Origin of the sequence: Streptomyces bacillaris, assembly GCF_003268675.1 — a bacterium.
Lineage (GTDB): Bacteria > Actinomycetota > Actinomycetes > Streptomycetales > Streptomycetaceae > Streptomyces > Streptomyces bacillaris.
Genome location: NZ_CP029378.1, coordinates 7,793,926 through 7,851,596, shown reverse-complemented (window position 1 = coordinate 7,851,596; position 57,671 = coordinate 7,793,926). Strand labels below are relative to the sequence as shown.

Below are 57,671 nucleotides of genomic sequence, written 5' to 3'. Positions count from 1 at the left end.
CGCCGGCGCAGCTCGGAGATGAAGGGGTATCCGTTGTTCTCGAGCCCGTCGTAGAGCACGTCGAGCTTGCTCCGGCCGAGGTTGAAGCCGTCGGCCATGATCATGGGCCGGGTGAGAGAGCTGTTGCCCTCACCGCGGAAGATCCAGGCGAAGCCGTTCGGCAGGGGCCACTCGTCGTGCTCCGGTACCTCGATCGCCCCGGCGCGTTCGGCGGTCAGAAGACCGCCGATGCTGAACGAACCGACGTTGGGCTCGGCTGTTTCGGACATGGTCGTACTCCTGATGGCAGGGGGGCGGGTGAGACGTCGTCATCATGGAGGAGATGCGGGCACATCAGGCCTCTGATCTGCGGGGTTCACCACATCTGATGGAGCACAGCCGGGAGCGGTTGACGGGCGCGAACGGACCGCCTGCCCGGTCCCGTCGTCCGTTGCGCACCTCAGCGCCCCTACCGGATCCGGTTCGGCGCACGACCGCATGAACGGAGTGCGTGCGCAGAGATCGGCGAGGACACCCGCTGGGTAGGCAACGGCGAGACGACCGGGCGCAGACGCCTCCCAGGACGCTCAAGCTCACTTGCCGGACTCGGGGGACCTGACCTGGAAGGGCGCGCTCCCGGAGGAAAGCGAACCCTTCGCCCGCAACGACGAGAGGAAGCCCGCCATGAGCATTCCCCACCGCCTGATCGGTTCAGGTGACCACAAAGTGCTGGCGCTCCACGACTGGTTCGGCACCAGCGCCGGCTGGGGGCCCTTCCTGGACTACCTGGACGGCGACACCTTCAGCTACGCCTTCCTCGACTACCGCGGCTACGGGGACCGCAAGCATGTCACCGGCACGTACACGCTCGCCGAGATCGCCGGGGACGCCCTCGCCCTGGCCGACGAGCTCGGCTGGGAGAGCTTTTCCCTCGTCGGCCACTCGATGGGCGGCAAGGCGGCCCAGGAGGTGCTGGCCCAGGCCCCGCACCGGGTACGGAAGCTGGTCGGCCTGGCCCCGGTCCCTGCCGGAGCCTATCCGCTGGACGCCGATGGAGAGGCGCTGTTCTACGGTGCCGCGCAGGACCGCGACAAGCGACGGGCCATCGTGGACCTGGTCACCGGCCGGCGCGCTTGCCGGGTGTGGGTGGACCTGATGGTCGACCGCTCGCTGGAGTGGTCGACGCGGGAGGCGTTCGGCGGTTACGTGAAGGACTGGGTCACCGCCGACCTCACGGAACGGATCACCGGCAACCCCGTTCCGGTCAAGGTCATCGTCGGGGAGCACGACCTCGCCCTGACGGCCGACGCGATGCGCGCCACGTGGCTCAGCCACTATCCGAACGCCGAACTGGAGGAGATCTCCAACAGCGGCCACTACCCCATGCACGAGACACCTGTGGCCCTGTCCACCAGCCTCGAGACGTTCCTGAACGCCTGAGCCCCCAGCGGCAGCTCCAAGAACACCTGGCGCACCATCACCATGCCCACAGGCCGGGCCGGGAGCACGCAACAGCGGACCCCGGCCGGTCACGGCAGAGACGACCTTTTGCGCAGTTCACCGTCGGCTGCCGGGTCAACCTGATCGGCAGGGACACCGGTGTGGGCGACGGAGTCCCCCTCTGCGACGCAAAACCCGGAACGAGTGAAGGAAGCCGCCCGACAGCAGGAATGACCGTGGGCACGCTGTGTCTCTGCTGGGGCCCGAAGTGGCATGCCGGGCACGAGGATGGCCGGTCTCCGTACGGGGCCACGGCAGCAAAGCCCGGTGGCCGGCCGTCACCGCAGCTCGCCTCAACCGCACGTCGGGGTACGCGCCCTGCCCGTGTGAGGAGCCACTGGCAGGGCGGGGCGCCTCCCGAGTGGATGCCTATAGTGACCGCGTCATTACTATGCGCAATGGTTCGGCTTCGCTGCCTGCCTGCGCCACATCATCGCTAAGGACCGACATGAACGCACTTCTCCGCGGCCGTAGCCGCAGCGCCCCGCTTCTCGCGGGCCTGCTGGCGCTGCTGGTGACCTTGATGGTCTGGCCCTCGGCCGCCACCGCACAGGAAGGGCGGCTCAAGGGCTGGGGCGCCAACGAGAGCTACCAGCTCGGCGGCGTGGTCGCCAACGCCAAGTACAAGCCCGTGACCGTGCCGGGGCTCACCGGCGCCGACATCGAGAGCATCGCGGCCGGAGCCAGCCACAGCCTCGCCCTGCTCTCCAACGGCACCGTGGAGAGCTGGGGTCTCAACACCAGCGGCCAGCTCGGTATCGGCACCGCCACCAACCAGGACCAGGCGTCCACCGTCACCGGACTGAGCTGCCCCGAGTTTCGTAGAGTCCGATCTTGATTGGTTCAGGCGGACTGCGGGGTTTGCTCCTGGCTGCGCCAGAAGGCTTCCTCGTGCTCGGCCGGCGGCACGTAGTCGAGCGCGGAGTGCAGACGTTCCTCGTTGTACCAGGTGACCCACTGGAAGATCGCCCGCTCGACCTGCTCGACGTCCTTCCAAGGACCCTGCATCTCGATCAGCTCGGCCTTGAAGGTCCCGTTCAGCGCCTCGGCCATCGCGTTGTCATACGAGTCCGCGACCGACCCGACGGAGGCGGAGGCGCCGATGTCCGCGAGCCGGTCGGTATACCGAATTGACACGTATTGCGACCCGCGATCGCTGTGGTGGATCAGTCCGGAGTCCTTCTTGATCCGACGCCGCCAGAGCGCCATCTCCAGGGCGTCCAGAGGGAGTTCGGTCCGCATGTGGTTCGCGACCTGCCAGCCGACGATCATCCGCGAGTACACGTCCAGGACGAATGCCACATACATCCATCCCGACCAGGTGCGGACATAGGTCATGTCCGCGACCCACAGCTGATCGGGCCGCGAGGCGGTGAAGTCGCGGTCGACCAGGTCCGGCGGACGCGGCGCCGACGGCTCCGGGACCGTGGTGCGGCGGCGCCGGCCACGGATGACGCCCTCCAGGCCCAGCTCGGCCATCAGCCGCTCGACCGTGCAGCGGGCCACCTCGACGCCCCGGCGGCCCAGGGCCCGCGTGATCCGGCGGGCGCCATAGGTGCCGCCCGAGTCCGCGTGGACCTCCTCGATCAGAGGCATGAGCTGCTCGTCGCGGAGCCGACGGGCCGACTTCGGCCGCTTCTTGCGGGCGAAGTACGTCGACGGAGACAGGTCCAGCACCCGGCAGACGGGATCGACCCCGAGGCCGTGTCCACGCAGGTGGTCGATCACCTGCTCGGCCTCGTCCGGGGACGGTCGATCTCCTGGGCAAAAAACACCGAGGCGGCTTTCAGGATCTCGTTCGCCCGCCGCAGCTCCGCTACTTCTTTACGGAGTTGCTTGAGCTCGTCGAGCTCTGCGGTGGTGAGCCGGTCGTCCCGCTCGCCGCGGTCGGCCTCGGCCTGGCGGACCCAGCCGCGCAAGGCCTCCTTGTGGATGCCCAGGTCCTTCGCGACGTGCGCGATCGGGCGGCCGGTGGTGCGGACCTCGCGAATCGCGCGCTCGCGCAGTTCGTCCGGATATTTACGGGGTGCTGCCATGGTGCTGGTGGATCTCCTTCGCCAGGACCGTAACCCTGGCATCAGGGACTCCACAAATCTCAGTACAGCTCAGACTGCGGGGCGTGGTCGCCATCGCGGCCGGTTCCAACCACAGCCTGGCGCTGCTCGCCGACGGCACCGTGCGCGCCTGGGGTCTCAACTCCAGCGGCCAGCTCGGCGACAACAGCCTTGCCACCCGCACCACCCCGGTCACCGTAGCCGGTCTCACCGACGTCGAGGCCATCGCCGCCGGGGGCGCCCACAGCCTGGCCGTCCTCGCCGACGGCACCGTCAAGGCATGGGGCCTCAACGGCAACGGCCAACTCGGCGACAACAGCGCCGCGACCCGCACCACCCCGGTCACCGTGACCGGTCTGGCCAACGTCCGCAGCGTTGCCGGTGGCAATGTCCACAGCCTCGCCCGTCTCGCTGACGGCACCGTCTGGGCCTGGGGCCGCGGCTCCGAAGGCCAGCTCGGCGACAACTCCTCCACTCAGCGCCTCACTCCCGTGAAGGTCGACGCCATCGCGACCGCGCGCGACATCAGCGCCGGCATCTACCACAGCGTCGCCCGCCTCGCCGACGGCACCGTCAAGACCTGGGGCTACAACGCGCAGGGCCAGCAGGGCGACGGCACCCTCACCAACCGCCCCGCCCCCATCACCCTGGATGGCGCCACCAACACCCGCGCCATCTCCGCCGGCCACTACCACACCCTCGTCCTCGACCGCGACGGCAAGGTCAGCGCCGTCGGCTACAACAACAACGGCCAGCTCGGCGACGGCACCGCCACCGACCGCACCGCGCTCACCACCCCCATCAACAGCCTCAGCAGCGTCTCACTGATCGCCGCAGGCGGAGCCTTCAGCCTCGCCGGATAGCGGCAGCGAACAGCAGACACCACACCAATGCCGTGACCGGGCAAGCAAGAACACGCCGGTAGTCCTTGGACGGCCCCCGTCCCGCTGGGACCTCCACCGTTCGCCCGTCACGCACGTCAGCCCGGCCGGAGAACCGGCCGGGCTGACTCAGTTGAGCTTCCCGGATCTGGGCCTGACCTTCCCCAACCCGCACCCCAGCACCTACACCCTCACCAGCGGGACCTGGGCGAGGACAACGCTGCCTATGTGCGGCCCATCAGGGCGCCGGGCAAGGTCACACCGAAGTCCGACAGAGCGCCGCGAATGCGGGGCTGATGAAGCGGGTGCGAACGGTCGGATCCCAGAGCGCGGCCAACGTCAACTCCTTGAGGTCGAGTACGTCCGCGGCGCCGACCCGCCGGCCCGGCCTGCACCCCGTCGGCCGACGTTCAGGCCCCGGCGTGCAGAGGCTGAGCACTGACGGCCCCGGCTTTCACTGCTGACCGAAGCCGCTCGCCCTAGCGGCCCGAGCCGCTACCCGTTCCCGGTTCGGGAAGCAGTGTCAGCGGGCAAGGCCCGGCCCGGCCGCCTCCGCGGGCGTGTCGGGAACACCCAGGCGCAGGTGCTCGACGTGGTAGAGGGCCTGCTCCAGCAGCTCGGCCACATGGTGGTCGTACAGGGCGTAGATGATCGACCGGCCGTGGCGCTCCCCGGTGACCAGGCCGAGGTTGCGCAGCAGGCGCAACTGGTGGGAGCAGGCGGAGGCTTCCATGCCGACGGCGTCTGCGAGGTCGCCCACGGAGCTGGGACCTTCCTGAAGCCGGGCGAGGATGTGCAGCCGGGAGGGTGTGGCGAGGGCCTGGAGGGTGGCGGCGACGTCGGTGGCGCCGACCGTGTCGAGCCGCTCGCGGGTGGTGGCACTGCTCCTGGCGTCTGCTCCGTGGCCCATGGCGTCATCATACGCGCAACACATGAAGACCTGTTCATTCATTCCTGTATGGTGGGCGCGTTGCCTGTCGTCCGCCCGTGAAGGGTTGCTTTGTCATGTCTTCTGTCGTGGATCAACGGCCCGAGCCGACGATCGCCGGGGTGTCGCGCCCGGTGGCGCCGAGGCGGCGTACGCGCCTGCTGGCGATGCCGGAGGCGCGGTGGGCCCTGGCCTCCGTGGTGCTGTTCCTGCTCGCGCTTCCGGTGTACCTGCTGGATGCACCGGTCTGGGTGTGGGGCCCGTTGTTCGCCGCCACTTATGTCACCGGCGGCTGGGAGCCGGGGTGGGAGGGGCTGAAGGCCCTGCGGGACAGAACGCTGGACGTGGATCTGCTGATGGTCGTCGCCGCGCTCGGCGCCGCAGCCATCGGGCAGGTGCTGGACGGCGCACTGCTGATCGTCATCTTCGCCACCTCCGGCGCCCTGGAAGCTGTCGCGACCGCCCGCACCGCGGATTCCGTACGCGGTCTGCTCGACCTCGCCCCCACCACCGCGACCCGGCTGCGCGAGGACGGCACCGAGGAGACGGTGGACGCAGAACGCCTCGCCGTCGGCGACGTGGTCCTGGTGCGGCCCGGCGAGCGGGTCGGCGCCGACGGACGGGTCCTGAAAGGGGCGAGCGATGTCGACCAGGCCACCATCACCGGCGAACCCCTGCCGGTCGCGAAACACGCGGGCGACGAGGTCTTCGCCGGCACGGTGAACGGCACGGGCGCCCTGCACGTGCGCGTCCAGCGCGACCCTGCCGACTCGGTGATCGCCCGGATCGTGAAGATGGTCGAGGAAGCCTCCCGGACCAAGGCTCCGACCCAGCTGTTCATCGAGAAGATCGAGCAGCGGTACTCGGTCGGCATGGTCATCGCCACCCTGGCCGTCTTCGGCATCCCCCTCGCCTTCGGCGACAGCCTCCAGTCGGCACTGCTGCGCGCGATGACGTTCATGATCGTGGCCTCACCGTGCGCGGTGGTCCTCTCGACGATGCCGCCACTGCTGTCCGCGATCGCCAACGCCGGCCGCCACGGCGTGCTCGCCAAATCCGCTGTGGTGATGGAGCGCCTGGGCCAGGCCGACATGGTGGCGCTGGACAAGACCGGCACCCTGACCGAGGGCACCCCACGCGTCACCGACAGCCGCCCGGCGCCCGCCTCCGGCCTGGACGAGGACACACTGCTGGCACTGGCGGCCGCAGCCGAGCACCCCAGCGAACACCCACTGGCCCGTTCCGTGGTCCAGGCCGCCCGCGAGCGCGGCCTCGCCATCGCCGAGGCGACCGACTTCACCTCCACCCCCGGCGCCGGCGTGAGCGCCACCATCGCAGGCTCCACCGTCCAGGTGGGTTCCCCGGCCCACCTCGCCCCCGCCGGCAGGCTGGGCGTGGCCGCCGACGTGCGGGCCCTGGAAGACGAGGGCCGCACCGCCGTCCTGGTCCTGCGCGACGGCGCTCCGGCCGGCGTGCTGGGCATCGCCGACCGGCTGCGCCCGGACGCGAAGGCCACGGTGGCGGCGCTCACCGAACTGACCGGCCGGCCCCCCGCCCTCCTGACCGGTGACAACGAACGTGCCGCCCGCCGACTGGCCGCCGAGGTGGGCATCACCGACGTGCGTGCCGGCCTCCTCCCGCAGGACAAGGTCGCCGCCGTACGGGAGTGGGAAGCGCAGGGTCTGCGCGTGCTGGTCGTCGGCGACGGCGTCAACGACGCCCCGGCACTGGCGGCCGCGCACACCGGCATCGCCATGGGCAAGGCCGGCTCCGACCTCGCGCTGGAGACCGCCGACGCCGTCGCCGTCCGGGACGAACTCGCCGCCATCCCCGCCGTCGTGGCCCTGTCCCGCAGGGCCCGCCGCCTCGTCCTGCAGAACCTGGCCATCGCCGGGACCTTCATCGCCGCCCTGGTCGCCTGGGACCTGATCGGCACTCTCCCGCTCCCGCTCGGTGTCGCCGGACACGAGGGCTCCACCGTCATCGTCGCACTCAACGGCCTGCGCCTCCTGCGCGAAGCAGCCTGGCCCACCCCGGCCCGAACCGAAAAGTGAGCGGACAACGTGACCTTGCGCCAATTCCTGAAGGGAGGAACGTCGTACCGGAGCCGCTGCGAGCGTGCACGGAAGCACGGCCGCTGCCGTGGAAAGCCACGGGGCCACGTCGGCCGAAAGGAAAGGCGGGTGGTGCATTCTGTGCGGCACCTCTCATACTGAACGACGATCCAGGACAGGAGCGGGCGCGCTTCCGGTGTTGCAGGCATGCTGACCGGCCCTCAAGACCGGCCCGCCCTCTGCCGACACCTTTTCAGCACCCCCAGTCAGGAGACCGCGTGACCACACCCGCCATGAGCCTCGTGCTGATGTCCGCTGGCGCCTTCGCCACAGCGGCCGGAGCCCTCTTGTACATCCTTCCCGGCCCGGGCCTCCCTCTCCTCATGGCGGGGCTGGCGCTACTGGGAGTCGGCGCGGTGGTCCGGGCCCTCAGCAGACGCAAGAGCCAGCGCGTTCACAGGTCCGGATGAGCTGCCCGGCCGTTCCTGTGGTTCGGCGACGCCCGGGCGTGCTGAGGGGAGAGCGCACGGTCTGCCGGTCGTTGCCGCAAGGTGCCGCAGGGTTTTGAGGGGAAAGCGGTGGGGCTCCCGCCTGCTAGCAGGCGGGAGCCCCGCGTCACGTTCTGGGCCGGGTCAGTCCTGGCGGTCGCCGGTGTAGCGGTAGATGTTGCCGTTGCGGTTGACGCCCCAGACGGTGCCGTCGGCGGCGGCGCCGATGTCGGTGAGCTTGCCCGTGATCTGGTTCCAGGGGCTGGAGGTGCGGTCGTCGTAGCCGGAGAAGCTGTAGATGTTGTCCCCGGAGTTGACGCCCCACACGTTCGTGCGCGACCCGGCCGCGATGCGGGTCAGGTTGCCGGAGATCTCATACCAGTGGTTCTTGTTGTGCTGGTCGCCGGCGTAGCGGTAGATGTTGCCGTTGCGGTTGACGCCCCAGACGCTGCCGTCGGCGGCGGCACCGATGTCGGAGAGGTTGCCGGGGATCTTGATCCACGGGCTCGGGGTGAGGAAGTCGTAGCCGGAGAACTTGTAGATGTCCCCGGCTTCGTTGACGCCCCACACGTTCGTCCGCGACCCGACCGCGATGCGGGTCAGGTTGCCGGGGATCTGGACCCACTGGTCGGCGCTTTCCTCCTGGTCGCCGGCGTAGCGGTAGATGTTCCCCGCCGCGTTGACGCCCCAGACGGTGCCGTCGGCGGCGGCCCCGATGTCGGAGAGGCTGCCCGGGATCTGGATCCACGGGCTGGTACCGAGGTCGTCGTAGCCGGAGAACTTGTAGATGTTGCCGGCCGCGTTGACGCCCCACACGTTCGTCCGGGAGCCGGCCGAGATCGCCGTGAGGTTCCCGCGGATCTGCTTCCACTCGGGCATGTTTGGTGACCTTTCATCGCGAATGGGCCCCCAGAGTGCCGTCGCTGCGGCACACGGTCACGTGCGAGGTGAGCACGGGCAGACCGGAAACTGATGTTTGGCCGCAAGGGGGCCCGCACCCGCCGAAGGGAGCCGCGCCTTGACCGTGACGTTCTTGGCCTGATCGGGCGTAACCCGTACGAGTGGCGCGGGACTGCTGCGCTGACCAGCAGCCCGCCGAACGATCACCCCAGTCACGGTCCTCGGACGACCAGGGCCCGGCCCGTGACTCCGTCGTCCGCGCCCCGAGTCACCTGTCGGGGCGCGGCGTACGCGGCCGCGGAATCCCCGCGGCCGCGTACACCTCAACCAGCGAGCCAGGTCAGGCAGCCGGGTGTGGCGGGCGATAGTGTCCTCGCGCGGCCCCTCGGTGTAGACCTCCAGCGCTTCGAGCTCACGGTCGTCCGCGATGAGACCCCAGCAGAACTAGTGGCTCGGGGCCGGTTGCTGGGCATGCGGCTCCCGCGGGTGGCGGCGTACGGCAGGCTCACCCTTCCGTGCTCATGGAAGGGAGCGCTGCCGCGTCATCGCGTGGCAGGTGCGGAACGTGGTGGTCAGGCCTTGGGCATCAGGACGGTGTCGACGATGTAGACGGTGGCGTTGGCGGTGGGGACGTTGCCGCAGACGACCTTGGAGTTGTCGTTGACGGTGTAGTCCTCGCCGGAGCCCTTGGTGGCCAGGGTGGACTTCTGGAGGGTTTCGAAGGTGCCGCTCTCAAGGGCTTGCGGGGTGAGCTTCTCGCCGACGACGTGGTAGGTCAGGATGTTGGTGAGCATTTCCTTGTCGGCCAGGACCTTATCCAGGTCGGCCTTCGGGATCTTGGCGAACGCGTCGTTCGTCGGCGCGAACACGGTGATGTTCTGCGCGTTGTTGAGGGTGTCGACCAGACCGGCCTTCTTCACGGCGGTGACCAGGGTGGACAGGGCGGGGTTGTTGGAGGCGGCGGTGGCGACCGGGTCCTGGGCCATCCCGTCGAAGGATCCCGCCCCGTCCTGCGGAACCGACGCGCACGCCGGGCCGAACGGCCCGTCCATGGCAGTGCTCTCCTCCTCCGCCGGGCTCGACTGCTCCTCGGCGGGAGCGGAGCTGCTGGCGTTGTCGGCGGCCGCGTCGGAGGAGCTGTCGTCTCCGCCGCAGGCGGCCAGGGTGAGGGGCAGAGTGACGGCCGCGGTGACGGCGATGGCGGCACGGCGGAAGCGGAAGGCGTTCACGGGAAGTCTCCTGTGTATTCGGGTGGTCGCTCTCAGTGCTGCCTGAGAGCTGCAGGGGCTCGGTCCCGGCGCGGTGAGGTTCACGTCGACAAACGCGGTGGGACGCGGGGAAAGCTGATCAGCGAGGTTGTCTCCGAAGAGTGACAGGGACAGCGCTGGGTCCGTGTCGGGCCGCAGCCGTCTCGTTGATCGCCATGCCTGCTATTCGAGGCAACCGGCTCTTCGGATTGGTGTGTTGCTGAAAGAGTTGTGGCCGCTGTTTGCGCTGCTGCTCCCGGTGGCGGGCTTGGCCCGTCCGGTGGGTTTCTCGGCCTCCGACCAATCCGGGGTGCGCCCGGTGGCGAATGCACGGTGTGCGGCGCTTTGGAGGAGGTGCTGCACGTGCTGCGGCAAGCCATGGGGAATGGGGAGCCGCACCGTTCTTCGCGGACCGAGGTCGGTGAGGAGCGGCTGCCGCGGGGCGTTACTCTCCTGGGCGCCCCGCGGCAGCTTTCCCCGCGGTGAGCGCTCTTGACGACAGGCTTCTCGCCCTCCCCGGTTGGGGGCGCCCTCGGAGTACCGCTGGCCTTTCTGCCCGGCTGGAACCCCGGCTCTCTCACCGTCCGCGTGAGAATCGCACCGGCCCCCGAACGGCGCCTGTCCGTACCTCGTCGTGGCAGCCGTTTCCCGGCCCCGCAGGTCCTCGGCCGCTGAGGCACTCGCTGACTCCCCTATGGAGAACCCGGGTAGCCGGACGGGCGCATCGATGCCTGGGCTCGTGGCCATGGCTCTCCGGCGAAGGCCCTCAGGCAGGTTCCGTGCCGGAAGTGGCCCGTATCGGCCCATGTTCGCGTGAATCAAGCCATGTTCCACAAGCCCCGTACACGCGCGCCTCACCCATTGAGACTACGCAGTGCAGTTATCTGACTACACGCATTCGGAGGGGCGTCTTGACGCGCAGGGACGACATCGTGACGATCGTGATCGACGCGAAGAACGAGATCAAGAAGTCGGTCGCAGGGCTGGACGGCCGCGTCAACGACTTGGAACGTGGCCTGCGGGCGGATCTCGTCCATGAGGTCGAAGGACTGCGCAAGGCGCCGCTGGAGGAGATGAAGACATCTCAGACGGCAGCGCAAAGGAGCGCCTCCAGGGCGGAAGCGCGTGCGGGTGAGGCGGTCGCCGCTGTGGCCGAGCTGCGCCGAGACGTCCTTCGCCTGCACGAACGGCTCGACGGCCTGCACGGAGACGTCGGCAAGGTTCTGGAAGCACTGGCCGCCATCGAACCGGCGGCCGGCGCACCGCGCTTCGTACCCGGTGCGGACGCCGGAGCCGAACGGGACCTGGCGCTGCCGCCCGCGCAGGTACAGGGCTCGGGTACCCAGACCGAGCCGGTCCCAGATGCACAGACCATGGCCGAGGCTCCGGCCGAGACTTCCGTGCCCGCCGCGGCCGGAGACGTTTCCACGGCTGCCGAGGATGACCGTGCCCACGACGGGGAGGCGGAGCCCGCCTCCGAGGTACAGGCGCCGCAGATGGTCCCGGATGCCGATGGAGACCGGGACCTCTCCGCCGTGGCTCTGGAAGCCGCCCAGAGCACCGACGACCAGGACAGGGAACCCGCGCCCCTCAGCCGCAGGGGACGGATCTATGCGATCAGCCGGGCCGCCCGAGTCGCCTCGGCCACTCTGGTCTGCCACCGGGACACCTGGGAGTTCGTCGCCGCACAGGCCGGAAGCCACCCGCACTTCAGGCCGCCCGCGCTGGAGGACCGCGAGAACGGACTGGTTGCCGCGGTGCTCTCCGGACGCTCGCTGGTCGCTATGCTTCTGGCGCTCTATCAGGCCGAGAAGACCTCCGTGTACCAGCCCGACACGGGCGACGTGAACGAGATGACCGCCTACGCCGACTGGATCATGGCCACAAAGGTCTACACCGCCACCGCCGACGTCCTCAGGCACGCGTACTCCACCGATGGAGACCCCGTCGTCATCACGATCGACAACCGGCTGCCCACCCGGCACTGACACCCGTGGCCGCCCCGCGCCGGGGCGGCCACACCGCAAGCATCCAGCGCAGACCCCGCGCCGAACCTTTTACCCGGGGTGCGCCGGCGGTCGTTCAGGAGGCGATAACGCCCCATCCAGGGTCCTGTTCCTGCCGGGCGGTGCGCTGGTTCGCTGCGGTTGTCATGGATGGAGCGTACGCCTGGTGCGCCTACCAACGCCCCTTGGGCCCCTGGACTACAGCTGCTGCTCGATCAGTCAGAAGATGAGGCCGACCGCCCCTGCCCCGGTGGCGTAGGCGGCGCCGCACAGAGCGCTGGAGAGCAGAGTGCGGCGTCAGCGGACCAGCCAGCTCCGGACGGCCTGCTTCTGCGAGCGGCCGCCCCAGGGCTCGGGCCAGCGGATAGCCTGCACGATGGTGCTCCGTTTCTATCGGTTGCCGTTGGAGCACGTCGGGGCTGGCTGGGCGGCGTAGCTACCTTCGGCCCCGCTGGTCTCTGATCAGGGGCAGCCGGCCAGGGCGTGGATGTGGATGTGGTCGGCGATCCGGGCGTCGCGACGGCGCACGAGGCCGTCGGTGAACTGGTCGACCACGAGCTCGACATCCGCCTCCAGGTTCCCGGTGGTGACGGCCTGGGTGGGGGCCCGGGCGAAATCGGCGGTCTGGGCGTCCAGGGCGGTCAGGAACTCTTCCGGGTCCCCGCTACGGCTGGGGCCGGGGTCGAAGACCGTGGTGGTGGCCCGCTGCCTTTTCAGAACTGGGCCTCGCGGTCTTGGCCGAGGCTGAGCAGGCCGACGCCGACATCGAAGGGCCGGCAAGTCCCGCGGATCCGGGCGGCGTTCGCGAGAAGCTTGCCCCGGGGGTTGGCGGTCACGGGGTATCCACTCGGCTGATCAGGGGTGTGGCGCGGCGGTTGATGGGGCCTGGTCCTGAACACCGTCAAACGCTGAGCCCGCATGTGCCGGACTCCGGACCCTGCCGATCGATCCGACCTGCCGACCCACCTTCTCGACCCCTGCCGCGGACGTGGGGGTGGACAAAGCCTCCAGCAAGCCGACGCCCCCGGGCTGGGCTTGGCCCCCGGAAGCATCGAGGGGGCGGTTCCGAGAGCGATCGCGGAGGCGAAGCCCGCCACAACCACCTGCGCCGGATGCCGAAGACGCGGCCCCGACCGCCTCACCGGGGTTTGCCAAGCGAGCGGCTCTGGCCCGTAGTCGGTGGTGACGCCGGGTCTGGCATTCCTCGCCGGGCCCGGCTCACTCGGCTTCACGCCAGGCTGCCCGGCCCGGAGGCCGGGCAGCCTGGCGGCTTGCGCTCTCAGCTCTGGTTGAGCGGCAGCGCTACGTCCGTGACTTGGTGGTTCTTGGGGAAGGAGCCGATGGCCGCTGCCTGGCCGGTGAGGATGTTGACACCGTAGAACCCGAAGGAGCCGTTGACGCTCAGGGCCGCGAAGCCGTGGTTCGTCTGGGTCCGGTGGGAGAAGTGGATGTCGAAGCCGGCGTTGGGGCCTGCGTTGATGCCGAGGTTGCCGGTGGGTGCGAGGGTGCCGGCGTTGGCGGGTGATTGCAGGGAGACGCGGTCGGTGGTGGTGTCGATGTCGAAGAGGGTGGTGGCGGTGGCGGGGTTGAGGTCGTTGTTGGTGTAGGCGGCGGCGGTGACGCCTCGGGCGGTGGTGGGCGGTGTGGTGGGGTTGGTGAGAGTGCCGTCGGTGATGGTGGTGAGCGGGGCGGCGTCGTCGTCGATGTTGTGGCGGAGGTTCTGGCCGGTGTCGCTGATGACGCGGAGCCGGTTGGCGGCGGGGTTGAAGTCGACGCCGAAGTGCTTGCCCGTGAGCGTGACGGTGAGCTGGGAGACCTTCATGGCCTTGGCGTTGGTGGTGTTGAGGGTGTAGATGCCGCCCTTGTCGCCGACGCCGTAGAGCTTTTCGTTCTGGACGCGGAAGTCGATGCCGACGATCTTGGTGTCGCCGCGCAGTCCGGACACCTTGCCGATGTTCATCGGCTTGGCGGGCCGGTCGACGGTGAAGCGGACCAGGTGCTGGCCGGTGGTCAGCCCGATCACCGTCAGGCCGTGTTCTGCCACGGTACGCCCGGCCTCACTGCTCGGCGTCGGACCGCCCCGAGCGGGCAGGGGGTCAGCTGCCCACGCACTGGACGACACCGGCACGGCCAGGGACACTGCCGCGGTGAGGGCCACCGCGAGAATCGCTTTGCGCATCTTTTCTACTCCTTCAGGGGGAAACTCCCGTCCATCGGGAGCCCCCGACGACGACACCATGTGCGCCGCTGCGCCGCGCGCCGTGCACGCCAACCGGTCCGCACCCGCATGAGGAGGGGGCCCTGGCGGCGCTGAAGCGAAGACGTCCTTTGCGCTGCTGAGGCATCATGTAGTGCACCCACCCGACGGCTCCCGCTGCGCACGTGCTCCACCCCGAAGGGTGATGCCTCAGGGGCGGTGCTCACGCGGTGCTGCACCGCGCCGGACGCAGCAATGCCCAGCAGCGAGCCTCCGCCATCGTGAAGTCGCAGGTTAAACGGCTGGTGAGGGTGGTGAGGCTCCTCTCCTGCGCTGGGCAGGGGGTTCAGTCGACGGTGACGACGACGGAGTGCCAGCCGCTTGCTCCGTCGGGAACGGTTTTGGTGCGCTTCTCGGTCTGGACCGCTCCGCCGCGTTCGGTGGCCCGGACGGTGAGGGTGTGTCCGCCCGGGGTGGCCTTCCAGGGGTAGGACCACTGGCGCCAGGTGTCGATGGTGGCCTCGGCCGCGAGATCGGCGTCCTGCCACGGCCCGTCATCGATCCGCACCTCGACGCGTTCGATCCCGCGGCGCTGCGCCCAGGCGACACCGGCCACCATGACGGTGCCGGGCTCCAGCCGGGCGAACGGCTTCGGCGTGTCGATGCGGGACTGGGTCTTGACAGGAGCCCTGCGCGCCCATTTCCGTTTCACCCAGTACGGGTCGTAGGTGTCGAACGTGGTGAGCTCGATGTCCTCGATCCACTTGCAGGCGGACACGTACCCGTAGAGGCCGGGGACAAGCATCCGGACGGGAAAGCCGTGGACGAACGGCAGTGGCTCTCCGTTCATTCCCACCACCAGCATGGCGTCGCGGCCGTCCATGACGTCCTCGACCGGCGTGCCCAGCGTCATGCCGTCCACGGAGCGGGCTACCAGCTGATCCGCCGGGCCTCCCCGGGAGGGCGGCCGAACCCCGGCTTCCTGGAGGAGATCGGCCAGGCGGGTGCCGAGCCATCGCGCGTGACCGATGTAGGGGCCTCCGACCTCGTTGGAGACGCAGGTGAGGGTGATGTCCCGCTCGATCAGCTCCCGCTGGAGCAGGTCGTCGAAGGTCACGGTCAGGGGCCGTGCGACGCCTTTGCCGTGGATACGGAGTTGCCATGTGGCCGCGTCGACCTTGGGGATCACCAGGGCGGTGTCCACCCGGTAGAACGAGTTGTTCGACGTGGTGAAGGGGCTGACGCCGGGCACTTCGACCTGGGCTCCGGGAGGGATCGGGGCGGCAGGTGAATCCGGAGCGGGCAGCGTCACCTGCGACCGTGAGGCCACAGCGTCCTGTGCCTTCGCACGGTTCAGGTACCGTCCCAGCGCACCCGCGCCGACGGAGGCGACCGCTACGGCCGGGGCCGCGACCAGGAAGCCCCGCCTGTCCCACCCCTTGTACCCGGTCTCTTCGTCCGGAGTTCGGGCTCCTGCCTGGCGGGGGGTGGTCAGCCGTCCGATCAGCAGGTAGAGCAGCGCTGCGGCCACGATCGCGCCCACCACGGACGGAAGTGCGTCAAAGATGCCGGTCGAATCAGGGCGGGACACCGCCGCGGCGGCGCCGACCACCCCGAAAGCCAGCACGCCCGCAGCACCGGCTCTGCGGAACCTCAAGGCCACCACACCGATCAGCACAGCGAGCACGGCGAGGGTGGTAAGGATGCCCAGCTGGAGGACCAGCTTGTCGTCCTCGCCGAAGTTCCGGATCGCCCAGTCCTTGACAGGCGCGGGGGTACGGTCGATCGCCGCTCCGCCGACAGCCGTGACCGGACCCGACTCCGGCCGCACCGCGGCCGACACCAGTTCCGCGACAGCAAGCGCGGCGAACCCCGCCAGCAGACCACTCAGCGCGGCCAGCGGAACCCTGACCCACAGGTGGCGGGAATCCTTCGTGCTCTTCATATACGTCCAATTCACCGGAGAACGGGGACGCCGCACCCTCGGCTCCAGCTGAGGGCACGGCGTGACGGGCGGTTCGGGCAGCCGGGTACGAACAGACGCAGAGCCTGTTGCGATCGCCGGGCTCTGCGCCGGGTGCCCGCAGGGGGGCTACTGCGGAGTGAGGACGGTGTCGATGATGTTGACGGTCGCGTTGGCTGTGGGGACACTTCCGCAGACGATCTTCGCTGAATCGTTCACGGTGAATTCCTCACCCGATCCGGTGGTGGTGAGGGTGCCTCCCTCAAGGGTCTTGAACGACCCGTCCTGAAGCTGCTTCTGGGTGATGTCCTCACCGACCACGTGGTAGGTGAGGACCTTGGTCAGCTCCTCCTTGTCCGCGAGGAGCTTGTCGAGGTCCGCCTTGGGGATCTTGTCGAAGGCGTCGTTGCTCGGTGCGAATACGGTGATGTTCTCCGCGTTGTTGAGCGTGTCGACCAGACCGGCCTTCTCCACGGCGGTAACCAGGGTGGAGAGCTCCGGGTTGTTGGACGCTGCTGTGGCGACCGGGTCCTGCGCCATGCCCTCCAGGCTTCCCGCGCCTTCCTTGGGCACGGATGCACAAGCAGGACCGTAGGGGTCCTGCGTGGCCGTCTGGGCGAACGCTTGTGGTGCCATGACACCCAGTGACACAGGCAGGACAATGGCGACAGCACCGGCTATCGCGGCGCGGGAGATACGGGGAGTCTTCACGAAGGGTTCCTCCTCGGGGAGGGCGGGCCACGGTTCGCAGCCCGTACAGTTCATGGCTGCCGGTTCGGCGGGGGCGGGGGAGAACCGGGGGCCGGCTATGCGGCCTGCTCCGCCTCGATGAGGTCTCTCGCTGCCACCCCATGCCATCCCCTCCATGGAAGCAGAGGAGACCACACGGCGCCTGGCGAAGCCATGGAAACCCGACCGGACAGCAGGATTCCGCAGTTCCACACCCCATCCTTCGACCGGTCCGCACCGAATTACACATAAGCGGGGGCGGCGGAAACCGAGGAGGTTGTGATGTCAACCATGCACCTGCCCCGCATGCCTCTGCGTGGCGTCCGGCTGGACGAACACCTTCCGGTGGACCACCGGCTCAGTCGTGTCTACCGTGTCGGCGCCGGCTTCTTCGGCGTCTTTCTGCTGATGTTCGGCGTACTCGGGCTGCTCGACCGGATCGGCTTCTTCAGCACCGGTGGTGACACAGTCCTGGGGCTGAACACCAACGGTGCGCTGAGCACCCTCTCCATCGTGATCGGAGTCGTCCTCCTTACCGGTGCGGTCATCGGCGGGAACCTCGCCTCCACGCTCAACATGGTCACCGGAGTGGCCTTCATCGTCAGCGGGTTCGCGAACCTGGCCCTGCTGGAGAGCGACTACAACTTCCTCGCCTTCGAGCTGCAGAACGTCCTGTTCAGCTTCGTGGTGGGCGTACTCCTGATGACCTTCGGCATGTACGGGCGGGTCAGCGCGACCCTCCCGCATGACAACCCGTACTGGCGCGCCCGCCACGAGCAGCACCAGCGCTCCGGGCCACGATCCCGACGTGGCGCAGGGCGCGGCAGAACGGGGAAGGGTTGATGTGCATCCGCGGCCTCGCCATGGGCACGTCGCCTCTGGGCTGGGGATCTCGGCGCCGAGGACGCCGCCCTGCCACGCGGCCAGGCTCGAGGACCCGCCGGAAGGGTCCTCTCCCGCTCATGTCATCGAACCGTAAGCTCTGACCGGCCCGCGGAGCGGAAAGGCGGTTCTAGAGTCACTCCCATCCCGACCACACTGGAGCCCTCGATGCGCGCCCGTACTGCTCTGCCCGTTGCCCTCACCGTCATCCTCCTCGGCCTCACGGGGTGCGGAGCCGGCAGCGGGGCCGATGACGATGCGGCGGGCGCGTCCCGCTCGTCTTCCGCGTCCCCCGCGCAGCCGCCGGCTTCCTCCGACACCAGCCGCAACGCAACACCCGGGCCAGCGGTGCCGGAGGCGCTGCGGTTCACCGCGACCACGGTGGACGGCAAACCCTTCGACGGCAGCACCCTGGCGGGCAAGCCGACCGTGCTCTGGTTCTGGGCGCCCTGGTGCCCCAAGTGCAAGGCCCAGGCAGCCGAGACCGCGAAGGTCGCCGCCGACCGCGTCGGCGAGGTCAACGTCGTCGGCGTCGCGGGCCTGGACAAGAACGCCGCTATGAAGGATTTCGTCGCCGACACGGGGACCAGCAGCTTCCCTCACCTGTCCGACGAGAAGGGCGACATCTGGAAGCGGTTCGAAGTCACCGAGCAGAGCCGCTACGTCATCCTCGACAAGGACGGCAAGACGGTCTACGAAGGCGTTCTTCCCGGAGGCCAGGGACTGGCCGAGAAGGTCGCCGGACTGACCGGCTGAACCACGATGCCCGACCTTCCTCTCGCCCTCGCACTCACCGCCGGCATCCTCGCCGCCGTCAACCCCTGCGGCTTCGCCCTGCTCCCCGCCTACCTCTCCCTCCTCGTCCTCGGCGACGACAGCCCCACCCGATCCGTCGCCGTCGGCCGGGCCCTGACCGCGACCGCCTCGATCACCCTCGGCTTCGCCGCCCTCTTCGGCATATTCGGCCTGGCCATCCAGCCCGTCGCCGGACAGGTCCAGGAACACCTGCCCTGGTTCACCATCGCCTTCGGCATCCTCATGGCCGCTGCCGGAGCCTGGCTCCTCGTCGGCCGCCAACTGCCCGCCCTCCTGCCGAAAGTCCGACGGGCTCCCACCGTCACCCGGTCCGTACCTTCCATGGCCCTGTTCGGCATGGCCTACGCCAGCGCCTCCCTGGGCTGCACCATCGCCCCGTTCCTCGCCATCGTCGTCTCCGCCTTCCGCAGCGGCTCCACAGGCGAGGGAGTCATCCTGTTCGCCGCGTACGCGGCCGGCATGGGACTCATCGTCGGTGCCGCATCCCTGAGCGTCGCCCTCACCCGCAGCACCGCAGTCAGCCGACTGCGCCGCGCCGGCACCCTCGCACCCCGCATCGGCGGCGGACTCCTCCTCCTCGTCGGCGTCTACGTCGCCTACTACGGCTGGTACGAGATCCGGGTCCAGCGCGACCCCGCCACCACCGACCCCGTCATCGACGCAGCGGGCGCCGCCCAGCGCATCCTCGCGGACACCCTCGACACCGCCGGTCCCGCAACCCTGACCGGACTCCTGGCCGCGCTTCTCCTGACAGCCTGGGCCCTCCACCGCAAGGGTTCACGCTCCTCCGGAACCACGGACCGGCCGGAGTCGGCCCCGGAGCACACCGACTGAAGCCCCCCCCGGTGCCCGACGGCGCACCAGGCATACCGTAGCCCGAGGCTTCCCCCTTCGGGGCGGCGGGCGCTCGGCGGCCTCCGCTCGAAGTACTGCGCCAGGTCCGGCCAAAGTGCCCGGCCGGGAGGTCTCAGGGGGTGGCCAGGAGGTTGATGAGCTGGTCGCCGGTGGGTGTCCGTCGCACAACTACGCTCTTCCCGGTCCGGGTTCGGGTGATGAGCTGGGCTGCTTCGAGGCGTCGGCAGTGGTGGGTGACGGCGCTGGGTACGCAACCCAGGATGGTGCTGGCTTCTCCCATGGTGAGAGGGCGTTCGGCTGCTCGCAGGAGCTGGGCCCTGGCGACGCCGAGGACGGCCTCCAGAGCACGCCCCGGAACGGGGGCAGAAGCAACGCCGGATTCCCAGAGTCGGCCGACACCGGGCACGGGGTAGCCGACCCAGACTGACTCCGCCTCCACGTTGTATATGGATGCGGCGGATCCCGAGACGATCGGGATCAGGGTGATGGGGCGGCCATGGAGAGGGATCGTGGAATTCTGGGTGCCTGGAAGCCGGAGGGACTCGTCCGCCAGGGATATCGGGTGGTTCAGTGTCGCAAGGGCCGCGTCCAGTGTTCCGGTGACCGAGGCGGCGCCGATGCGTTCCGCCTCGCGGTGCAGCAGGTCCCGGGACTGCTTCCACACGGGCTCGAACTCGGCCCAGACACGGGCGAGTGTGCGGGTGTAGGCCGCGACGAAGCCGCGAGGGTCATCGATCACGTGTTGCCAACGGGGTGACAGGCCACCGGGGAAGTTGGCCACCACCTCCTCGTACAGATCCTCGGCGGTCGTCTGTGCCATGCGGTCGAGCTGTGAGCCGATCGCGCCGTCATCGAGGGGGTCCGGGCACAAGCAGTCCGGTATCCACAGTCCGTGCGGAGCGAAGACCGGACGCAGTTCACCAGCACTCTCCCCGACCGCCTGGCGCACGGCCCGGCGCCACCGGTCGGGAACTCCCTGCGCCTTCGCGCCCAGCCCGTCGGCGACCAGTGAGAGAAGCGTGACCGCTGGTTGGAAGCCCACCGACACCCTCACGTGCCTCCGCCCGTCCAGCTTCGCTGCCGAAATCCTCGCCATAAGCCCCCCGTCCGGTCTAGGTCTGTGACGAAGCACCAGGCGGACCGGTTGCTTCCGCACCCCCTCGTGCTGCCGCTCCCTTCAAGTCAAGCAGCCCCTGCCCGAGCCCCGACAGTCTGTTCCGGTCGAACCGTCGGCAAAGAGGATGCCTGCCCTGCCGGGCAGCTCGACCGCCGGGACCCGCAGGCCCCTCCACCCGAGGATGAGACAGCCGAATCACTACGTCCAGGCCACCGCGGCCCGAAGGGACAGGGACTGACGCCGGTACAGGCGGGCACTCCCGCAGAGCCGCCCCCCCGAGCTGACGCTTCAGCAAATACTGAAAAGCTTGCTGCCGCCTTCGCCACCTGACGACAGTGGTCGAGCGCTTCCAACGGCGCCTGAGTTCGCCTCACGACACGAAGCACAGCCCGCGCACCGGGGCGTCCCGGCTCTGCAGCGGGCCTCACTCCGTACTGCCCGAGCCGCAGCGACAGTCGCAGATCGGCTCCACCACGTACCCCGGGTCTTCACGAAGGAGATACATGAACAAGAAGCAGATACTGGCGGCAGCAGTGGCCGGGTGCGCGCTGAGCGCCTCAGCTCTCTCCGGCACCTCCCTTGCCGCATCCACCGCCACGGTTTCCACCCAGGCATGGTCGTGCGTGGGAACATCCTTCTCCGCGACACTCCACACCGGAAAGTCCCTCTGCAACGGCAACTACCGGCTCACCATGCAGACGAACGGAGACCTGGTACTTCGCGTCGCCACCACAGGCCGGGCCTGCTACGCCAGCGGCACACGCGCCCTCGACGGCGCGTCCGCGACGTTCCACAAGAACCTGGTCAGCAAACCGTGGGTGGACATCACCAGCCCGTCCCAGGGCCGGATCGGCCGCGTGTACGGAGCCCACACACCCACCACCTACGGAACGAACGCAAGCGTGAACTCCAGGGGCGAGTTCTGGATCGGCTACAAGAAGGTCGGCTGGTGCTAGACGGCTCCAGCCCTCCGCCTCACTGGCCCCAGAGGCCCCGCAACGGTCCGCCTCGCGGCCCTCGCGGCCGGAGACTGACGACAACGAGGAAAGCCCCACCTTCCCCGCCAGGCCCCGGCCACCTGAAGCCGACCGCCCCAGGGGTCCAGCAACGTCCTCCTGAGCAACCACACAACACACAGGAAGTACTCATGACGCTACGACGCGCCCTCGCATCCTCCCTGGCCACCATCGGCCTGACCGGCGCCGCTCTCCTCGTGCCCACGGCGACCGCGCACGCGGCGCCGCAGGACTGCGAGGGCGGACGGAACGGCTTCATCGACATCTCCGACAACGCCACCGGAACACCGATCCGTACCCTCGATATGGGATCGAGCGTCAGCATCACGCTCCAGTACGGCAACATCTCCGGCTCCCAGCGCGGCTGGGCCAAGATCAGCGGCCGCACCTTCAGCGGCGACCGCGTGTGGATGGACTGGACCACCAACGGAGGGTCCAGCTGGCTGCAGTGCGGGCCGTTCACGGTGGGAACCACCGGCACCAGCAAGACGAGCGCCGCCAAGACGACCAGCACCTCCAGCAGCTACAAGTTCCGCGCCTGCGGCAACCTCAACGGGGGTCCCGTCCGCTGCACCACCTGGTGGTGACCGGATTCTCCACCCCGGTGCGCCGCCCCACACCGGGGCGCCGCACCGGGCACCCTCAGCTACAGCCAGCGGAAGGGCCTGCCTCTGTCCCGAGTCGCACCCACGCCGCCCCCAGAAGCACAGCTAGTCCATCTGCAGCTCCACCAACTCCACTGCCGGACAGGGTCCCCCAGAGCCTCAGGAGATCGCAGACAGCCCGATCGATCCATCCACAGCACAGAATTCCACAGGACCACGACGGCATTGGGTACGGGTGAGGTCACCGTCTCGGCGGCATATCGGCAGCGCAGCGGGCTGTGAACCCGACTGGGCTACGGTCGCCCGTCCCGAAGCTCCAGATATCCGAAAGGCGGAAGATGCTGCCGTGCCAGGGGCAGCGGATGCAGCCATCGGTCCCTCGCCCCCGGAAAGAGGACCGCTCATGTGGCTGCACCGGGTCGCCAGCACGCGGACCGTCCCGGACGACTCGTGGACCACGACCACCGGCACCTCGACCAGCCGGCCGCGCACAGGGCCCGGCAGGGAAGATGGCCAGGTCCCCGAGCAGGTGCCGGCCATCTCCGAGCAGTTCAGGGACGTGTTCGGCAAGATGGGCGCCGGATGTCTGCTGAAGCGCCATGTGCCCGCCGCCCGAACCCACCCACACTGACGGCTGTACGACCGGCCAGGCCCCACAACGGCCGCGAGCGAACCTGTAGCGGCGCGCGGGCGGCGAAAGACACTCGTAGAGCTCCACACCGACCGCGTTCGACGCGGCAATGGAGCAGCTCGAGGCGCATCTGCGGGCGGCTTTACTCCGCCCAGTCAGTCCAGCCGGCCGCAGAAGCTGCAGGGAGTACGGCCACCACACCGGCCTCCACCAGGGTTGTGGCTGCGCGCTGCCGACCCGGAACGAAGTTCAGGAACGCCGCGGACATCCAGCTGCCCAACGGCAACTGCACCAACACCACATGCCCCAGCCACCGGCCATGCAGGACATCCCGGCCCGGGCCCCAGAGGTACCCACGCGGCCCGAGTAGCCCACCGGCGCGTAGGGGCAACAGCTCTCCGTACGCTGGCACTTCGGCGACGCAGGTCGGTGCGCCCCGGCGAGGGAGAGAAGGGCGGCGCGTACGCGCCGCCGCTGATGTCGCTGTCGCCGTGAGGGCAAGAGCGGCCTGGAGGACGCGCCGCCAGGCGGCGAAGGCGTCGTAGAGCCGTCTTTCCCCGGGTTCGTTCAGGCGGTGGTCTGATCGCATGCCATGGCGGCGAGGTCGGGTCGACCGAGTGGGCGTCGCCAGTCTGGTCCAGCACATGCCGGAAGGGCTCCAAGGAGAGTAGGTCGCGTCCCCTCTATCGGGATGGAGGCTGATCCACGATGCGCTGGCTGCCCGGCGCTTGCTCGAGCAGCGGGAGGTCCTCCCTTCCTGCTTGTTGCACCCAGGTCGGCGCCGACACCGCACCTCCGGCTGGTGATGACGCCCCGGCTGCGCGCCCGGGGCGAAGCCGACGACGGCAGACCGCCACGCCATCGGGTGCGGCGGCTCAGCCAGGCGAGTGACAGCGGCCCACGCGGAATGCTGTCGGGCGGCCGGTGGTCCAAGATGGGTGCCGCCGCCGCTCGGCGGAGCGGGCGTCGACCGCGTCCGCGCCGGTAACCGGCGCCACCACAGTTGTTCCGAGGAGCCCCATCCCATGCGTTCACGCATCATCGCAGTCGTGGCCGCGGCGGCCGCAGTCACAGCGATCTTCGCGCAACCCGCGCACGCGGCCCCGGTCGTCGACGGGGTCTACCGGTTCGCTGCTCTCCAGGACAGCCAGTGCCTCATCTGGCCCAAATCGCACGCGAGCATCGGCTCGGTCGGGCTGGGCGACTGCACCGAGACCGCGTCGACCTCGGCGAACTGGCAGGTAAGCAAGCGCCCCGACGGGACGATGGAAGTATCGACTCCGGGCTCGAACCCCCGCACCTGCCTGGGCGTGAACTCCGACCACAAAGTGAGGGTGAACGACTCCTGCTTCGACAAATACGCCCAGTGGACCGTGTCCTTCGGCTCCGCCGGGCCCGGCAGCGTGGTGTGGGCCGACATCGAGCACACCCCCGCCGATGGATCCGACTCGTGGGGAAAGGTGGTCGACATCCCTGAGGTAACCGGCCGTGTCGAGGTGAGGCGGGCCCCCGTTGAACCGCACTACTGGGGACTGCAGCAGGTCAACCAGTGACCTGAGCCAGGGGATCGCCCGCGACGGCCCCACTCGCCGCATCTGACGGCGCTGGAGGCCAGGGAGGTGCTCGCCGAGCCTCATCTGCAGTGGGGGCTTCTCGCGGTCGCGCTCACCGGACACCTGCAGCGCACCGCTGGCCCGGCTTTCGACGTCACGGACCTCAAGGCCCCACGTGCCAACGTGCTCGTCGTTCATGGAGCCAGCCGCATCGGCAAGACCACCTCCTGCACGCTGGAAGCCGCGCTCACCGGTGCCGAAAGCGGCCTCAGAGGGGCGAACCCACCTAGGCCGGGGCTGCCCGTGTGTCAGCGGCCAGTTGGATTTCCCCACTGGCGGCCACTTCGGCTCCCCACGGTGACCACTTCAATTCCCCACTGGCGGCCACTTCGTGTACGCAGCGTGAGGTCACCCCCGGCGGGGTTCGCCCCACCACGGCAGGATCGGCGGCAGGTCGCTGGTCCCGCGAGCTGGCCGCTTCGGCATCGGTGATTCCCCGTCGTCTCCGTCCCAGCGGCGCGTGTACTGGTCCGGCAGGTTGCCCCAGCCCCAGTAGGGAACCGGGCGGTCGGGCACCTCGCCGAGTTCCTGGAGGGGATCAATAGGCTTCTGCGCCACCGTGCACAGGTGCGTCCAGTCGTCGCCCATGTCGAAGACGTAGGCGAACTGTTCGCCGGCCTGCAGTCTGCTCAGCTTGGTCGCATGCCCGTCGACGGTGCCGTTCGGGGCCTCGCCGTCCCACCAGTCCAGCGGGCTGACGTGGGTGGCGTCGGACAGCGTGAATAGGTGCAGGTGAGCCAAGTCCCAGCGCGCGAAGCTGAGATCGATGGCCGAGGCGAGCTGCGCGAAGGAGTGCGACCGCGCGGCAGCGAACACCCGGCCGGGACGCGGCCACAGGTCAGCACCGTGACCGGAGACCAACTCCACCCGGATCGACAGCCAGGAACGCGCCACGTCAACAACTCCCTCATGCACCAGATCCGCGAGTCAGCGCCAAGGCTACTGAGTGTGACAGCCGACTGGGGAATCGAGCTGGCCGTACGTGGGGGAATTTCTACTGGCCGCCGTCACCCGTGCGAATCGACCTCGCACGCTCGGGCCGGCACCTCCTTCGGAAACCTGGTGCTCAGGATCGTTCCGGGCCGCGCCAAGCTCACATGGCCGTCCGCGACCCTCCTTCGACTCGGCGCTGCGTCGGTGCGTGACGCCGGTGCCCATGTAACAGCCCCGGCTCCACCGGCAGAACGATGACACCGCCTTCACCACCTGCCAGGCGATCGTGGCAACGTGTACACACATCCCTCCGGTCCAGGCTGTCTGCCAGAGCGCGTGCGTCACAGCCTGCCGACGGCTACGCCCATGGTGTCTCCTGCGCCGACACTGATGGGGATCACCCCGTCGGTCTCGGTGTTGATCGCCAAGACCGTCTCCCGGGGGTGTCCCGTGGCGGTAGGAGCCGACCACATAGGCGCTCTTCCCATTGGAAGTGAGGGCCACCTCGGCGGGGAGGCCCGAAGCGACCAGTGGCGGGAGGAAGCCCGGGCCAAAGGGGCACTCAGCGACATCAGCGGCCGGTCCTTACGAGCCGTCCGCCCGAGATGCGGGGTCTGTGCCTGCGGGTAACGGTGGAGGGAGACCCGTTCCTGCTATCCCCACGGAGAGTCATGGTTGTCAAGATGTTGCACGCGAAGGGTATGAGGTCGGAGCACGCCTACACCGCTGCCTTCGCCTCCATCGGCCTGTCCGTCGCCTCATGGTGCGGGTCGATGAAGGCGGAGTCGGCAGGCACGGCACGCGCCGACCGGTGGGGCATCTTCATCGGGGAGTGGGCACCCACCTTCTTCGCTCTGGGGCTGGCCCTCGCCAACTACGAACGTGACCACGAAGCCCTGCACTCGACAGAGCACTGACCCGGGCGCTGCCGCCCGACATCGAAGGGCAGCCGAGTCGCGGGCAGCGTCCCCCGGGCGGAGAGGGAGATTTCCCGCAGTGACCGCCTCATAGGCCATGTCTGCTCGGTGACCCCGTCGGCCGGATCGACGGCCGCCCGCGGGCGGCCGGGCGTGAACCGGATTCGGTTCCACATGATCACGAGCGTCAGTGAAAGCGCCGGGTGCGGTGGACTCGCGCGGTGGTCCGAATGTGTCGGACCACCGCACGGTCTTCTTCGGTTGCTCAGCCCTGGTCGATGGGCAGGGAGAGGTCGGTGACCTGCTTCTGGCGGGGGAATGCGCCGAGGTCCTGGACGGCGCCCGTGAGGACGTCGACGTGGTAGAGACGCATGGTTCCGCCGGTGTTGAGGGTGGCGAAGCCGTGGTTGGTGCCGCTCTTGGAGGAGGTGTGGATGTCGAAGCCGGCGTTGGGGCCTGCGTTGATGCCGAGGTTGCCGGTGGGTGCGAGGGTGCCGGCGTTGGCGGGTGATTGCAGGGAGACGCGGTCGGTGGTGGTGTCGATGTCGAAGAGGGTGGTGGCGGTGGCGGGGTTGAGGTCGTTGTTGGTGTAGGCGGCGGCGGTGACGCCTCGGGCGGTGGTGGGCGGTGTGGTGGGGTTGGTGAGAGTGCCGTCGGCGGTGGTGGTGAGCGGGGCGGCGTCGTCGTCGATGTTGTGGCGGAGGTTCTGGCCGGTGTCGCTGATGACGCGGAGCCGGTTGGCGGCGGGGTTGAAGTCGACGCCGAAGTGCTTGCCCGTAAGGGTGACGGTGAGCTGGGAGACCTTCATGGCCTTGGCGTTGGTGGTGTTGAGGGTGTAGATGCCGCCCTTGTCGCCGACGCCGTAGAGCTTTTCGTTCTGGACGCGGAAGTCCATGCCGACGATCTTGGTGTCGCCGCGCAGTCCGGACACCTTGCCGATGCCCATCGGCTTGGCGGGCCGGTCGACGGTGAACTGGACCAGGTGCTGGTCGGCGGTGAGTCCGATGGCGGTGAGCGCCTTGTGTGCTCGGCGGTCCGGGCCGTGCCCGTGGCGGCCGTCCGCGGTGGCCAGTGCCGGGACGGCCAGGGCCGCTGCCACGGCCAGGGATACGGCGGCGATAGCGGTCTTGCGCTTACGCATGATTCTCCCGGAGAAGAGAGGGCGCCGACGCGAAAAGTCGGCGAGTCGTAAGTCGTACGAGGCTGTGGCACGCGCGGATTGGGTGAGGCGTTCGGGTTCACTCCGTTGGAGTCGTGCGACGGGTGGGCGGTTGGCATCTCATCGTGCCTTCGGTATGTGCGGCCGCCGACTTGCGGGGATGAGTGCACGGCCGACTGCCGTGGTCCCCTCCTCAGCGCGGTGCTCCAGCGACACCGCCGCGCTGTGCCAGTGATACTGCTAGGCAGTGGCTGTTGCACATATATTGCAGTAAGAGCTGCGTGACTCTTTCGGCCCAGTGCCGGGCGTCTGTGTCGTCGTCATTTCTGCGCGGCACCTTTTCCGCTGCTTTGCCGCTCCCACCGGGCCTTTCGTCTGCATCGGCCCCCGCGGCTGACGTGACGACGTCAGGTTGGTCGGCCCGGAATGGGGTTTCGGCGTGCTTGTCTACGGCGGAGCGACGCTTGACGGTGTGGCCGGGTCCCGGCCCTGCCGGTTGTTGCGTGCGTCCTTTCCGTCGGCACGGTCGGCGCGAGATGTTCCGGCGCTGTGCCGCACGCCATCCCATCAGCCCACCCCCCTGGCCACCGCATGCCCTTACGGCCGCGGTGGGAGACAGGGGCAGCAGACAGAAGGAATGCCGTGAAGCTTTCGAAGGCCAGGCCGCGCTCGCGGCGCGTCCTGGACAAGTCCCTGCTCGTGCTCGGCAGCACCACCCTGGCCGCCGGGCTCGGAGCGATGACCCTCGCCCCCGGCCTCAGCGCGGCCTCCAGCCACCGTGAGGCCCCCCTGATCGCCGGGGACCCGCGGGCGGACAACACCGACGTGTACGCGTTCACCAGCCCCGACAAGCCCGACACCGTGACGATGGTGGCGAACTGGGTCCCCTTCGAGGAGCCCAACGGCGGCCCGAACTTCTACGCGTTCGGCGACGACCTGCGCTACAACATCAAGATCGACAACACCGGTGACGGCGTCGCCGATGTCACCTACAGCTGGCGCTTTCGCAGCAGCTACCGTGACGACGCGAACCAGTTCCTCTACAACACCGGCCCGGTCACCTCGCTGAACGACCCGGACCTGAACTTCCGCCAGGTCTACGATCTGGTCGTCACCGCCGGAGGAAAGAGCCGGACCGTCCTGAAGGGTGTGCCGGCCGCCCCGTCCCGTACCGGCAAGGCGTCGATGCCCGACTACGCGGCGCTGCGCAAGCAGGCGACCTTCGGTCTGCCGGGCGGCGGCAAGACGTACGCAGGGCAGGCCGAGGACCCGTTCTTCGCCGACCTCCGCGTCTTCGATCTGCTGTACGGCGGAGACCTGAGCGAGCGAGGCCAGGACACCCTGGCCGGCTACAACGTCAACACCATCGCGATCCAGGTTCCCAAGAACCAGCTCGCCCTCAGGGGCAACGCCTCCCGCAACCCGGTCATCGGCGTGTGGTCGACCACCGACCGTGGCGGTGTCACGGTCAACGACTCCCGTGACAAGGCTGCCGGGCAGCAGTGGAAGCAGGTTTCCCGCCTCGGGAACCCACTGGTCAACGAGGTCGTCGTCCCGCTGAAGTTCAAGGACGCCTTCAACACCCTCAACCCCAGCCAGGACCGCACCGTCCAGCCTGTCGTCGACAAGGTGTACGACCCGATCCTGCCCAAGCTCATCCAGCAGGTCTACGGCATCCCCGCCCCGGCGACGCCCCGCAACGACCTCGCGGAGATCTACCTGACGGGCATCTGCAAGGCCTGTGGTCCGATCAAGGCCGACCTGAACGCCCACCGCCTCAACAAGGACGCGCCACTCAAGAAGATCGTCCCGGCGGAAGAGCTGCGCCTGAACATGACGGTGCCGCCCACCGCGAAACCGCAGCGCCTCGGAGTGCTCGCGGGCGACCTGGCCGGCTTCCCGAACGGGCGCCGCCTCGCCGACGACGTCATCGACATCTCGCTCCAGGCCGTCATGGGCGCCGCCCAGACCGGCGAACTCGTCCCCGCGCTCGCGGACGGCGACAAGGTCGATGCGAACGAGGTCCCGTTCGGCGCCTCGTTCCCCTACGTCGCGCTGCCGCACACCAAGCACGTCAACCGCGGCCCTGACGCGGCCGGTCGCAGCGCCGAGCAGACCTCGGCACATAACCGCCCGGCCGGCCCCGCCATGGAGACCACCCAGGCCGCGGCGCTCGCCGGCGCCGGTGCGCTGCTCCTCGGCATCGGCGGCTTCCGCCTGCGCCGTCGCAACAAGGACAGCTGACCCGGCAGCGCCACACACGCACGGCGTTCACAGTGCCCGGGCCAGGGCAGCGCTGCACCGGCCCGGGCACCCGCGCCGTCGACGCCCGACACAAGGGGAGGACCTTTCGTGCATCCGGACCACACCACTTCCCAGTCCGCGCCGCCACCACGGGCACGAGGTGGCCGTCGAGTGCGGAACATCGCGATCACCCTGGCCCTCGGTGCGACGATGTTCGCCGTCGGGGCGGTCATGCTGACACCCGGCGGCACCACCTCTTCGCCACCCTCGGCCCACGGGCAGCCGGTCGGTGCGCCGAGCGGGTCGATCGAGGCGCTCCAGGCGCGCGTGACCCGGCTGCCGAAGGACGCAGGCGGCTGGGCCGCCCTGGGAATGGCCTACGTTCAGCAAGCGCGTATCACCGCTGATCCGGCCACCTATGACCGGGCCGAGAAGGCGCTGCGCACCTCACTCACCGTGCAGAGGGAGGACAACACGGACGCGGAGATCGCCATGGGCGCCCTGGCCGCTGCCCGCCACGACTTCCCCACCGCGCTGGAATGGGCCCGCAAAGCAGCCGCGAGTGGTCCGTACAGCTCTTCCGCTTACGGGGTTCTGGCCGACGCGTACACCCAGCTGGGCCGTTACGACGAAGCCGACGCCGCCGTGCAGAAGATGGCTGACCTGCGTCCGGACGCCGCCTCCCTCGCCCGCGCTTCCTACGCCTTCGAACTCAAGGGAGACACCGAGCGGGCCCGCGCCCTGATGGGCAGATCGCTGGCGGCAGCGGCCACGGGGGACGAGCGGGCGTTCGCCCACAACGTCCTGGCCACCCTGGATCTCCAGGACGCCAACCCCCGGGCAGCCCTCACCCGCACACAGACCGCGCTCAGAGCCGCCCCGGGCGATTCGGCGCTCCTGGAGACCCGGGCCCGCGCGCACCTGGCATTGGGTAACACCGCCAAGGCTCTTGCCGACTACCGGGCGGCCATCGCGATCGCCCCCCTGCCCCACTACCTGCTGGGCCTGGGCGAACTGGAGCAGTCACTGGGCAACGGCGCCCGGGCCGAGGAGAGTTATGAACTCCTGCGCGCCCAGGACCGCATCCGGGAAGCGGCCGGCGACCCGGCGGACACCGACGCGATCCTCTTCGAAGCCGACCACGGCGACGCGAAGCGGGCCCTCACCATGGCCGAACAGACCCTTCGCACACGCCCGTTCGTCGCCGTCCACGACGCGTACGCCTGGGCTCTGCACCAGGCAGGCCGGGATACCGAAGCCCTCGCCCAGGCCGACAAGGCCCTGGCCCAGGGCACTCGCAGCGCGCTCTTCCGCTACCACCGTGCCGCCATCCACCACGCCCTCGGCGACACCGAGGCAGCGCGCCGCGACCTGTCCGAGGCGCTGCGCGAGCCGGCCTTCCACCCTCTGCACGCCGATGCCGCCCGCACCCTGCTCCAGCGAATCGACACCACACCATGAACCACACCCTGCGCCGAACCGTCACTACCCTGGCCGCCACCGCTTTCGCCGCCCTCGCCTGCGTGGCAGCAGCCCCCCACGCAACCGCCCACCCCCTGGGTAACTTCAGCGTCAACCACCACACGGGCCTCGTCCTTCGGCCCGACCGGATCGACGCCCACATCGTGGTGGACCGCGCGGAGATCGCAGCCCTCCAGGAACGCCCCACTGTCGACGCCGACCGCGACGGCCGGGTCAGCGACGGCGAATCGCGCGCCTACGCTGAGAAGACCTGCTCCTCGCTGAGCGGGCAGCTCCACCTGAACGTGGACGGAACGGCAGTGGACTGGAGCCGGTCTTCGGCCGCCCTGGAGTACCAGAAGGGCGAGGCGGGTCTGCTGACCAGTCGCCTGACCTGCCGGCTGAGCGCCCCGGCCGAGCTGGGCGCGCCCGCCGAGATCCGGGCTGAGACGGACTACGACACCCGACGCGTCGGCTGGCACGAAATGACCGCCACAGGCCAGGGCCTCAGCATCACCCGGAGCGACGTTCCCGCCACGTCCGCGACCCGCGAACTGCGCCAGTACCCGGAAGATCCCCTCGCCTCCGCGCTCGACCAGCGCACAGCGGCACTGAACACCGAGCCTGGACAGGGGGCGACCCTGCCGGCGGTGGCGGACCTGCCCGGCGCGGGCGTGATCAGCGCGGCGCTGGCCAAGGTGACCGGGGCCTTCGACGCCCTCGTCGGGGCCCGCGAGATCACGCTCCCGGTGGGACTGCTGGCTCTGCTCCTCGCCATCGTCCTGGGGGCCTCCCACGCGGCGATGCCCGGCCACGGCAAGACCATCATGGCCGCCTACCTCGCAGGCCGCCGCGGCACCAGACGCGACGCGCTCACCGTCGGCGCCACGGTGACCCTCACGCACACGGCCGGTGTCCTCGTTCTCGGTCTCGCTCTGCCGGTCTCCACCCATCTGGCCGGCGAATCCGTCCTGATGTGGCTCGGAGCCGCCAGCGGACTCCTCGTCACAGGCATCGGCCTGTGGCTCCTCAACGGAGCCGTTCGTGGCAGGCCGCAACACAACCACCACCACCACGGACCGCACCACGGTCACAGCCACAGTGACGGCGGCCACCACCATCACCACGGGCCGGGCTACAGCCACAGCCACAGCCATGGTGACGCCGGCCACCATCATGGCCACGACCACGGGCCGGACGGCCCGCACGATCACGGGCCCATCGCATCGCCCACCGAGCCCGGCACCGCACCAGCCGCGGGCCTCCGGCCGGACGTCAGGGTCGCCACCCTCGCCCCGCCGGACCACGAGCACCTTCCGTCGAGCACGTCGACACCCCCCAAGAGCACCCGGCGCGCAAGCAGGTCGGGCCTCGTCGGCATGGGCATCGCGGGCGGACTCGTCCCCAGCCCCTCCGCTTTGGTCGTGCTCCTCGGCGCGGTGGCCCTGGGGCGCACCGCCTTCGGTGTCCTCCTCGTCATCGGCTACGGCCTCGGCATGGCCGCCACGCTCACCCTCGCCGGACTCCTCCTCGTCCGACTGCGTGAACGCATCGAGAGCCATGACCGGACTCGAACCCTGCGCCACAACCCCCTCCTCCGGAAGCTGGTACGGACCGGCCCCGTCATCACCGCGCTCCTCGTCGTCTGCGTAGGCCTCGGCCTTACCCTGCGGGCCGCCACGGGGAACGGGTAGCGAGCGAAGGGCTTTCACCGATCGTGTCTCGGGGCGGTGGCGGCGCGTGAAGCAAGCGCGTGCTCCTTCACCGCGTGGACGGCAGCGACGCGTGAAGCCGGAGAGCATGAACCAGAACGGGCCCTGCGCGACCATCGGACTCAGCAGCGGGCTCCGGTGAACAGCAGCCCGCCGACGGCATCCAGCAGGCCAAGGCGCGCTTTCGAACGCGCCGATACTGAGTGGCTTCTGCACAGTCGGTGGGTGACGTGTACGAGGGCGCAGGCCTGCAGGAGGGCAAGAGAAGCAGGGGAGAACGCCGCCCTGTACGCCCCCGGGCAGATGTCGGCGGCCGGTGCAGGGGTGCGCGGCGGCATGTGGGCGGTGCGCTTGGGGTACGGATAGGGGTCCGCTCACCCTGAGCGGAGGGGCGGGGTGGGATGTGCATGCTCGTGGGGGTGTTCTGGCTCTGATGGGTTCGGGCGAGACGAGCCCGACCATGGTTACGTTGCACCGGGAACTCGTCGCCCATCTGGGCGGCGACGCTGATGCGGTGATCCTGGAGACCCCGTACGGATTCCAGGTCAACCGCGACGACATCTCCAACCGTGCCCGCGAATACTTCCGACGCTCCGTGAGCCTCGCGACAGTGGTCGCTCCGGACAGCGGCGCAGACGCCCCTTCGAGCGGTGCGCCGGGCCATGGCGGCGCGGACAAGGTCCGTGACCTGGTGCGCAGGGCGGACTGGGTGTTCTCGGGGCCCGGCAGCCCCTCGTACGCGCTGAACCGGTGGAACACCCTGCGCCTGGGCGAGATCCTGTGCGAACGGGTGTCACGCGGGCATGGCGTGACGGTGATGGCCTCCGCAGCGGCGTGCACGGTGGGATTCGCGGCTCTGCCCGTCTACGAGGTGTACAAAGCCGGGCATCCTCCCGCGTGGCTGACCGGGCTTGATCTGCTCGGGGTGCTCGGCCTGCCGGTCGCGGTGATCCCGCACTACGACAACGCCGAGGGAGGCACGCACGACACCCGCTTCTGCTATCTGGGCGAGCCCCGCCTCGCCGCCCTGGAGCACGAACTCCCCGACGAGAGCGCCGTCCTCGGCATCGATGAGCACACCGCAGTCATCATCGATCTCGGTACCTCGCTGGTACGTGTGTGGGGGCGGGGTGTCATGACAATCCGGCGGCGGGGAGCGAGCGTCCTGGTGCCCGGCGGCACCACGCTGCCCGTGGAGCAACTGCGCGACCTGGTGGCAGGAACGCAACCCGCAGTGGTTCCCTTGCCTCGCCGACCTGCCGAAACCGATGAGGGTGCCGGCGCCGCCCGCCACGCCGCCACGGCCGGCACCGGCGGTGCGGCGACACTGCAGGAGGCCGTTGCGGCAGCGGAGTTGCGGTTCGACTCAGCGCAGGAAGCGCGGGACGCCCGGACCATGGCCGAGGCGGCGGTGGAGCTCGAGTCGGTAATCGCCGCGTGGAGCGCCGACATGGAGGAGGACCAGGGCGGAGAGTGGGCCCGCACGGTCCTGCACGGCATGATCCGCCGCCTCGCCCAGGCCGCCGGGCGTGGTCTGAGCGAGCCGGAGCACACCCTCGGGCGGATCCTGATGCCCCTTCTCGGCCTGCGCAGGAGGCTGCGTGCGGACGGCGCCTACGACCTGGCGGACGAGCTGCGCGAAGCCCTGGCAGCCGGCGGCGTCCGGCTGACCGACACCGCAGAGAGTAGCCAATGGCGGTGGGAAGAGACCGACGACCAGCAGACCGGCACGCGTCCGCAGGCGTAGAGAAAACCAGTGGACCCCTTTAAGTCGATTTGCGCACTTGCATAGGTTTTGCAATAAGATCGGCAGAGGGGCCCCTCCCCTCCGGACTCTCCCGCCGACGTTGGAGCCGTGCACGATGCCGCTCGCCTCGCACGAAGCGCCTGATGTGCCGCCGGTCGCCGTCGAAGTGGTGCTGCTGCGGCACGATCCACGCGAGGGCTTCACCTATCGCCGGCTGATCACGGCACTCGGCAGAGGGGTGAGCCCGGACCATGCCGCGAGGGGTCTCGCGCTCCTTGGCGAACACGACGAGACGCACTTGGTGCACTCGACCAGCTGGCGGGCCACTCGCGAGGGCGGCATCACCCTGACCTACCTCGTCCACCCGGACCCCGCCCCGGACCAGCCCGGCACCCCGCTCCCGGAACCGCACAGGATTGCCCGCTCACCCAGGCCGGGCCACCCGTCCCCTCCGGACCTGGAAGTCGGCCACGTCGTAGCGCACGCCGTCCGCCATCTCGCGTTCCTGGAACGTACCGATCCCGCCGTCGCCGCACACGTCTCCGCCTGGCCCGGCCTGATGCACGCCTTGCACTCCCTACCCCTTGCCACCGCGGGAGAAATGGCGCACGCCTGAGCCTCCGTCGCACCACGACTCCACCCCGCCACGCCGGGCCGGGCTCTGGCCAGTACACGCCCCCGTTCGGCTCCGCCGCCGTTGCGGGCGCACCACACGCATGGTGACCTGAGAGCAGCCCAGCGTCACATTATGGGACTTTTACCGCGCGCTCCTTATCGCTCCAGGGCAAGCTCGCGCGGGCCCGGACGGCGCTTGGAAGCTTCAGCTCCCAGCCGCCCCACCTGGACTTTCCGGAGGGCAAGCGGCTCTCACCGGAAACGGACCCCCATGCACGCTCCCCGCATGCTCCGACGCCGCCCCGCATCCCGCCGGGCCGAGCGCACCCTCGCCGCCACCGGCGCACTGGCCCTGCTGACCGCAGCGGCGGTCACCGGCCTCACTCCCACCTCCAGCTCGGCCTCCAGCCACCGTGAGGCGCCGCTGATCGCCGGAGACCCGAGGGCGGACAACACCGACGTCTACGCCTTCACCAGCCCGGACAAGCCCGACACCGTCACCCTCGTGGCGAACTGGCTCCCGTTCCAGGAGCCCAACGGCGGACCGAACTTCTACCCGTTCGCCCAGGACGCCCGCTACAACATCAAGATCGACGCGGACGGCAACGGCAAGCCGGACACGACCTACACGTGGGAGTTCACCGACCACGTCCGCGACGACGCCGACCAGTTCCTCTACAACACCGGCGTCGTGAAGTCGGTGAACGACGAGACCCTGAACTTCCGGCAGACCTACAGCCTCAAGGTCACCGACAGCAGCGGGAACACCAAGACGCTCCTGAAGGACTCCCCGGTCGCACCCTCGAACGTCGGCAAGGCGTCGATGCCCGACTACGCCTCCCTGCGCAAGGAGGCCGTGGTTCCGCTGCCCGGCGGCGGAACGGCCTTCGCCGGCCAGGCGTCCGACCCGTTCTTCCTGGACCTGAGGATCTTCGACCTCCTGTACGGGGGCGACCTCTCGGAGACCGGCCACAACACGCTGGCCGGATACAACATCAACACCCTCGCCGTCCAGGTGCCCAAGTCGACGCTGGCACTGAAGGGCGACGCCAAGCGCAACCCCGTCATCGGCGTGTGGTCCACCACCGACCGCCGAGGAGCCGACGTCACGGGCGCAGGCGGCAAGGGCACCGAGGACGCGAAGGCGAAGGAAGTGCAGGGGGAGCCCGCCAAGGACGGAAACGCCGACGAGTGGCGGCAGGTCTCCCGCCTCGGCAACCCGCTCGTCAACGAGGTCGTCGTGCCGCTGAAGTTCAAGGACGCCTTCAACGCGCTGAGCCCGGAGAAGGACGCCACGATCACCCCGGTCGTCGACAAGGTCAAGGACCCCATCGTCCCCAAGCTCGTCGAGAGCATCTACAAGATCCCGGCCCCCGCCACCCCGCGCAACGACCTCGTCGAGATCTTCCTCACCGGGATCTGCAAGGAGTGCGGCCCCATCAAGGCGGACCTCAACTCGCAGCGCCTCAACCAGGACGTCGACAAGGCCGCCGTCGTCCCAGCGGAGATGCTGCGCCTGAACATGTCCGTCCCGCCCGCCGCCAAGCCCAACCGCCTCGGCGTCCTCGGCAAGGACCTGGCCGGATTCCCCAACGGCCGCCGCCTCAACGACGACGTCGTCGACATCGAGCTCCAGGCCCTCCAGGGCGCCGCGCAGACCGGCAAGCTCGTGCCCGCCCTGGCAGCCGGCGACGCCGTCGACACTCCCTACCGCGAGCCGGGTGACACCTTCCCCTACGTCGCGCTCCCCAACACCGCGGCCGTCAACCAGGCCGACTCGCTCCACCCCGACGGCGGCGTCGGCGCCGGCCTCGGCGGCCTCGCCTCCGGCGACGGCTTCCCCGTCGTGCCCGTCACCGCTGTGGCCGGTGGCGCACTGCTGGCCTGCGCCGGAGCCATGGCCCTGCGCCGACGGCGCTCCGGCCAGGCATGAACAGCCCGCTCTTCTCCGGTCGCCCGCCCCGCTCCTGGCGGGGCGGGCGACCGGCCCGCAACCCAGGCAGCCCCCTTTTGCGGCTCGGCCCAACTGTCCCCCTGAAAAGAGCCGTCGGGGCCTTGGCCATCACTTTCGGCATAGCCACGGCCTGCCTCGGCATATCCGAACTGGTGACGGAGCCCGCACGGGCACCCGGCCCTCTCGCCCTGGGCAGTGTGCCTGTGCACACCGGACCCGCCGAGGCCGCCGAGCCCGGGAAACAGGCAAGCGCGGCGCCCCCGGTGCGCATCCGCATACCCGCCATCGGCCTCGACCAGCCCCTAACGGGCGTGCGGGTCCAGCAGGACGGCCGTCTCGGTGTCCCCCCAGACCCCTCAACGGTCAGCTGGTGGAGCGACGGACCGATACCCGGTAACTCAGGAGCGGCCATAGTCGTCGGTCATGTCGACTCCACCACCGGTCCGGGCGCCTTCCACGGACTCTCCGCACTCCGCCCGGGCGACAAGATCACTGTCGCCCGCGACGACCGCTCCCACGTCACCTTCACCGTCCAGGCACTGCGCCAGTACGAGAAGGACACGTTCCCCGACAGCAAGGTCTACGCGACCACCGGCCCGCCCGCACTCCACCTCATCACCTGCTCCGGCACCTACGACCGCACACGCGGCGAGTACCGCAGCAACCTCGTCATCTACGCCACCACAGCGTGAACCAGCAGCGAAGTACCGGGACGAAAAGCCCTCGGACCCCAGACAGGTAATGCGCACCAGCGCCGCCGATCACGGCCGAGACCAGCAGGCGCCTGTTCCGGGCCGGCACACGACGCGCTCCAGACCACCAGTGCGGGGACACTTCCAGCGGGACTCGTCGTTCTCCTAGAACGCACAGACACTTCACCGCACGAGGCTGCTCCCGCGCGGCATGCGGCAGTCGGCGTCCATGACCGGCTCCCTGGGAACTGAGCCCTGTCGCCTGGCCTGCGTTCAGGACGTAGGTCTGGAGACCGCAGGGCGGCCCTGGTCGCCAGGGTGCGGGGCCGAGGCGGCAGTGGTACCGGTTCGGGGCCGGTCGCCTGGGAGGAGCGTCGGCCACCAGGTGCGGTGCCCGAGATCGAGGATGAGGGCCGGCACGAGGAAGAGGCGTACGAGGAGGGTGTCGATCAGGACGCCGATGGCGACGATGCAGCCGATCTGGGCGAGGTACAGCAGGGGCATGACCGTCAGGGTGGCGAAGGTGGCGGCCAGGATGAGCCCGGCGGCGGAGATGACCCCGCTGGTGGTCTCAAGCCCCCTACGCACCCCGGCAGCCGTGCCGTGCCGTACTGCCTCGCTGCGGATCCGGTGGACGAGGAAGATGTTGTAGTCCACTCCGAGCGCGACAAGGAAGACGAAGGAGAACAGCATCACCGCGGGCTCGGTCACGCTGGCGCCGGTAACCAGCCGGAAGACAAGCGCCGCTGTGCCGAAGGCGGTGAACAGACTGGCCCAGGCCGCCGCGACCAGAAGCAACGGCAGCAGCACACAGCGCACTAACAGGACCAGCAGGACCAGGACCACGAGGAGCACCAACGGTGTGATCAGCCGTTGGCCACGCACGGATGCCTCCTGGAGGTCCGCGTGCTGCGCGCTCTGCCCGCCGACCAGTACCCCTGTACCGGCCAGGGAGGCCCGGAGCCGGGTCACCGTCTCACGGGCGCGGGCGCTGTCCGGTGTGTCGCTCAGCGTTGCCAGGACCAGCACCCTGCCCTCCGCTCCGGACGGGACAATGACGGAGGACGCCACGCCGGGAGTCGCCGCAACCTGGTTGCGTACGCCGGAGGCCCCGGAAGCAGGGGCCACAATGGTCAGAGGGCTCGCTGTTCCGGCTGGAAAGTGGCGGGTGAGGACCTCGTGCCCGGCCACGGAGGGCGCACCGGCCGGCAGGGCCTGGTGCAGGGGAACGCCGCTCGACGCGAGGAGTGGTGCGCAGGCCGCTCCCGCGGCCAGCAGCAGAAGGCTGCCCACCCATACGCGGCGGGGGCGATGCGCGAGCGTACGAGCAGTGGCCGTCCAACGGCTCCCGGTTTCCCGCCCGGTAGGGGGCCGCAGCGTCCGCGGGCCGCACAGGACCAAAAGCGCCGGGAGGAAGGTCAGCGACACGGCGGCGCAGCAAACCATGGCGATCGCCACAGCCGGACCCAGTGCCCGTTCGGCGGGCAGGTCGCTGAGGGTGAGGGTCATCATGGCGCAGGCGATGATGCCGGCGCTGGCCAGGACCGGTGGTGCGGTGGCCCGGCACGCCGCGGCCATCGCCGCAGCGGCGTCCGGCTGCCCGGCGAGTTCTTCGCGGTGGCGCGCAGCCAGCAGCAGCGCGTAGTCGGTACTCGCTCCCACGACCAGCACGAACACGATTCCCTGAGTCTGGCCGTCGATCGGCAACAGGCCCCACCGAGCCAAGGCGTACAGGGCAGCACATGCTGCTGCCAGGGCCAGCAGCGCGCCCGCGATCACGAGCAGCGGCATCAGCACGCTGCGGTAGACGAGCAGAAGAATCACCAGGACTCCGCCCAGAGCAACGGCCAGAAGCGTCCCGTCGATCTTCGCGAAAGCATCATCCAGGTCCACCTGGGCGGCTGCGGGACCCGCCAGGTGCACAGTCGTTCCACTGACCGACGCAGCCGCCTCCCTGACGCTAGCGACCCGGTCGCGCAGATCGGCAGGCCCCCGGGGACCACGACAATCAGGGCCCGGCCGTCCTCGGCGAGAACCGGAACGAGAGACGGACCGGCAAGACGGGCAGTGACCTCACGTGCCGCAGCCTCCTGGCCCGGCGTGATCCGCTCACCCTCCTGACGGGGGACCCAGACCACGGCCAGGGGCAATGGCTCGGCCACGCCGGACGGGTTGAGCACGCGGGCCACCTGCTCGGACTCCGCACCGGCGGGCAGCCGCACCTCCGGACCGGCCCGTGCCACCTCCCCCAGACGAACGGTGTAGGGGCCGGTAGCGATGGCCAAGACCAGCCATAACAGAAGCACGGCCAGCGACCCTGCCCGGGTAAACCTCCGCACGACGACGGCCACCTCCCGATCATGGCGGCCGACGCCGCCGGGGCGGCACGCCGAAGCCCGCGAACCCCTGTGGGATGGATGTACGGAAGCAGTTCGGCGCCAGAACCCGGCAGGATGGGCCATGCGTCCAGATACCACCCGAACAGCCCAAACCTCCCGCATCGATGTGCCCACAGGGCAGCATCGTCGCGGGCTCCTCCTGTGAAGCACCTGAGGGTCAACGCCGCACCCTCCCAATGCCGGTAGAAGGCTGAGCGGCGGGCCGAGGCCGCAGACGGCAGGCCCTGCCGTGCCGCAACTCCCTGAGTCGCCCGCGTCGACCGCCACGCTTCGAACTGACCGACGAGTGCCCGATGCCGCGGGCACCCCGGTGCCACCCCATCAAAGCGAGTAGATCTGTAGATCGGGTTCCCCGCACGAAAGGGCGAGCGTGAGGCAGCGAGACGGGTACAGAGAAACCTCTCGCGAGCAGCACGGACGCGAAGAGCTCAACGCCGCGCACACCGGCTACCACGACGTCTGGGAACTGATCTTGCTACGGCGGGGAACGATCACCTTCAGAAGGACCCATCAGCGCAGGCCAGCGGATAGTGTCGGTTGGCCACCGGAGGCTGCGGCTTCGGCGAGACCGGCCGGGGTGCAGTGCCAGTAGCTCTGCTGGGCGCGGTGGGTCCGGCCGACCAGAGCCGGGGACTCCTCCAGAAGGTTGCGCAGCGCCCGGCGTACGTGGTCGGTGTCCTGCTGGTGCGGCAGCAGCAGCGCCTTGAGCTGGCGGGGTGTGGCCAGGCGCAACTGAGCAAGGATGAGCAGGACCTCGCCGCGGAGGTCCGCGCCGACCTTCGCCACCGTCTTCTTCCCGGGCCGGGACGCTTCTCCCCGTACATCCGTACATGGAGAAGAGGAGTTGCAACCGGCCGGAGCCGGTGAATCAGGGGCCTGATCAGCGACGACGCTCAGGCGGCGGCCAGTTGCTGCGGGGCTGGATGCGGGGCTGGATGTGGGGCTTGCCGCAGGGCTCGCAGCGGGGCTCGCAGTCGCAGCGGGGTGCGCCGGGGCCGGGCGGGTGTGCGGGTCGGGTGCGGCGGTCATCGGATCCTCGGGATTCTCCGGCCGTCATAGCCGGATCGGTGACAGGTCCGGCCCGTACGCGGAAGTGTGTACGGGCCGGAGCCACCGTGCGAGGTCACCCCTTGACCGTGGTCTGACGCCCGACCATCACCGGTGCCCGATACGTCCCTTGACCGCCCCTTGTCCTCCCGGTTTGTCCGTGGCTGACGCCACACCGGCAGGCCGGGCTCAGCGGGCGGGGCGCGTACTGGAGGGCGAAGCTCCGCGCCGCCAGTCCGAGGGCTTCTGGCCCCGGAACGTCTCGCCGCTCTCGATCCGGGCCTTGTTCCGGGCGAACTCCCGCTCGGCCGCCGACAGCCTCCGCGGTGCGCACCCCCCAGCCCTCGGTCACCTTCGTGATGACCTCGCCCTTGGCGTAGTCCTTGAAGCAGGCCGGGCAGGTGCCTCCGTACGCGGCCCGCAGCGACCCGCGCGGCAGCAACACCGCCTTCTTCGCCGCCGTCTTCTTCACGGCCGGTTTCGCACCGCCCGCCTTCTTCCTCGCCGCCTGCGCCCGCTTGATCGCTTCGCGCTGCGCCTTGCCGGGCCGCTTCTTCGGCTGCTGCCCACGTGCCGCCTGAGCGGCCTTCTGTGCCGGGTTCTGTCCCACGCGCGGACCGTAGAGGCTGACGTGGGGCTGACCGCGCGCCACGCCCGCCGGAGGGGCCCAGGCGGTGGCGCGCGGGTGCGGACCGGCGCGCGCACGGTGCGCTGAGTTGCGCACGATGGAACGCACTCCCCCACCCGGTGGAGCGCACCGAGTGGCCTCCACTGTCCATCCGGTGGAAACGGTGGCGCGCACTTCCACCCGGTGGAACGCACCGCGATGCGGCGATGCGGGGCACCATCGCGCCACGCACCACCCCACGGACGGTCACGGTGCGCGGTGCGCCGGGAGGGAGAAGTCTCCCCTCCACCACCGTTCATCGGGGGCTTGAAGCGTCCCTCCTGCGAAGAGGTAGCTGACGAGGTCAAGGGGAAACATCGAAGATCACAGGGAACTCGTGGCTGGACAAGGGTTGCTTTCCCACCCGCTGGGCTGGGTGGAACCCGGCGGCGCACCTGGTCAAGGGGGGCGCATCGAGTGCACCGCACCCGATGCGCCGTCACCCTCCGTACGCGCACCGGGTGGAACAGGCGGATGTGGTGTGGTGTCCACTCCCACCCGTGCGGTCCGGTGATTCGCATCGCGTTGCGCGCTGTCGGTGCGGTGGCACGCGGCGGGGTGCGGGCCGGTGCGCGCGATGCAGCGCATCGCCGGAGTGGGGCCCACTCCCACTCGGTGACATCACGGTGGGCTCCACCCTCACCTATGGACATCAGGGTGGAGTCCACTCCGGCCCGACGCGCGCCGCCCGGCCCCCCTCACAGGTCGGAGCCGGGTCTCCTGCCCTGGTCGGGCTGCGCCGTGTGGTGCTGCTGCTGTGTGTCGGCGGCCGGGGCCTGCTTCGCCTGGTGCGCGCGCTTGGTCTGGTCCGCCTGCTCTTCGACCGTGCGGCCGCGGGCCTCGGCTGCGCGGGTGAGGGCGGCGAGGTGGGCGAGGTTCTGCGGCGAGGTGATCCACGTCGCGGGGTCCGTGGTGCGGCCCTCCAGGTACTCCTGGGGCATCGCGGCCTGCTGGTGGGCCTGGATGGCGGCGGCCCGCTGCGCCGGGGTCTGAGCGGCAGCCCGGCCAGGATGGTCGACACCGTGCGGCGCCGCCTGGTCGTGCTCGTGGTCGCCGATGGGAGGGGGTGCGGCCGACGCGGTCGCGGCCGGGGCTTTTTCCTCCCGTGCGGCCGGTTCGGTGAGGGCGGTACGGATCGCGTTCTGCAGGGCGAGGCTGGCGACCTTGGCCCGCTCGTACCGGGTCGACTCCCGGGGCAGCTTCCCATCGGTGCCCGCGATCCACCAGCGGCTGGGCGAGGTGAACTCGGCGGTGTAGGAGAGCTGGTCCGCAGCCGGGGCCCGCCGGCCTTTCTGGGGCACGGTGAGCTGACGGCTGTAGCGCTCCAGAGCCCGGTCGGCGATGTAGCTGTCGATGCCGGGCACGTAGGCGCGGCCGCGCAGGGTCTCCAGCAGATGCCGGCGCGCTTCGGCCAGGACGTGGCGGCGGTAGAAGACTCCGCGCACGGTGAAGACGACCGCGGCGACGTCGACCGCGGCGAGCGCGGTGTCCACCCAGGGGCCCACCCGGGCCCGGATCGCCGCCCCGGCCGCCTGGCACCGCTGGAGGAGCCCGTCGACCATCCGTTGCCCGAACTTCAGGAGCGCGGAGACACGCCACCACGCGAGCAGCTGGTCCAGCGGGCGCGGGGATTTCTTCTCCGGGCGGGTCTTCTGCGCCGCCCACCACGCCAGACCATGGCGGGCGCGCTCGCCGGGCAGCCGGCCGTGCTTCTTCACGTAGTCGTCGGTGACGCCCTTAAGGACGTCCTCGATCCGGCGGCGGCGGGTGGAGGACCAGTCGATGAGCTCCTGGTCGACGCCGGCTATCTCCATCACGGGGCGCAGGCCCGGCGTCACTTCCCTCGGCACGGTCGCCAGCCCGAGCTCCTCGCACACCTCGGTGGTCATCGTGAGGGTGTACAGCGTGTCGGCGGCCACGATGTTCTTGTACAGCCGGGCCGTGTCCAGCGCGTACCAGGAGCCGTCCGGGCGCTGCGCCCGGTTGGCGATCAGACAGTGCTCGTGCAAGAGCGGGAACCCGTTCCTGTTGTCGTAGTGCCGGAACACCGCAACGACCAACGCCGGGGCCTTCGCGCGCCCCCGGCCGGACGCCCACCGGGTCTGCGCGACCTCATCCTCCAGCCAGCGCAGCGTCGTGGCGACGGCCCGCTCGTGCGCTTGCTCGATGACCCGGCGCGTCCGGTCGTCTCCCAGCGCCCACAGCACGACCAGTGACGCCTGCGGCCGGAACACGAAGTCCAGGGCGAGCAGCGGGGTCTGCTTGCGGTGCTCGATCTCCTCGATCGGCTGACCCAGGACGGTGGCCCGCCGGGCCGTGGCCGGGTCGACGCCGTCGTCCAGGAGCTCGCGCTCCATACGGTCGGCGTCCGGGTGCCGGCCTTCGCCGAACAGCAGCTTCATCTGCCGTTCCGTCACCACCTGCCCGTCGGTGAGGCCCAGCGCAGGCAGGCCGCGCCCTCTCCACACCCCGGGCGGGAGCCCGGCCATCTCCTGGGCGTCCTTCAACGACTGGCCGACGGGACGGTGCCCGTCCCCGAACGCGACCCCCCGCACGTAGTACCGCCAGGCATTCCGCCGCTGCACCTTCGCAACACTGATCATCCCGGCAGCGAACACCGGCTCTGACCTGCAGAAAAGAGCGATCCCGTGGGGCGGGAGAGTTCACCGGAACTTCACGGCCGATCCCGCACAGCGGGCGCCGGCGACAACGTCGCGCCCACCCTGCGGGTGCCTCCGAGGCCATGCAATTCCTGCGCGGCGCCCGGTCACATGCGCCTCACCGGCCCCGAAAGCCTCCAGCAGGCGCCGCTATCGCCACGACGCGTACACCTACGCACCGCTCCCCCACCGACGGGCCAAAGACGCCCCGTCCCAGCACCACGTCACCGACCCCCTTCAAACCGAGTTGGACCCGCCGCCCCCGGCATCGCCGGGGGCTTCTTGCTGCCCGGAGGACCGACGTGCCGACCTACGAGACGCTGCCCCGCTTCACCCGCGACCTGGAACACCTCACCCCGGACCAGCACCGCCGGTTCCGCCGGACCGTGGCAGCCTTCGTCGACGACCTGCGTACCGGCCGCCAGTTCCGCCCCGGGTTACGGGTCAAGCGCGTCCAACGCGCAGCCCGCATCTACGAACTCACCTGGTCCATGGGGACCGGCCCCGCAGGACGCGCCACGTTCGAGTACGGGACCGAGGTGCGACCCGGCACACCGCACGTCATCTGGCGACGCATCGGCACCCACGACATCCTCACCGGACCGTGATCACTGGAGGAGCCGGAGGCTCGGCATCGTGATCTGCTGGTGGCTCCTTCACCCCATCACCCACTGACCCCGGCCCTCGATCCTCCGGTTTGGGGTCACGGCCGCAGTAAGCCCGCCTGGACGGAGCGGGACAGAACGTCACAGTGGAAATGTGAGCTATCCGGACCGGCACGAACATCGAAGTGGCGGGTAAACTGGCGCGCCCTCCGGGAGCGCTCGGCTTCCCAGGACCCACCAAGCCCATGGTCGATGCCGGGTGGCCGCTCCCTGAGTGAAGTCCACCGGCCGGGAACGGGCGCCATCGAGAGGGTCCATCGGGCGACCGGAATCTGCGAGGTCAACCGGTACATGGGCTGGGTCCCTGGGCGTGGCTGGTTTACCGCTTCATCCAGGTTGAGAAAGCGTCGACGAGGCCGTTGTAGAACTGCTCGCCGGGTACAGAGCCGGGGTTCTTGCTGGCGTCGTAGAAGGCAACGTTGTTGAAGGTGGCGGATGCGGAGGCGTTGAGGTTCTTGTAGAAAGCGAGCTTGCCCCGGCCGAAGCCGACAAAAAGCCAGAAAACTCCCAGAGCGGCGGAGTTCTGCAACAGGGCGCGGACTTCCGCCTTGTCCCATGGTTCGTCGCCGACCTGGATGACCACGAAAGCGGGATCAGCGGCTGCGGATTCCTGGTAGTGGCTGACAGCGCGGCGCATGGCGTCGGCGACGTTGCCCCATCCCCAGTCAACCTGGGTGTGGAGCTGGCCGATGCGGCCTCGGTAGTTGTCGAGCCGGATCTCTTCGAGGAACGGTTCCCTGCCGCTCGAGAAGATCACGGGCACCGTTCCCGTCGTCCAGGTTGGCGGAGAGGGCCAGAACCCGCTCGGCGAATGCCTGAACGGCGAATGACTCGTACAGCTCCTCCATGTGCCAGTCGTGGTCCAGAACCAGATAGACCGCAGCGCGGCGTCCCTCGAGTCCGGTCCGCACGAGGGCCTGGCTGGCCTGCCGGGCCGGCTCCAGAAGGGCGGGTGCCTGACGCTCCACCTTGGTCAGGTTCACCGCCGCGTCCGTGGCTGCGGACCGCGTCTGTGGGGGCAGCAGCGGGCCGGGCGGCTGGGTTCCGGGGTCGTCGATATCAACGCCGTAGTCGGTCGCCAGACCGGCCAGGCCGGATGCGTAGCCCTGGCCCACGGCGCGTGCCTTCCATTCGTCGCCTCGCCGGTAGAGCTCGGCGAGGACCACCACCGTCTCCTTGACGGTGAAGTCCGGGGCGATGAACGTCTTCGCCTGCGTGCCCGGCTGGGTGATGGTCAGGTGTGGTGCCGTGGTAAAAACGGCTCCCGGCTGCTGAGGGTCGACGCTGACGACCACAGCGACCGTGGCGACGTCGGCCGGCAATCGGTTGAGATCTGCCGTGACTGTGTTCCCTGAGATGCTCACCCCGTCGTGCTGGGGATGGTTGTAGAACACCAGATCATCGTCGCCGCGGACCTTGCCCCCGGCGCCCAGGAGCAGCGCCGACACGTCCACAGCCAGTCCCGTCGACTTCACCGTGAACGAAACCGGCGCGGCGCTCAGAACGGTGTTCTGACCTTTGAGTAGTGATGTGGACACAGACACCCCAAGTTGATCGTCGATGCGTGCGCCCTGATTCTTCCCTTGAGCCCCGGGACCGCGCAGGCCAAACGCACATCACAAGAGGTTCTGGACGACCATGCACTACGAGCTGCCCGGCGGGGGAGCGTGCTGGTCCCGTGCGGCACGGTCAATACCACCGTTGCCGATTGACCGAGCAGCACGTCGTATGGGCCCGAACGCGGTCCCAGTACACACCGCACGTGGTCTGGCACCGCCTCGCCACGACATCCTCACCGGCTCTTCAGGCAACTCGGCGCTCCCGCACTTCGCGGGGGGCACCTGCGCCTCGCGTCCGTTCAGGTGGGGCCCTCCTGGTTCTCGGCGCGTGACCTCGCTTTCATAATTCGAACAGTCGTACTATTCAGATGTGGCCACGTACGACTTCCCCAGGACCTCCGCGACGCCCAGCTCGCCCTCCACCAGACCCGTGCGGCGTACGAGGAGTACGCGCGTGCTCTGCCGTGGTCGGCGGAACCTCTGCCCGGCTGGGAGGCCGAGAAGCAGCTGCACTCCGGCTTCCGGTCCGCGAAACCCGACAGCCCCGGCTACACCGAGGAGCAGCACGCGGAGGTGGCACGCTTCCGGGCCGAGTTGCTGGAGCTGAGCATCACCGTGTCGACGCATCCGTTCTGGGAGCAGGTGGAGCGGGGCCAAGTCGTCGATGCGCGGATGCGGCTGAAGCACCAGCACGAGGCTCCTGAGGCGGCCTGATCATCGCGCCTGGGTCCGGGGGCATTCTGTCGGGATAGGTTCCGGATCATCCGGGACTTCTTCATCTGTCAACTGCGGATGTCCGAACAGCAGGTCCGCATGGCCCTGCGGGATCCTCATTTTCCGCACCCCTCGGGTCCTGCCGTCGCTGGAAGCGCGGCAGGGCCCGACGCCGCTCCGGGCATTTCCCACGGGGGAACGGACAGGTCAGGCGGCCGGGGTGTAGCGGACGATGGTGTCCTCGCACGGCCCCTCGGCGTACACCTTCAGCGCTTCCAGCTCGCGGTTGTCCGCGGTGAGCTGCCAGCGGAGCTTGATGGCCCGTCGGCTACTCGATGGCCGAACACCACCGCGCCGATCTTGTCATCGATGCACTGGACATGGCCCACGGCCGCGGTGGACTGCAACCCGGCTGCGTGATCCACAGCGACCGCGGCAGCGAGTACACCTCGACCCGATTCCAGGACCGAATAAGGGAGTTGGAACTCCGCCAGAGCTGCGGACGCACCGGGTCCTGCTTCGACAACGCCGCCGCGGAGAGTTTCTGGGCCCTGCTCAAAGAAGAGATCGGCACCCGCGTCTGGCCTGACCGGGCCACCGCCCGTGCTGACGTTTTCGATTTCATCGAGACGTTCTACAACCGGCGCCGACTGCGCAGACACAAGGTCTTCGGCTACCTCACCACGACCGAGACCCGCCAACGGCACACCCTCGCGGCATAACCATCGAGTGTCCAAGATCACGGGGAAGCTTCACCGCTACGTCTTGGACAAGACCCCCATGAGTTTCTGATCAAATAGAGCATCCTCGGCACGCCTCGATAGATTATTTCAGCGAATAGGGCGAACGTATCCCCCTGAAAGCATTCGCGACTTCATTCAATTTCGTAGCCGTCTCGCCGCTACTATCGCACCGAAGAGCGCCACTACAAAAACTACTGCCCCCTTGTATGAGGAATTTTCAGAGATCGCACCGATGGAAAGCAGAAAGAAAAGAAGGGCTACCCCAACACCGCACCAGAGGAGTGTCCACAGTGACAGCTTTAGGTAGAAATTAAACATGTGCTACACCTCGTGTTTATGGAGTGCGCAGGGGGTGCGTAGTCATTCTAACGCACCCCCTGCATTTGAATCCGCGATTAGGTCTTACGTGACCTAAAGCATTCCCGCTCTTCGATCACTTGCGACGCTTTCCGCTTCCTCTGAAGAACTTGCTTAGATACTTGAGCTTTCCCACGCTCGCGCCCGCAACTCCAGGAATTGCATACAAGCCGATGTTCTTGACATGGTCGTTCCTGTTCATTCGCTTCTTGCGCTGGAAAAGGAACCTCGCCTGGTAGTCGATTGAACCTGCGGCGGTCCCGAGAACAAACCCGGCAACGATGCAACCGGCCCCTGCGGTCATGGCACAGATTGCCCCTGTTCCCACAGCGGCTCCGACAGCCGCACCAATCCGGATTCCTCTTCGGGTCCACTTCTTCCAACTCTTGGTCCTGAAGGTCTTCCACTTCTTCTTCCAGCTGAACTTTCCGTCCAGGTCGAAGCGATTCAAGGGGTCGCCGTGCACGTAGTCGTACGCGTTGGCATTGCCACCGTAAACGGGGTCAAGGGAGAGGAAGCGGCCGCTGTTCGGATTGTAGAGGCGAACACCCATGAGGGTAAGGCCGGTAAGCGTCTCGGTGGAGCGCTGTTTGGCGCCGAGCCAGTTGTAGCGGGTGGCCGCTTGACCGGCCCGGGGGCTGCCGTACTCGTCAGAATCCAGGGAGGTAGGTGGCTTGCTGGTATCCAGTGGGAGCTGGAGGGCCACGTCGCCGTGGATGGTGGTGAGTTGCAGAACGGTATCGCCGGCCTTGCTGGTGGTGGCGGCAAGGTCACCCGTCGCGGACTGGACGTTGCGAGTCAGGGCACCCGAGGCGGTGTCCTCAACGATCCAGCGGGGGTTGTCGCTGTCACTGTCGTAGTGGTTCAGCTTGGAGCCAGTCTGGGTCCAGGTGCTGCCACTTCCGGTCTCGGTCTTCCAGGAGCGGGAGCGCAGGTTGGCGTCGAGCTGCCAGGTCTGTCGCTTGCCGTCCGCAGTCTGCTGGTGGGCGAGGTCGTTGACGTAGAAGCCGATCGTGCCGTTGCCAGGGACCGTGGTAGTGCGACCGAACGCGTCGTATACATAACCGGCGTCGACCAGGCGGTCGGCACTGTCGTACGTGTGGCTGATCGTGGTGCCCCCGGTGGTGGGGCAGTCGGCGCCGGGAGCGCCCGTTGCCCGTGTGAGGGATTTGCGGTTTGTGCGGCTGTCGAAGGCGTAGGTCCGTTTGGTGCAGATGGTGTCCGCGGTGTCCTCGACCGTGACCAGGCGACCGACCGCGTCGTAGCCGTAGGTCTGGTCAGACCAGCCGTCGTGGCTGGTGACCTGGCCATGGATGGACTCGGTCACGGTGTCGGAGTAGACAAGCGTGCCGTCGCTATCGCGCGTGTATGAACGGTTGAGGGTTGCGCCGGTGGAGTCCTCGGTCTGGGTGAGGGTGTAGCCGCCGGGCAGCTTCTCGGAGCTGACCGACCCGTCGGCGTCGTAGGTGGTCTGGAAGGCACCGGCGACCGAGTCGGTGGTCCGGGTGGCGAGGCCGCGCGGCTCCACGTTGTGATCGTAGGTGTAGGTGACGGTCGACGGGACGTTGTCCGTGTTTTTGACCGGGCGGTCGAGGAGGTCGTACTCGGTCGTGGTCACACCACCGTCGGCGTCGGTGTAGGACACCTGGCGGCCGAGCTTGTCGAACACCTTGGTGATGGTGCCGCCGGTCGGCGAGACCGTCCTGACCGCCCGGCCGGTGGCCGGAGCGTACTCGGTGGTTGCCTCGGGAACCGCCGCACCAACGCCCCCGGTGACGGTGACCTTGATCTGCCGTCCGGCGGTGTCGTAGGTGGTCGTGGTCGTGCGAGTAGCGCCGTTGGCAGTATCGGTAACCTTGGCCGGGTTGCCCCACCAGTCGTACTCAGTAGTGGTGGTCGGCAGGGCGGTTGGGTTGCTGCCGCCGCCGGTGATCGCGCCAGCGGGTCCGGTGGAGCAGACCAGGTCGGCCCACTCCGGGCGACCCTGGCAGGCGCCGGTGCCCGTGGCGGACCAGTAGGCGGTCACCCGGGTCGCGGCGTCGCTGCCGGTCGCCCCGGGCAGGAGCTGCTTGGTGATCCGCCCCTGGGCGTCGTACTCGGTGGTCTCGGTGATCGCGAGACCACCCGGGTCCTTAACGGTCTTCGTCGGCAGGCCCTTGGCCCAGTCGTAGACCGTCTGCGTGACCCGCGCTTCACCGAGCACGGTGGAGTGCTCACGCACCTGAGCACCGGTGGTGACCTTAGTGACCTGGTCCCTCACCTTCGCCGTGCCGTCGGTGGGGCGCCCGGCGTCGTACTCGTTGACGGTCCAGGAGCGGGCGGTGACCGGTGTCCCGACTGGAACCAGCGTCGCGGTTCCGGACTTGAGGTCGGCGGTGAGGTCGATCCTCCGCAGCGGGCCGAACTCCTCCAGCTCGCGCGTGCCGGTGTCGTTGTACACGGACTTGGTGGCGAGCAGGTCGGCCCGTTCGGCTGCGGCCAGCTGGCCGATCCCGAGTTCTGCCTGGGCTGCCCGGTCTCCGGCGCTCAGTCCGAGCGCGAGGGCCCGGTTGCCGGCCGACAGTTCGCGGACGGTGTTGCCGAAGCGGTCGTACTCGGTGGTGGTGATGTGCCCGCCGGGGGTGGCGGTGTTGACCGCGCGTCCGGAGACGCCCAGATAGGTGATGTCGGCGCGGGCGTAGGAGCCAGCAGCAAGGCCGTTGCCGGAGTGAGAAGCAGGGCTAACGTCAGCGGGGAAGACGGCGGTGGCATCGGTGGGCGCGTCGGCCTGGCCCCAGGCCTTCACCTCGGCGGCGCCCATCGTGTACGGAGCTGCCCCGCCGGTCAGCGGTACGTCGTACACCACCGAAGTGGCGGCGGTGCCGGTCTCCGTGCCCGTGGTGCCCTGCTGGAGCCCAGAGCGAGATGCCTTCAGGAGCATGCCGTCACCGGCGGTGGCGGCGTTGCCCGCCTTGCCATAGGTGAAGGCCCAGGGCAGTTCGCCGGGCGGCGTGAGGCTGGTGACGCGGCCTGCGCTGTCGTAGGTGTACTCCGTCTTCAGAGACGGGGTGATCTGTGGGTTCCAGGTCTGGCGCAGGCGGCCGGAGCTGTCGTATAGGTACGTCTGCACGGTGCGGGCGGTCGCGGCGGTCGCACCGGGGGCGGTGGACCACAGGCGGACCTCCTTCACCTGGCCGACGACGTCACCGAGGGTGCTGCCGGTGGCCGTGGTGGTCGCGCCGTACACGAACTCCATCACCCGGCAGCCCTTGGTCGCCGGGTCCGCCGTGCAGGCCGCCGCCGTGGCAGCCGAGGTGGGAGCGATGACCCGCTTGGGGCGGGCCAGCTTCTTGCCGTCCACGGTCACGGTTTCTGAGACGACGGTGGTGGTGGTGTTGGCCAGACCGTCCAGCAGAGTGCTGGAGACCTGCCAGGTGGACGCGGCCGGGTCGGGCTTGGTGAAGGTCGTCACCGTACCCTCACTGTCGGACAAGGTGAACGACCCGGTCACACTCCCCTTGAGCGTCAGATCCTCAGCGCCCGGCTCGGGGATCCAGCCGGTCTTCGCTGCGTTGGCGGTGAAATGCGTCTCCTCAGCCTCGGAGTCGACCACGGCGACGGCCGTGTCGGAGATCTTGCGGATGTGGGAGAAGTCGGACTCCGTCAGCTCTGCGGCGGTGCCCGAGACCCACTCCTTGCCGAAGATGGCTGCCTGGCCCTCCTGCTTGTCGCCCTTGTCCGGGTTACGTGAGGAAGCCGTACGGGAGACCGACAGATCGAAGCCGGAGGCGTCGGTGGCGGAGAGCGTGTAGTCGCCCGTGAGCAGGTTCACCGATCCTGGTCCGACGTTGCCGGTGGCGGCGCCGGAGGCGTTGCGGTCGACGATGACGGTGAGGGGCTCGGTGGAGCCGGTGGCGGAGTTGGGGCCGGTGAAGTCGGCCTTGATCTGAACGCTGCCATCCGGGTCGACGGTGTCGGTGGCGTTCCAGACGAGCGGCGCGCTCTTGCCGCCGGTCATCGGGACGGGCCAGGCGGCCAGCGGGGTGCCGCCGGAGGTGACCTGTCCGGCCGGGATGCGGACCCAGGGGTCGGCCTCGGAACGGCGCCAGGAGAAGGCCACGTTGTTGAACTTGGAGGCTTCGGCCTCGGACACCAGCGGGAGACGGCGTGCGGTGCGCTCCCCCTCGGAAGGCTGGATGAATCCGCCGGGGCCGGCGTGGAAGGTGTAGTCGATGGCCTCGGACTTGTTGTCCGCCTTGTCCACCGCCCGCACCTGCAGGGTGTGGGTGCCGTCCTTCGGCGGGGCGATGTTGATGGCCTTGCTGCCGGAGGTGCCGCCGGTGGTGACCTTGGTCCAGGTCAGTCCGTCCAGTGACCATTCCAGCCAGTTGTGGTCACTGCCCGAGGGCGGGGTGACGGTGAACGTGCCGGCCTGGCCCGCGCCCTTGACCCACTGGCCTGTCGGGTAGTCCGTCGACGATATTGCTGTCGGGGCTGAGGGGGCGGTGGTATCGACGGTGAAGGTCTTCCACGCCGACCAGCCGGTGTTGTAGTGGGCTCCGTCGTAGGGGGAGGTGCGGAACTTGTACGTCTTGCCGTTGGTGAGCACGCCGGCGGGGACGGTCACCGAGGCGACCTGGCCCGAGGGCACGTACGGGGAGACGATGACGTTGCCGACCTGGGTGTTGGTGGCGTTGTCGAAGATCTGGAAGGTCCCGTTGACCTTGTCACCGTCGGCGTCGACGAACGTGTCGCGCAGCGTCGGGGTGAGGGTGTTGACGGTGTAGGCGCCGCCGTAGGAGAAGTACGGCGGGCCGGCCTCCTGCTTCGTACCCGTCCGGGGCCGGTAGTTGTAAGTGACGACGAGCTTTGGGGGGTTGGTGGCGGCGTTGGCGGAGTTGACCCGCTTCCACTGCCCGGTGACGCTCTCGTCAGTGGCGCGCAGGCCCATGTGGCCGCGGGATGCCTTCGCGGAGGCCCATTCCTGCACCAGCGTGGTGACGTTGGCGTTGATCCACCCGTCGGGCTGGGTCGAGCAGGAAGGGTTGCCCCTCGTTTCGGAGGAGGTGGCCTTCTTCGCGGTCCACGCCGGCTGGGCCGTCCAGCGGGAGGAGGTCGTCGCGGCCCCGGTGGACCACACTTCCCACGGCTGAGTGGGGCACGAGGATCCGGTGTAGTTGGCGGAGTGGAAGTTCCACAGCGACAGCTTCGCGTCCGTCACGAGCGCGTCGGAGATCGGGGCGGTGTTCCAGGAGATGAACGACCGGGCGGTACGGAAGGTGCCGTCGGCGTTCTTCGTGCCGGGGTTGCCCAGGTCGAGTTCGACATCCGTGGACCAGTCACGGGTCTCGCCCTGCTGGACGTAGGTGTCGAAGACGTTGGAAAGCGCCGACGTGGAGGGGTCGACAGTGACCGGGTACTTGGTGGCGGGGTCCGCGAGGAACTTCGGGTCGGGGGTGACGACCAGGTCGATGGTCGAGCCCTTCCTCACGACCTTCATCGCCACGGGCACGCGGCGGGTGTGTTCACCGGAGGCCTCGTCGACGGTGGAGTCCCACATCACCGGCGCGGGCATCACCGCGGTCTTCTTGTTCTTCTTGTCCGTGAACACCACGCTGCCGTCGGCCTGCTGCTCGGCCTTCAGGCCCTTGGCCTTCAGCGGCAGTGTGTAGGTGTAGCCATCCGTCGTGGGCTTCTGCTTGATCTCGACGTACTGCTCGAACCCGGTACGGGTCGCCTCGACCACGACGTCCGCGCCGGGAACGGCGTTGACGTACTCGGCACGGTTCCCCTCCAGCTTCGGGGCGGGCAGACCACCCTTCCACTGCAGCGTGATCTGCTCGTCGCCCTCGCCGAGCGTGACCAGATCGGTGGCCCTGGCGGCCTGGGCGGCCTTCAGCGAGGTGGCCGGGGTTCCGGTCCGGCCGGCCAGCTTCAGCCCCTCGGGGTGCGCCTTGGGCTCCACCCCTGCCCCGGCGGCGACCAGATCCAGATCGACATCGCGCCACTCCCCGGTCGCCTCGTCCTCGAAGCGGACCGGACCGGCCGTCAGCTCGGTGGTGAGCGAGCCGTCCTTGTTCACCCAGGTCGTGGAGGTCTCCGTACGCTCCGACAGAGCCTCCACCCGCTTGCCCGACAGCCGGGCGGCGACACGGGCGGACGGAATGTCCGCGGCCTGCGTGACGGCCGCCGGCTTCTCCGGTGCGGCAGGCGCCTGGCGCTGTGTAGCCATCGCGATGGTGCCGTCGAGCAGCGTGACGGACAAGGCCAGAGCAAGACTCCCCGCTATGTAGCGCAGACTCCCCCCGGACCAAGGCCGCCCGCGCTCCTCCGGCGCAGGTATATGAATCGTCATGATCCCTCGGTCTCGTAAACACATCTGCATCACTGATGTGACGCCGATGTGAAAGTACCGAGGGAGAAAAGACGGCCAACTGAGACAAGGGCGGCAAGATCGACTTTGAGGTTCCTGGAATTGAAGTGATCTTCGTCTCTTGCATAGGTGACGTGGGAGGTGGCTCGCACTTGGCTGTGCTGGTGAAACGGGTTCATCAGCATGGTGTGAGCACCCACGAGGGCTCGTGGGAGAGATGTATGTTCCCCTCACGTGTGCCCTGTGCGCGGGCCGCTGGGCTCTGCCGCATTTGGTGCGAACGGATCAGTCGAAGGGGTGGGGCTGCATGAAGCGGCGAAGAATCGCAGGAGGAGCGGCTGCAGTCGTGGCAGCGGGAATATCCGGTGTGCTGGCCTTCCAGTCCACAACCGGCACTCCCCTGGGAAACGCAGCAGCGGACACCAAGCCAGGCCCGGTGAAGGCCAATACCCGAAGTGCCCCGCTGAGGGCGAACGAGGATGGCCGCAAGGCGAGCCTGAAGCAGGACGACACCAAGCAGTTCAGCATGCTCGGCATTACCTGGAGCGACCCGGACGCGTTCGTCGCCGGCACGGTGGAGGTCCGCACCCGCGACGCCGGCAGTGGTCAGTGGTCGTCGTGGCTGCGGCTGGAGGGCGACAGCGGACAGGGTGAAAGCGGCGCGGCACGGGGCGGCACCGAGCCCGCCTGGGTCGGCCCTTCCGACGGGGCCGAGGTCAGGGTCAGCGCTGACGGGAGGACATCGGCCGGGCTCCCCGCAGGGCTACGCCTGGACATGATCGACCCCGGGAAGGGAACCGTCTCCGCTATGGAGCCGGCGGCCTTCCGCGTCGAGGAGAGCCAGGAGCCGACACCTTCGGTGCCCACGCCTGCGCAATCCGAGCCGAGCAGCACCGGGACGCCCGAGCCTTCGGCCAGTGAGGAACCTGGCCCCGCCCCTTCGGTAAGCGATCCGGCACCCACCACCACGGCACCAGGCAGCACACCGTCGGTTTCACCTTCCGCCTCGCTCACATCGAGCCCCGCACCGTCCCCGACAGCGACGCCTTCGCCGACCACGACGACGCCCTCGATACCGACCCCGCCCATCACCTCGCGAGCCGGGTGGGGCGCGGACGAGTCGATCAGCCCGGAGGCACCCGGGTACCTGCCGGGCGGCAAGGTCAAAGCGGTCGTGGTGCATCACACCGCCGAGTCCAACACCTATACCTGCGAGCAGGCCCCCGCCGTCGTACGGGCCATCTACGCCTACCACGTCAAGCAGCTCGGCTGGAAAGACATCGGATACAACTTCCTCGTCGACAAGTGCGGCACCGTCTACGAGGGCCGCAAGGGGGCGTGGACCGGCCCGTGATGGGCGCGCACGCCTACGGCTTCAACGCCGAGACCGCCGGGATCTCGGTCCTGGGCACGTACACCGACGCTGCTCCGTCGCAGGCCGCGATGGCCTCGGTCGCCCAGGTCGCCGCTTGGAAACTCGGCCAGTACGGTGTCAGCCCCACCAGCACCACCAACCTCACTGCCGGCGACAGCGGCCGCAACTACTTCGGCAAGACGTGGGCCAAGGGCGCACAGCTGTCCTTTCCCACCGTGCACGGACACCGGGACGGCTACAACACCCAGTGCCCGGGCAACGCCTTCTACAACCAGCTGCCCACCATCCGTAACTGGGCAGGCGGATCGGTCGCCGGACTGGCCATCAAGTCCGTCACCGGAGCCGGCACTGTCGGCCCGACGTACTACACCAAGGCCGGCATCACCGTGAGCTGGACCTCCACAACTCCCGCATCGCTGATCAAGCAGTTCGAGCTGCTCGTCGACGGCAAGAGCGTCGCCACCACCACCGGCACCGCAACCTCAGCCAGGGCAACCCTGCCCCTGGGCACCCGCAAAATCGCCGTCCGCGCCACCCACCACTCCGGCAGAACCACCACGACAACGGCCGCGACCGTGATCGCCGAGACCACCGCACCCACCTTCACCAGCAAACCGACGCTGGCCCTGCGCACCGGCACCGTGAACACCACCGCCGTCCCCCTCACGCTGAGCTGGAAGGCCACCGACACCGCCGCTCTGAAGGAAGTACGCCTTACCGCGCCGGTCACCAAGACCTACGCACCGGCCACCACCAGCGCCGCCCACACCGCCAAGCCGGCTGTGACCACGACATGGTCCATGACCGCGCACGACCAGGCCGGGAACACCACAGCCTCCTCCACCTCAGGTACCCCGGTGATCCTGCAGGAGAGCGCCGCCGTCAAGTCCGGCACCTGGAGCACCAGGTCCTCCACCAGCTACCTCGGCGGCAAGTCCTACTCCAGCGCCTCCAAGAACGCCAGCCTCACCTGGACCTTCACCGGCAGGTCAGCGGCCTGGGTCGTCTCCCGCGCCACCACCTCCGGCCAGGCCCACATCTACGTCGACGGCGTCAAAACGGCCACCGTCGACCTCAAGTCGTCCACCACCAAGTACCGCGACGTGATCTGGACCAAGACCTGGAGCTCCAGCTCCAAACACACGATCAAGATCGTCGTCGTCGGAACCTCCGGACGCCCGACCATCACCACCGACGGCCTCGTGTACCTGAAGTAGCCGGATCGGGGCCACGCCAGC

At 69.0% G+C, this 57,671-nt stretch carries 43 protein-coding genes and 2 pseudogenes (1 of these 45 running past the window's edge); 24 read left to right on the top strand and 21 right to left on the bottom strand.

What is annotated here, in order from left to right:
- Positions 1-269, bottom strand: the 5' end (the start) of a protein-coding gene (locus DJ476_RS34160) for an esterase/lipase family protein (protein ID WP_112492364.1). It extends 937 nt beyond the left edge of the window; only the first 269 of its 1,206 coding nucleotides appear in the window; its start codon is at positions 267-269; the stop codon falls past the left edge of the window.
- A 394-nt stretch (positions 270-663) separates the two neighbouring features.
- On the opposite strand from DJ476_RS34160, the gene DJ476_RS34155 reads away from it, so the two are divergent.
- Together DJ476_RS34155 and DJ476_RS34150 are read left to right on the top strand one after the other, a co-directional pair.
- Positions 664-1,419, top strand: a complete 756-nt coding sequence (locus DJ476_RS34155; RefSeq protein ID WP_112492707.1) for an alpha/beta fold hydrolase — start codon at positions 664-666, stop codon at positions 1,417-1,419.
- Between the two features lie 508 nt (positions 1,420-1,927).
- Positions 1,928-2,317: an RCC1 domain-containing protein gene (locus tag DJ476_RS34150; RefSeq protein WP_162638841.1), complete on the top strand. Its 390-nt coding sequence runs from the start codon at positions 1,928-1,930 to the stop codon at positions 2,315-2,317.
- A gap of 5 nt (positions 2,318-2,322) precedes the next feature.
- Here the strand turns inward: DJ476_RS34150 and DJ476_RS34145 are convergent.
- Positions 2,323-3,515 (bottom strand): IS3 family transposase gene (locus DJ476_RS34145; RefSeq protein WP_112489517.1). Its coding sequence is split into 2 segments (ribosomal slippage): positions 2,323-3,251 and positions 3,251-3,515, totalling 1,194 coding nucleotides; the frame shifts between segments, so codons are not numbered across the junction.
- On the opposite strand from DJ476_RS34145, the gene DJ476_RS34140 reads away from it, so the two are divergent.
- The gene (locus tag DJ476_RS34140) at positions 3,506-4,396 is read left to right on the top strand and encodes an RCC1 domain-containing protein (RefSeq protein ID WP_456339959.1); all 891 of its coding nucleotides are present in this window, start codon (positions 3,506-3,508) and stop codon (positions 4,394-4,396) included. The genes DJ476_RS34145 and DJ476_RS34140 overlap by 10 nt on opposite strands.
- Before the next feature lie 541 nt (positions 4,397-4,937).
- On the opposite strand, the gene DJ476_RS34135 is transcribed toward DJ476_RS34140, so the two are convergent.
- The gene (locus tag DJ476_RS34135) at positions 4,938-5,324 is read right to left on the bottom strand and encodes an ArsR/SmtB family transcription factor (protein WP_076966576.1); all 387 of its coding nucleotides are present in this window, start codon (positions 5,322-5,324) and stop codon (positions 4,938-4,940) included.
- A gap of 95 nt (positions 5,325-5,419) precedes the next feature.
- Between DJ476_RS34135 and DJ476_RS34130 the strand changes: the two genes are divergently transcribed.
- Positions 5,420-7,396 (top strand): heavy metal translocating P-type ATPase, encoded by a 1,977-nt coding sequence (locus DJ476_RS34130; RefSeq protein ID WP_112492362.1) that lies wholly within the window; start codon positions 5,420-5,422, stop codon positions 7,394-7,396.
- A gap of 632 nt (positions 7,397-8,028) precedes the next feature.
- Here the strand turns inward: DJ476_RS34130 and DJ476_RS34120 are convergent.
- Positions 8,029-8,763 carry a tectonin domain-containing protein gene (locus DJ476_RS34120; RefSeq protein ID WP_112492360.1) on the bottom strand — a complete coding sequence of 245 codons (735 nt, stop codon included), beginning with the start codon at positions 8,761-8,763 and terminating at the stop codon, positions 8,029-8,031.
- A gap of 593 nt (positions 8,764-9,356) precedes the next feature.
- Positions 9,357-10,013: a fasciclin domain-containing protein gene (locus DJ476_RS34115; RefSeq protein WP_112492359.1), complete on the bottom strand. Its 657-nt coding sequence runs from the start codon at positions 10,011-10,013 to the stop codon at positions 9,357-9,359.
- Between the two features lie 950 nt (positions 10,014-10,963).
- Between DJ476_RS34115 and DJ476_RS34110 the strand changes: the two genes are divergently transcribed.
- Positions 10,964-12,019: a hypothetical protein gene (locus DJ476_RS34110; RefSeq protein WP_162638837.1), complete on the top strand. Its 1,056-nt coding sequence runs from the start codon at positions 10,964-10,966 to the stop codon at positions 12,017-12,019.
- Between the two features lie 731 nt (positions 12,020-12,750).
- Here DJ476_RS34110 and DJ476_RS35950 read toward each other — a convergent pair.
- The 4 genes from DJ476_RS35950 to DJ476_RS34095 form a co-directional block, all read right to left on the bottom strand.
- Complete coding sequence (locus DJ476_RS35950) at positions 12,751-12,873, bottom strand: hypothetical protein (protein ID WP_318294855.1); 123 nt, start codon at positions 12,871-12,873, stop codon at positions 12,751-12,753.
- A 443-nt stretch (positions 12,874-13,316) separates the two neighbouring features.
- Complete coding sequence (locus DJ476_RS34105) at positions 13,317-14,216, bottom strand: DUF4394 domain-containing protein (protein ID WP_112492357.1); 900 nt, start codon at positions 14,214-14,216, stop codon at positions 13,317-13,319.
- A 364-nt stretch (positions 14,217-14,580) separates the two neighbouring features.
- Positions 14,581-16,179, bottom strand: a complete 1,599-nt coding sequence (locus DJ476_RS34100) for a molybdopterin-dependent oxidoreductase (protein ID WP_112492356.1) — start codon at positions 16,177-16,179, stop codon at positions 14,581-14,583.
- 147 nt (positions 16,180-16,326) lie between these two features.
- Complete coding sequence (locus tag DJ476_RS34095) at positions 16,327-16,908, bottom strand: fasciclin domain-containing protein (protein ID WP_112492705.1); 582 nt, start codon at positions 16,906-16,908, stop codon at positions 16,327-16,329.
- Between the two features lie 300 nt (positions 16,909-17,208).
- Between DJ476_RS34095 and DJ476_RS34090 the strand changes: the two genes are divergently transcribed.
- The 3 genes from DJ476_RS34090 to DJ476_RS34080 all read left to right on the top strand — a co-directional run bounded on the left by DJ476_RS34090 (position 17,209) and on the right by DJ476_RS34080 (position 19,458).
- Positions 17,209-17,769 carry a DUF4383 domain-containing protein gene (locus DJ476_RS34090; protein ID WP_112492355.1) on the top strand — a complete coding sequence of 187 codons (561 nt, stop codon included), beginning with the start codon at positions 17,209-17,211 and terminating at the stop codon, positions 17,767-17,769.
- A gap of 207 nt (positions 17,770-17,976) precedes the next feature.
- On the top strand, positions 17,977-18,564 hold the full coding sequence (locus tag DJ476_RS34085) for a redoxin domain-containing protein (protein WP_112492354.1): 588 nt from the start codon (positions 17,977-17,979) through the stop codon (positions 18,562-18,564).
- A 6-nt stretch (positions 18,565-18,570) separates the two neighbouring features.
- Positions 18,571-19,458: a cytochrome c biogenesis CcdA family protein gene (locus DJ476_RS34080; protein ID WP_112492353.1), complete on the top strand. Its 888-nt coding sequence runs from the start codon at positions 18,571-18,573 to the stop codon at positions 19,456-19,458.
- 133 nt (positions 19,459-19,591) lie between these two features.
- Here DJ476_RS34080 and DJ476_RS34075 read toward each other — a convergent pair whose 3' ends face one another.
- Entirely contained in the window at positions 19,592-20,575 is a 984-nt protein-coding gene (locus DJ476_RS34075; RefSeq protein ID WP_112492352.1) for a winged helix-turn-helix domain-containing protein, read from the bottom strand.
- 524 nt (positions 20,576-21,099) lie between these two features.
- Between DJ476_RS34075 and DJ476_RS34070 the strand changes: the two genes are divergently transcribed.
- Together DJ476_RS34070 and DJ476_RS34065 are read left to right on the top strand one after the other, a co-directional pair.
- Positions 21,100-21,552 (top strand): hypothetical protein, encoded by a 453-nt coding sequence (locus tag DJ476_RS34070; RefSeq protein ID WP_318294854.1) that lies wholly within the window; start codon positions 21,100-21,102, stop codon positions 21,550-21,552.
- A 191-nt stretch (positions 21,553-21,743) separates the two neighbouring features.
- Positions 21,744-22,199 (top strand): hypothetical protein, encoded by a 456-nt coding sequence (locus tag DJ476_RS34065; protein WP_318294853.1) that lies wholly within the window; start codon positions 21,744-21,746, stop codon positions 22,197-22,199.
- Positions 22,200-22,376: 177 nt separating this feature from the next.
- On the opposite strand, the gene DJ476_RS36205 is transcribed toward DJ476_RS34065, so the two are convergent.
- Positions 22,377-22,676, bottom strand: coding sequence for a hypothetical protein (locus DJ476_RS36205; protein WP_381151037.1), 300 nt, complete (start codon positions 22,674-22,676; stop codon positions 22,377-22,379).
- On the opposite strand from DJ476_RS36205, the gene DJ476_RS34060 reads away from it, so the two are divergent.
- Positions 22,621-22,848, top strand: coding sequence for a hypothetical protein (locus tag DJ476_RS34060; RefSeq protein ID WP_112492351.1), 228 nt, complete (start codon positions 22,621-22,623; stop codon positions 22,846-22,848). The two genes, DJ476_RS36205 and DJ476_RS34060, sit on opposite strands and share 56 nt — an antisense overlap.
- 1,025 nt (positions 22,849-23,873) lie before the next feature.
- Entirely contained in the window at positions 23,874-24,401 is a 528-nt protein-coding gene (locus DJ476_RS34055) for a hypothetical protein (RefSeq protein ID WP_112492350.1), read from the top strand.
- A gap of 408 nt (positions 24,402-24,809) precedes the next feature.
- On the opposite strand, the gene DJ476_RS34045 is transcribed toward DJ476_RS34055, so the two are convergent.
- A complete protein-coding gene (locus DJ476_RS34045) occupies positions 24,810-25,355 on the bottom strand; it encodes an IS1096 element passenger TnpR family protein (RefSeq protein WP_112492348.1) in 546 nt (181 codons plus the stop codon).
- A gap of 710 nt (positions 25,356-26,065) precedes the next feature.
- Between DJ476_RS34045 and DJ476_RS34040 the strand changes: the two genes are divergently transcribed.
- Positions 26,066-26,311, top strand: a complete 246-nt coding sequence (locus DJ476_RS34040) for a hypothetical protein (RefSeq protein WP_112492347.1) — start codon at positions 26,066-26,068, stop codon at positions 26,309-26,311.
- A gap of 265 nt (positions 26,312-26,576) precedes the next feature.
- Here the strand turns inward: DJ476_RS34040 and DJ476_RS34035 are convergent, their stop codons facing one another.
- Entirely contained in the window at positions 26,577-27,452 is an 876-nt protein-coding gene (locus tag DJ476_RS34035) for a DUF4394 domain-containing protein (protein WP_112492346.1), read from the bottom strand.
- Between the two features lie 660 nt (positions 27,453-28,112).
- Between DJ476_RS34035 and DJ476_RS34030 the strand changes: the two genes are divergently transcribed.
- From DJ476_RS34030 to DJ476_RS34000, 7 genes are all read left to right on the top strand, one after another.
- Positions 28,113-29,714 (top strand): DUF4331 domain-containing protein, encoded by a 1,602-nt coding sequence (locus DJ476_RS34030; RefSeq protein ID WP_112492345.1) that lies wholly within the window; start codon positions 28,113-28,115, stop codon positions 29,712-29,714.
- 108 nt (positions 29,715-29,822) lie between these two features.
- Entirely contained in the window at positions 29,823-31,175 is a 1,353-nt protein-coding gene (locus tag DJ476_RS34025; protein WP_112492344.1) for a tetratricopeptide repeat protein, read from the top strand.
- Positions 31,172-32,869 carry a HoxN/HupN/NixA family nickel/cobalt transporter gene (locus tag DJ476_RS34020; RefSeq protein ID WP_112492343.1) on the top strand — a complete coding sequence of 566 codons (1,698 nt, stop codon included), beginning with the start codon at positions 31,172-31,174 and terminating at the stop codon, positions 32,867-32,869. Before DJ476_RS34025 ends, DJ476_RS34020 begins: the two co-directional genes overlap by 4 nt.
- A gap of 451 nt (positions 32,870-33,320) precedes the next feature.
- Positions 33,321-34,634: a cysteine--tRNA ligase gene (locus DJ476_RS34015; protein WP_128837752.1), complete on the top strand. Its 1,314-nt coding sequence runs from the start codon at positions 33,321-33,323 to the stop codon at positions 34,632-34,634.
- 115 nt (positions 34,635-34,749) lie between these two features.
- Positions 34,750-35,250 (top strand): hypothetical protein, encoded by a 501-nt coding sequence (locus DJ476_RS34010; protein WP_162638835.1) that lies wholly within the window; start codon positions 34,750-34,752, stop codon positions 35,248-35,250.
- 285 nt (positions 35,251-35,535) lie between these two features.
- Positions 35,536-37,182: a DUF4331 domain-containing protein gene (locus tag DJ476_RS34005; protein WP_318294852.1), complete on the top strand. Its 1,647-nt coding sequence runs from the start codon at positions 35,536-35,538 to the stop codon at positions 37,180-37,182.
- 122 nt (positions 37,183-37,304) lie between these two features.
- On the top strand, positions 37,305-37,895 hold the full coding sequence (locus tag DJ476_RS34000) for a class F sortase (RefSeq protein WP_162638833.1): 591 nt from the start codon (positions 37,305-37,307) through the stop codon (positions 37,893-37,895).
- A gap of 273 nt (positions 37,896-38,168) precedes the next feature.
- Here the strand turns inward: DJ476_RS34000 and DJ476_RS33995 are convergent, their stop codons facing one another.
- The 4 genes from DJ476_RS33995 to mobF form a co-directional block, all read right to left on the bottom strand.
- Positions 38,169-39,818 (bottom strand): MMPL family transporter, encoded by a 1,650-nt coding sequence (locus DJ476_RS33995; protein ID WP_318294851.1) that lies wholly within the window; start codon positions 39,816-39,818, stop codon positions 38,169-38,171.
- A 986-nt stretch (positions 39,819-40,804) separates the two neighbouring features.
- Positions 40,805-41,080: a hypothetical protein gene (locus tag DJ476_RS35945; RefSeq protein WP_318294850.1), complete on the bottom strand. Its 276-nt coding sequence runs from the start codon at positions 41,078-41,080 to the stop codon at positions 40,805-40,807.
- Positions 41,081-41,417: 337 nt separating this feature from the next.
- Complete coding sequence (locus DJ476_RS33985; protein ID WP_318294849.1) at positions 41,418-41,951, bottom strand: hypothetical protein; 534 nt, start codon at positions 41,949-41,951, stop codon at positions 41,418-41,420.
- A gap of 755 nt (positions 41,952-42,706) precedes the next feature.
- Positions 42,707-44,611, bottom strand: a complete 1,905-nt coding sequence (gene mobF, locus DJ476_RS33980; RefSeq protein ID WP_112492338.1) for a MobF family relaxase — start codon at positions 44,609-44,611, stop codon at positions 42,707-42,709.
- Between the two features lie 359 nt (positions 44,612-44,970).
- On the opposite strand from mobF, the gene DJ476_RS33975 reads away from it, so the two are divergent.
- Positions 44,971-45,276: a hypothetical protein gene (locus tag DJ476_RS33975; RefSeq protein WP_112492337.1), complete on the top strand. Its 306-nt coding sequence runs from the start codon at positions 44,971-44,973 to the stop codon at positions 45,274-45,276.
- Positions 45,277-45,652: 376 nt separating this feature from the next.
- On the opposite strand, the gene DJ476_RS35940 is transcribed toward DJ476_RS33975, so the two are convergent.
- The gene (locus DJ476_RS35940; protein WP_318294848.1) at positions 45,653-46,090 is read right to left on the bottom strand and encodes a VWA domain-containing protein; all 438 of its coding nucleotides are present in this window, start codon (positions 46,088-46,090) and stop codon (positions 45,653-45,655) included.
- The gene (locus DJ476_RS33970; protein WP_318294847.1) at positions 45,999-46,877 is read right to left on the bottom strand and encodes a TerD family protein; all 879 of its coding nucleotides are present in this window, start codon (positions 46,875-46,877) and stop codon (positions 45,999-46,001) included. Before DJ476_RS33970 ends, DJ476_RS35940 begins: the two co-directional genes overlap by 92 nt.
- A gap of 318 nt (positions 46,878-47,195) precedes the next feature.
- Here DJ476_RS33970 and DJ476_RS33965 point away from each other — a divergent pair, with 318 nt between their 5' ends.
- A complete protein-coding gene (locus DJ476_RS33965; RefSeq protein WP_318294846.1) occupies positions 47,196-47,606 on the top strand; it encodes a hypothetical protein in 411 nt (136 codons plus the stop codon).
- Positions 47,607-47,813: 207 nt separating this feature from the next.
- On the opposite strand, the pseudogene DJ476_RS35935 reads toward DJ476_RS33965, so the two are convergent.
- Positions 47,814-47,921: pseudogene (locus tag DJ476_RS35935) on the bottom strand (HNH endonuclease); the annotation flags it as partial.
- 20 nt (positions 47,922-47,941) lie between these two features.
- On the opposite strand from DJ476_RS35935, the gene DJ476_RS33960 reads away from it, so the two are divergent.
- On the top strand, positions 47,942-48,328 hold the full coding sequence (locus DJ476_RS33960) for a DDE-type integrase/transposase/recombinase (protein ID WP_112492336.1): 387 nt from the start codon (positions 47,942-47,944) through the stop codon (positions 48,326-48,328).
- Between the two features lie 454 nt (positions 48,329-48,782).
- Here DJ476_RS33960 and DJ476_RS33955 read toward each other — a convergent pair whose 3' ends face one another.
- Positions 48,783-54,950, bottom strand: coding sequence for an RHS repeat-associated core domain-containing protein (locus DJ476_RS33955; protein ID WP_404827577.1), 6,168 nt, complete (start codon positions 54,948-54,950; stop codon positions 48,783-48,785).
- Between the two features lie 415 nt (positions 54,951-55,365).
- On the opposite strand from DJ476_RS33955, the pseudogene DJ476_RS33950 reads away from it, so the two are divergent.
- Positions 55,366-57,650, top strand: a pseudogene (locus DJ476_RS33950) (N-acetylmuramoyl-L-alanine amidase).
- Positions 57,651-57,671: the final 21 nt, after the last annotated feature.

Bases quoted from the DNA above. Each gene is read 5' to 3' on its own strand.
- DJ476_RS34155 (WP_112492707.1), top strand. From the start codon at position 664: ATGAGCATTCCCCACCGCCTGATCGGTTCAGGTGACCACAAAGTGCTG.
- DJ476_RS34060 (WP_112492351.1), top strand. From the start codon at position 22,621: ATGTGGCTGCACCGGGTCGCCAGCACGCGGACCGTCCCGGACGACTCG.
- DJ476_RS34085 (WP_112492354.1), top strand. From the start codon at position 17,977: ATGCGCGCCCGTACTGCTCTGCCCGTTGCCCTCACCGTCATCCTCCTC.
- DJ476_RS34080 (WP_112492353.1), top strand. From the start codon at position 18,571: ATGCCCGACCTTCCTCTCGCCCTCGCACTCACCGCCGGCATCCTCGCC.
- DJ476_RS33960 (WP_112492336.1), top strand. From the start codon at position 47,942: ATGGCCGAACACCACCGCGCCGATCTTGTCATCGATGCACTGGACATG.
- DJ476_RS34020 (WP_112492343.1), top strand. From the start codon at position 31,172: ATGAACCACACCCTGCGCCGAACCGTCACTACCCTGGCCGCCACCGCT.
- mobF (WP_112492338.1), bottom strand. From the start codon at position 44,611: ATGATCAGTGTTGCGAAGGTGCAGCGGCGGAATGCCTGGCGGTACTAC.
- DJ476_RS34040 (WP_112492347.1), top strand. From the start codon at position 26,066: ATGGTTGTCAAGATGTTGCACGCGAAGGGTATGAGGTCGGAGCACGCC.
- DJ476_RS34065 (WP_318294853.1), top strand. From the start codon at position 21,744: ATGACGCTACGACGCGCCCTCGCATCCTCCCTGGCCACCATCGGCCTG.
- DJ476_RS34075 (WP_112492352.1), bottom strand. From the start codon at position 20,575: ATGGCGAGGATTTCGGCAGCGAAGCTGGACGGGCGGAGGCACGTGAGG.
- DJ476_RS34100 (WP_112492356.1), bottom strand. From the start codon at position 16,179: ATGAAGAGCACGAAGGATTCCCGCCACCTGTGGGTCAGGGTTCCGCTG.
- DJ476_RS34055 (WP_112492350.1), top strand. From the start codon at position 23,874: ATGCGTTCACGCATCATCGCAGTCGTGGCCGCGGCGGCCGCAGTCACA.
- DJ476_RS34135 (WP_076966576.1), bottom strand. From the start codon at position 5,324: ATGGGCCACGGAGCAGACGCCAGGAGCAGTGCCACCACCCGCGAGCGG.
- DJ476_RS34150 (WP_162638841.1), top strand. From the start codon at position 1,928: ATGAACGCACTTCTCCGCGGCCGTAGCCGCAGCGCCCCGCTTCTCGCG.
- DJ476_RS34070 (WP_318294854.1), top strand. From the start codon at position 21,100: ATGAACAAGAAGCAGATACTGGCGGCAGCAGTGGCCGGGTGCGCGCTG.
- DJ476_RS34130 (WP_112492362.1), top strand. From the start codon at position 5,420: ATGTCTTCTGTCGTGGATCAACGGCCCGAGCCGACGATCGCCGGGGTG.
- DJ476_RS34120 (WP_112492360.1), bottom strand. From the start codon at position 8,763: ATGCCCGAGTGGAAGCAGATCCGCGGGAACCTCACGGCGATCTCGGCC.
- DJ476_RS34005 (WP_318294852.1), top strand. From the start codon at position 35,536: ATGCTCCGACGCCGCCCCGCATCCCGCCGGGCCGAGCGCACCCTCGCC.
- DJ476_RS34010 (WP_162638835.1), top strand. From the start codon at position 34,750: ATGCCGCTCGCCTCGCACGAAGCGCCTGATGTGCCGCCGGTCGCCGTC.
- DJ476_RS34090 (WP_112492355.1), top strand. From the start codon at position 17,209: ATGTCAACCATGCACCTGCCCCGCATGCCTCTGCGTGGCGTCCGGCTG.
- DJ476_RS34105 (WP_112492357.1), bottom strand. From the start codon at position 14,216: ATGCGCAAAGCGATTCTCGCGGTGGCCCTCACCGCGGCAGTGTCCCTG.
- DJ476_RS34015 (WP_128837752.1), top strand. From the start codon at position 33,321: ATGGGTTCGGGCGAGACGAGCCCGACCATGGTTACGTTGCACCGGGAA.
- DJ476_RS34035 (WP_112492346.1), bottom strand. From the start codon at position 27,452: ATGCGTAAGCGCAAGACCGCTATCGCCGCCGTATCCCTGGCCGTGGCA.